The organism is Ammoniphilus soli (genome assembly GCF_040813775.1).
In genome coordinates, this window is sequence record NZ_JBEGDL010000024.1 from 1 (window position 1) to 57,671 (window position 57,671).

Consider the following 57,671-nt stretch of genomic DNA (forward strand, 5'->3'; position numbering starts at 1 on the left):
AGCGCTACACTGGCAGTGTAGAGGTCAGCGGTTCGATCCCGCTATGCTCCACCAATACATAATAAATATACCCCGTACCTCTAAATTAGTTTAGCTGGTACGGGGTTTTTGTTTATGTGACGTATAATGTGGGAAAAGAAATATGAATATTGGTTCCTATCCCGACTTTGCTTTTGATTTGAATCTGTCCCTGATGTTCACTTATAATCTTATAGCCGATCATTAAACCTAAGCCTGTTCCTTTTTCTTTTAAGGTATAGAAAGGTTCCCCCAATTTGGGAATAAGCTCTTCTGGTATGCCGCAGCCTTGGTCAATGACTTGAATCAGAGTTTGCTGATCTTCTGCCGCTGATACTTTTACAAGAATTTCTCCCCCTTTTTCCATGGACTCCAATGAGTTCTTGAGGAGGTTAATAAAAAGCTGCTTCAACTGGTTGGGATCTCCAAGGATGAAAGGTTTATGCTGGTCAGTTTCTAAGCTAATGTGAATTTTTTTGATAATGGCTTGTGTATTGTAAATGGTAATGATGCCTTCAAGCAAGGAGTTGATGTCAACAGGTATGTATTGCTTTGCTTGCGGTTTAGCTAGCATGAGGAATTCGTTGGTTACCATTTCAATACGTTCCAGTTCCGAGCGCATCAGCTCGAAGTATTTGGGATCATCCGTTTGCTTTTGAAGCAACTGGAGAAATCCTTTCAGAGTAGTTAGGGGATTTCGAATCTCATGGGCTATTCCAGCAGCCATCTCCCCAACGACTGAAACTCTTTCCCATTTTCTAAGAAGTTCCTCTGTTTTTCGCTGCTCGGTAATATCCGTGATAACTCCATCAACTCGGATCAGTTCTCCTTCTTTGAGAACCGGAATGGCCCTGCCTTTTAACCACCTGTTTCCATGGCTAGGATGATTCATTTGGTGCTCGTAGGTAACAGTTTTTCCATTCCATAGCTCCTGATTTTTTCCAACAATCTGAAGGACATCTGCTGGGTCAAGTGCTTTATAAATTAGACTAAAGTCTTTTAATAAATCTTCATGTTTGACTCCAAACATGGTTTCGCATGAAGAAGAGATTTGCAGAAACTTTTTTGTCGCAACATCCAAAGAGAAAAATACCTGATCTAGATTATCAAAGATATTACGAAGCTGTTCTTTGGCATCATGTAGTTCATTTTCTGTTTGCTTTCGTTTGGTAATGTCCCGACTAATGTTTACGATGATATTTAATTCTCCCTGTTCATTAAAAACAGGAACTCCTCGTGATTCAATATAAATCCAATGCCCCTTAGCGTGTTGGAAACGATATACCATCTCAATGGGTTGCTTGGTTTCCCGAATTTCCTTTAGAACTTGATGCATGATGGGTTTATCATCTGGATGATAATGGTCTAGAGGAAGGGTACCTTCCAAAGCAGATGGAGGATATCCTAAAATCGTTTCATGGGAGGGGGAAGCATATAAAGTTCTCCCTTGGCTATCAAGGACTGAAATAAGGTCCGTCGTGTGCTCCGCAATTAATCGGTAACGTGCTTCGCTTTCTCTGAAGGCTCGTTCGATTCGTTTCTGATTGGTGATGTCAAAGGCTGACCCGATGACTTCCTTTACCATGCCCTCCTCCACCCTAGGACGCAAACAAACGAGAAGGGTGATTCCGCTAGGTAGATTATACTCGAAATACACATAGCTTTCTCCACTCCAAGCCCGGTCATAATAGGTTTTATGATATTCGGCTTGATCGGAAGGGAAAACGTCTTCTAGCCTTTTGCCCACAATCGGTTTAGTGATGTGAGACTGAAGAGCGTTGCCGTCACACATTGTGTAAACATATTGATCTTGTACCCGGACAAATTTAAATAATATGCCTTGATGATGACTGATCGTATTTTTTAATTCCTGTTGGGCTTGCTCAAGCTTTTTCTCAGCTTCTTTTTGTTCTGTTACATCGATACCTGTACAAATAATATATTGAGTGTCGGAAGAATCGCTAGGGAAAACGCGGTTTGACCAAGAAATCATTCTTTTTTCTCCCTGCTTGGTTTTCCAATGATTCACGTATTGGTGTAGGAGCTTAGGTTTTCGAAGATAGGAGTGAAAGACATTCGACAGTTCTTCTTTTTCTTCTATTTGGATAAAAATATCCCAATAGAAGAAACCTTTAACATCATTTAGTGGATAGCCAAAAATTTGTTCGCAAGCTCGATTCATTTGGACGACACGCCCTTGAGGGTCTAATATAATAACGAGGGTATTTAAAGTGTCCATGACGGCAGTGAAAAAATCCTCCAGTTCCACCGGCTTTTTATTTGTCATTTAATCTGCTCCCTCATTTCGATGATTTCGTTGGATGTTTAGTAAAACCCCTAAAAGATAATTCTACGTTGTTTATCTAATTCCTTGTTTGGGTTATAGAAAGATGATGAAACGCTAAAAGACCTGTATCAACAGGTCTTTTACGGTCAAATATTTTTATCTTTTTACATTCTTTTACTATATTATAAAGATATGGTGCGAATTTGGAAAGGGAAAAGGTTGGAATTAATAGTAGGTAAAACGTACCAAAAAAAGAGCTAGACTTTTTAGGAACCACTCATTATAATTTTCTCTTGTCGAATGTTGTTATGTTTTTACACCTCTTGGACTCTGTTTATTGATAACAGGGTCTTTTTTTATTTACCACACATAAAAAAAGAGGGCTTGCCTATGGATCATCTCCTAGGAAGCCCTTCAAAACTCTCACCTAAACCATCCGTAATAGTTTAGTTATTATATTAGACGAAAGGATTTATAAATAGTTGCGCTGTTTAAAATTAAATTTGTTAACTTTATGTGGCGAGAAGAACCGTTGATTGACTATTACTTTAGGTCATTGTATGGTAAGTATACAATAATATGTGAGAAAAGTCACAATATACATTTATATAGTGGTGATAGTGATAATCTCCTTGAGGAAAGAAGGGGGGAGTCTCTTGGCTTTGTTTCTAGAAAGTGAAGAACAAATGAATACCCTGCTTGATGCTTCGCCAGATCTGATCATCTTTAAGGATGGGGAAGGATGCTGGATGGAGGCTAATAAGGAAGCCATCAGTTTGTTTCAATTAGAAGGGATCGAGTACAAGGGAAAAACCAATAATGACTTAATCCCGTTCACCTACTATAAGGATTTGATGAGAGCTGGCAATGTATCGGATGAAAAGGCTTGGTATAGCAAAAACATAGTTAGGATAGAAAAGGTTTTTACTCATCCGGATGGAACGGCTTCTGTATTTGATCTCATAAAGGTGCCAGCTTTTTATGAGGATGGACGTCGTAAAGCGTTGGTCGTCATCGGACGGGATATCAGCGATCGAAAAAAGGCAGAAGAAAAACTGATCCTTAATGCAAAGATCCTAGAGGAATCGAATGATGGCATTATGATTACGAATATTGATCATGTCATAGAATATGTCAATCCGGCCTTTACGAAATTCACGGGATATCGTTCTGAGGAAGTACTGGGAAAAGCACCTTCCGTCCTGAGTTCCGGAATCCAGGACGAATCTTTCTACACGCAAATGTGGAATGAAATCAGAAGCAAGGGGAGCTGGCAGGGAGAAATCTGGAATAAAAGAAAGAATGGAGAGGTCTATCTTGAATCTTTGAATATTAAAGTCATCAAGGGGGCAGATGGGAAGGTAAGCCACTACGTTGCCGTATTCCGGGATATTACCTCCCGCGAGAAGCTAAAGAAAGATGTCTTGCTAACAGGACAATTCAGAGTAAATTCCTTCCATCTAATTATCATGATAATGATATCGAAATCAAAGCCATTTACAGGCCTGTCCATTTACGATTATATAAGAAATAAGGAAAGTAACATCATCCTTGGTTGTCTTTTTGACTTAATGGGTCATGGGTTAGCTACCGCTTTAAAGATTTCCTGTTTGCGGGTCTTGTTCCGGCAAGCTGCTGAGAGAAACATGTCCCTTCGGGATAAGATGGCGTGGATGAATAAGGAAGCTATAAAATATTTTACGGACGAGACATTTGCGGCAGGGCGAAATTTGGAATCCAAAAACGGGGAAGTGTATCTGGAATGGCTAACCATTGATGCTGTAAGGGATGAAACCGGAATTGTAACGCATTATGTGGCTATTTTCTCAGATATTATGGAACGCAAACGAACAGAAGAAAAACTTCACTTATACAGCAGGGTTTTTGAGAATACAAGTGAAGGAATTATTATTACAGATACAAAAGGAAAGATCCAATGGGTGAATCCGGCATTTACAAGAACGACTGGCTATAGTCCTGACGAGGCTATGGGGAAAAAACCGAGCATGCTCTCTTCCAATCAGCATGATGCCCAATTTTATATAGATATGTGGACGACCATATATGAAAAAGGGAACTGGCAAGGAGAGATCTGGAATCGAAGAAAAAATGGCGAAGTTTATCCGGAATGGTTAAGCATCAATACTGTGAAAGACGATAATGGAAATATCACGAATTTTATGGGTGTTTTTTCTGATATTACAGATCGTAAAAAGTCGGAAGAGCATCTGAAATTTCTCGCTCATTATGATGTGCTGACCGAATTGCCAAATCGTTTCTTATTTCAGGATCGCCTGACCCAAGCGTTGCTTCAAGCACAGCGAATCGGCAAAAAAGTGGCTGTTATGTTTCTTGACTTAGACCGGTTTAAGTGGATTAATGATACCTATGGACATGATGTCGGCGATCAGTTATTGCAAAGTGTAGCAGCCCGATTGAAAAAATGTGTCCGGAAAAGTGATTCCGTAGCTCGAAGGGGTGGAGATGAATTTACCGTTCTCCTGTCCGGCATTCATCAAGCAAAGGATGCAGCCAAAGTGGCAGAAAAAATAGGGAACGCTCTATCCCAGCCATTTTATATAGAAGATCAGGAATTCTTTATTACAACGAGTATCGGAATAAGTTTGTATCCCTCGAATGGGAATGATGTAGAGACGCTCATCCGAAATGCGGATTCGGCTATGTATTGCGCTAAGGAGTTACGAAATACTTATCAATTCTTCACGCCTGAAATGAAAGAGGCGACGACGGAGAAGATTTTGCTGGAAAACAGTTTGCATAAGGCGCTCGAGCGAAATGAATTTATGGTATATTATCAGCCTCAAGTGGATATTCATACAAGAGAGATAGTAAGCATGGAAGCCCTAATCCGCTGGAACCATCCTGAGATGGGCTTGGTGCCCCCTGCTGAGTTTATTCCCCTCGCGGAGGAAACAGGGCTCATTGTTACGATTGGGGAATGGGTGCTGGAAACGGTTTGCCGGCAGAATAGATCTTGGCAAGGAGCAGGTTTAAAGCCGATGAAAATTGCAGTGAACCTTTCTCCTAGACAGTTGCAAGATAAGCATTTGCTCCGTACAATTGCTCGTATTTTAAGGGAGACTGGATTAGATCCATCTTATCTGGAGTTGGAGATTACAGAAGGAATTAGCATACATCACATTGATAGCATCATCAAGATCATTGAAGAAATTAGGCAGTTGGGAGTCACCGTATCTATTGATGACTTCGGTACAGGCTATTCATCTTTAAGCTATCTTAAAAAATACCGTATAGACCGGCTCAAGATTGATCGTTCCTTTGTAAAGGACATTTGGACAGACCCAAGGAATGCGACTATTGCAAGAGCCATCATTGACATGGCTCATGGCTTGGAATTGAATGTGGTAGCGGAAGGCGTTGAATCTGAAGAAGAACTAAGCTTTTTTAAAGATAATGAATGTGATGCCGTTCAGGGCTATCTGTTTTATAAGCCAATGCCTACTCAGGAGATAGAAAATTTGCTTGCAAACAACACGTCAGCTTAGACCCATGGACCCTATAAATATCCGTGGGTTTTCTTACTAAACCTACAAAATGTTAAGATTGGATATATTAGAGAATTTCACTTGATATTTGTCAGACATCAGACTAGAATGATTTTGGGACATCTAGGAGGAGAATATCATGATGATAGTTAACCCTGACCCTCGCCCTCTTTATATGAGAGTAGTCGATAAAATTAAAGAAGAAATTCAACAGGAACGTTTTCAGCCGGGACAGCAGCTTCCTCCTGAGCCGAAGCTGGCTAAGTCTTTAGGGGTAAGCCGAGCGACTCTAAGGGAGGCGCTAAGGGTCCTGAATGAAGAAAATGTAGTAGAAAGAATTCACGGCGTCGGGACTTTTGTCAAGACTGAACCGGTCATTGCCGGAGGGATTGAAGAGTTAATTAGTATAACGGAAATGATCGAGAGAAATGGACAAATTCCTGGAGCGAAGATGTTAAGCATGGAGTTCATTGAAGCAGGAGAAAAGGATCAGGCTACCCTGCAGCTTAGTCCGAAAGAAAAAATTTTACTTTTAAAAAGAATACGGACTGCTAATAATGAGAATGTAATTTTTTGTATTGATAAAATCCCAGCAAAATATTTGCCGGAGGGTTTTTCATACAAACAACAATCCCTATTTGAAAGTCTTAAAGACACGACATCACTAGAAATACAGTACGCAAGATCGGATATCTCGGCCCTCGGCTATGATGAAGAGATTTCTAGCTTACTGAACTGTGAACAAGGGGAAAGTCTGCTTGTCCTCAGTCAAATGCACTATGACCGACTGGATAGGCCGATTATATATTCCAAGAATTATTTTCGCGCGAACAAGTTTAAGTTTTCGGTTGTTCGCCGGAGAAAAAATTAAGGGGGTAACACGGCATGTTAAAGAAAGGTTTATCTACATTCATGGCTACACTGTTTGTAGCAGTAGGCGTACTTACAGGGTGCGGCGGAAATCAAGCCCAGCCGCCTGCAGAACAGGCACCAGGGCAAGGCGCTGAAGCTCCAGCGCAGGATGCTGGCGAAGCGTTAAAAATAGGCATGGTAACTGACGTAGGTGGAGTAAATGACAACTCTTTTAACGAATCGTCGTGGGAAGGTCTGCAAAGAGCACAAAGCGAGCTTGGAGTAGAAGCCCAATATGCGGAATCCAAGTCTGATGCGGATTACGAGCCTAACCTAAATCGTTTTGCTCGCGGTGGTACCAATTTAACTTGGGGTATTGGTTTCCTAATGGAAGATGCGATCAAGAATACGGCAACAGCAATCCCTGATGCCAACTTTGGAATCATTGATTCTAACTTAGGCGGGGATATTCCGGCTAACGTAGCAGCGGTTACCTTTAAAGAGCATGAGGGTTCTTTCTTAATGGGGGTTATCGCGGGAAAAATGACTAAAACCAATAAGGTGGGCTTTGTCGGCGGGATGAAGTTTGCTCTTATTGAAAAGTTTGAATATGGTTTCAGAGCGGGTGTTAAAGCCGTAAATCCAGATGCTGAAGTGAGCGTCAACTATGTTGGGGCATTCGATAAGCCAGATCAAGGGAAGACATTTGCAGCTACCATGTATGACAGTGGTGTAGATATTATTTTCCACGCCTCTGGAGCAACTGGTGATGGGGTATTTGCTGAAGCGAAAGAGCGCGGCAATGTATGGGTAATCGGGGTAGACAAGGATCAATCCTTCTTGGCTCCGGAGCAAACGCTAAGCTCAATGGTTAAGCGAGTAGATGTAGCCGTATTCACGGTAACTGAGCAATTGAAAAATGGCCAGTTCCCTGGCGGAAAAGAAACGGTTCTTGGATTGGCTGAAGAAGGGGTGGGGATTGCTCCTACTTCTGATAAAAATGTTCCACAAGATGTCTTGGCAGCTGTAGATGAGTACAAAGGAAAGATTCAAGCCGGTGAAATTAAGGTTCCGCAAACCGAAGCGGAGTTCAAGGAATTTAAGTAATACATGTAAAATCTTGCTATAGTGAATACTACACAGGACTAGGTTGTAATTACAATCTAGTCCTGTGTTTTACCTGCATGAAAGTCGTTAAGTTGGGTAGGCAGTTACCAAGGGGATGGTGAAACATATGGCGGATACTGTGGTAGAGATGAGAGGAATTACAAAGCGATTTCCGGGTATAGTGGCCAATGATAATATCTCCTTTTCCGTGAAAAAAGGGGAGATTCATGCTCTGTTAGGGGAAAACGGCGCCGGCAAGTCGACGCTTATGAATATATTATTCGGATTATATGAGCAAGATGAAGGGGATATCCTTATTCGAGGAGAGAAAGTGAGGATACAAAATCCTAACGATGCTAACCGCTTAGGAATAGGTATGGTGCACCAGCATTTTATGCTAGTTGAACCGTTTACTGTTACCGAGAATATTATTCTGGGCAGTGAACCTAAGCGTGGGACAGCGATAGATCGGAAGACGGCAAAAGCCAAAGTGACAGAGCTATCTGAACGATATGGCCTTTCTGTTAATGCAGATGCGACAATCTCGGAAATATCAGTAGGGATGCAGCAACGGGTTGAAATTCTGAAAACCCTTTATCGCGGAGCAGAGATATTAATTTTTGATGAACCGACAGCCGTACTTACCCCGCAGGAGATTGAAGAATTAATGGTCATTATGAAAAATCTTGTCCGTGAAGGAAAGTCCATCATCCTCATCACGCATAAGCTTAAGGAAATTATGGCCGTGTCCGATACGGTTACCGTTATTCGCCGCGGAAAGGTCATCGGTTCCGTCGCTACAGCGGAAACCAATCCCAATAAGCTCGCAGCGATGATGGTGGGGAAGGAAGTTTCATTTAAAGTGGATAAGAAAGAGGCTGCTCCTGGACATGTTGTATTAAAGGTCGAAGACGTGAAGGCGGAAAACGAAAAAGGAATTCATGTTTTGAACGGAATTAACCTAGAAGTTCGAACAGGCGAGATTGTAGGGATTGCCGGGGTAGATGGAAATGGTCAGTCAGAATTAATCGAGGCTATTACAGGACTTCGCAAGGTAAAATCTGGGAGGATTTCCTTAAAGGATCAAGATTTAACTAACAAGGCCCCCAGAGCGGTCATTGAAGCTGGGGTATCGCATATTCCTGAAGACCGACAAAAAAGAGGCCTCGTATTAGATTTTAGCATTGGTGAAAATATGGTCCTTGAGACCTATTATAAAGAGCCTTACTCTAAAGGTGGATTTATTGATTATCAAGAGGTCTATAAATATTCTAGACGGCTTATTGAGGAATATGATGTTCGGACGCCAAGCGAACATACGCCGGCTCGTGCCCTGTCTGGCGGTAATCAGCAGAAAGCGATTATTGCCCGAGAAGTAGATAAGGATCCGGACTTCTTAATTGCCGCTCAACCGACAAGAGGCGTTGATGTTGGCGCAATCGAATTTATACATAAGCGTATAATTGAACAACGGGATGCAGGAAAAGCGATTTTATTGGTCTCCTTCGAGCTGGAGGAAGTCATGCAGCTTTCCGATCGGATTGCCGTGATCTATGAAGGCGAAATTATAGCTATTGTCGATCCAAAACAAACGACGGAACAAGAATTAGGTTTCTTAATGGCTGGAGGAAGAAAAGACAAGCAAGAAGGTGATTTAGTTGAACGCTGATAAGAGGGAGCAGTTTCTCATCCCGTTAATAGCCGTTTTGGTTGGTTTGCTAGTTGGGGCACTGCTTATGCTGTTTAGCGGATATAATCCGCTTGTAGGATATGGAGCTCTCTTTTCCGGGATTTTTGGGACCTTATATGATGCGGGAGAGACTATTCGTGAAATTACACCGCTGATTTTTACGGGCTTGGCGGTAGCCTTTGCCTTTCGGACGGGATTGTTTAACATCGGGGTGGAAGGACAGTTTGTTGTAGGATCATTAGCCGCTGTCGCTGTAGGTGTGCTGTTTGATTTACCCTGGTTTCTTCATGCACCTTTGGCTTTTTTAGCGGGTTGTATTGCCGGAGCTCTTTGGGCTGCGATACCTGGAATTCTAAAAGCCAAGCTGCATGTCCATGAAGTGATCACCTCCATCATGTTAAACTATACCGCTCTTATCGCTGTTAACTATATAATCCGAACCTACTTAAAGTCTGCCTCTGAGAGGACAGAGAAAATTCATCCATCGGCTTCGTTAAGCTTTGAACCGCTAGCTGCATTATTTGACTATTCTCGTATCCACTTGGGGATTATCATTGCTTTGGTTTTTGCTTATTTGTTTTATTTGATCCTTTGGAAGACGATTTGGGGTTATGAGCTTAGAGCAGTAGGCTTCAATCCCTTTGCTTCGCAATATGCGGGGATGAGTGTACCAAGAAACATTGTAACCTCTATGATGATCAGCGGGTTTTTGGCTGGGGCGGGTGGTGCAGCAGAAAGCTTGGGGGTTTATGGCTACTTGGCCATCAATGCTGCCCTTCCGGGATATGGGTTTGATGGGATAGCGGTGGCATTGCTCGGAGCAAATTCCCCAATTGGAATCGTGCTTGCAGCTATCCTATTCGGTTCATTGCAATACGGTTCTAACAACATGCAGCATCAAGCTCATATTCCGACAGAAATCATCACGATTGTTATCGCCGTGATCATCCTATTTGTAGCATCGAATGGTGCGTTAAAGTGGATGGTCAAATGGGCACGTCGCAAGCCAGAGGGGGAGGCAAAAAAATATGACCGTACTTGATATTTTGACGACGCTTATTCATAATACGATTGTCTATTCAACGCCTCTCATTTTTGCTGCCCTAGGTGGTGCATTTTCGGAGCGTTCAGGGGTCATTAATATCGGGCTGGAAGGATTGATGATTTCTGGAGGATTCGCTGCTGCGGTTTGTACCATATTCTTCGGTGAAACCATGGGGCTGGGTCCAATTGCTCCCTGGATTGGGTTGATTTTTGCGATATTGTTTGGAATCATCTTTGCCTTACCGCATGCTGTGGCATCCATTACCTTCCGAGCGGATCAAACGGTCAGCGGGGTTGCCATCAACTTTTTGGCGATTGGATTCGCGGTGTTTATGCTAAAGAAGCTATTTAATGGAGCGGCCCAAACGACAACCATTCAAAACCCATTTAAAAAGTGGGCCGTGCCTTTCTTGTCGGATATCCCCTATTTGGGTAAAGCTATATTTGTCGCTTATCCGACTTCCTACATGGCCATCATTTTGGCTTTTGTCGTATACTACCTGTTCTTTAAAACAGCATTCGGCTTGCGTCTGCGAGCAGTAGGCGAACATCCTAAAGCAGCGGATACTGTTGGCGTGAATGTGATTAAAATGAGGTATATTGCTGTCTTATTGAGTGGAGCTTTTGCCGCAGCGGGGGGTGCAACGATCGCTTTGGCTATCACCAATAACTTCACACATAGTACCATATCCGGCCAAGGCTTTATGTCTCTTGCTGCTTTGATTTTTGGGAAGTGGCATCCCATAGGAGCACTTGGAGCGGCCCTTTTCTTCGGCATGGCACAAGCCCTGGCGGCAGTCGGGCAAGTATTAGGATTAACCAAATACATTCCGGCCGACTTTTTGACCATGCTTCCATATATCCTGACCATTCTAGCGCTGGCGGGCTTAGTCGGAAAAGCCAACGCCCCTGCGGCAGTCGGGAAGCCGTACGAGAAAGGGCAGAGATAAAGCTTATAACGTTAGTTTCCAGGTGATGGATTAGGTGGGGTTACATGGGGGATAAAGGGAGTTTTTCCGCTTATCTGAGTTTTGAAAGGGAAAAAGGGGAAAATAAGCGGAATCTTTCCTGTTAATGGCCTGAATTGGGGTGTTTGCACTAGGTTTTGGAGAAATAACAGGATTTTCTCCTGCTATTTCACGATTTTTCCCTTCCCTTTTTTAAATAGGCGGACTTTCTCCCCTTATCCCAAACCTTAAAATAGCGATAATCTATGGAAAATCGCTAAAAAGCACTATGGTTATGGAAAATACTTTACTAAAATCGTAACAGCAAACAAAGGAAAGATTAAGGGAGAATTTTCAATCCAACCTTGACAAGATTTACTTCTTCCTTAATTTGATTGATGAAGCATGATCCGCTCCCGGATCATGCTTGTTTTTTTATTTTTGACAAACACTATACCAAAGAGAGGAGGAAATCCCATGGAGTTTTTCGGGAACCGATTAACAGAGGATCAAGTTAAGACTATTGTAAGCACGTATATGGAGATTCGGTATGACGATATCAACCAAGCTCCTACCAAGGAAGATATCCGATTCGCATTAAAGCATTACCTAAAGAGAATGCTGGAGGAACCGCATATTTATGTGCACCAAAATGATCATGGAGAATGGGTTTGGGACATCGTGGAAGAGAATCTTGATGATGAAGCGTTTTATGAGCATCCCAACTAGGCATTATGATTGCATCTGAATTTCATGCTTGTCATAATGAGATACAGCATACAGTTTTGGGGGTGATCGTTTGTTGGATCCACATGATGAGCCGTTTATGTTATTAGCATTAGAGGAAGCCAAAAAAGCAGCTGAAATGGGAGAGGTTCCTATAGGTGCAGTGATTGTCCGGAATGGAGAGGTAATCGGAAAGGGGCATAACCTGAGAGAAACATGCAAAGACCCTACAGCGCATGCTGAGATGATAGCAATCAAAGAGGCAAGTGAGCGTCTAGGCGGATGGAGATTAATAAATAGTACGCTTTATGTCACACTCGAACCTTGTCCAATGTGCGCAGGGGCTATTGTACAGTCGAGGATTGAACGTGTCGTGTATGGTGTATCAGATCCCAAAGCAGGCTGTGCCGGAACCTTAATGAACCTTTTGCAGGAGGATCGGTTTAATCATCGTGCACAGGTTACTTCAGGTGTCCTTGCCGAATCTTGCTCGGGAATTTTAAAAGATTTTTTTCGGAAATTGAGGAACAGGAAGAAGGCAGAAAGGAAAGAATTAGACACTTGATTTACCTGTACAGCATATGATAACATATTTCATGTCACTACGGAGGCGTACCCAAGAGGCTGAAGGGGGCTGACTCGAAATCAGCTAGGGCGTTCACGCGTCGCGGGGGTTCAAATCCTCTCGCCTCCGCCATATATATCTTTTGCTAAATACATATATCACAATTTTTCTACCTCCTGCGGAGATATTCCGGAAGGAGGTTTTTATTTGTATTCAAAATGAAGTTATAATGAATCTATGAAGAAAAAACAATTAGAAGAATGTCCCCTTTGCCGAGCCCCACTAGTAAGCCATACTTTAATGAACAAAAAGGAAAAACTTAGATATCTATGGTGCTCTCGTAACCCTCATCATTTCAGGTGGGAAGAACCTATACAGTAGACTAGTAGCAGAAGCCTTGGGAGCAGAGGTGGGGTGGGACGAACATCAAAAGCGATCATTATTACGACCAAGTCGAGTGGAATTCGGTGCCTAGAGCCGATGATCATCCAAAACTAGATGATAATCTCCATCATGATTCAACTCATGATCTTTATGAAGACGGACCAAAACACCATATGTGGGATGACGGATCAGATCATGATCAAGATGATGACCATGGAAATCGTCAAAATCGGAACCGAGATCCAGATGGAAGAGAGGATAGGTAAAAATATGGTTGATCATTATCTCTTAACGTGCCAATATAAGGGCGCGTTTTTTGTTTAAAAATAGACAAAAAAAGCCCCATATGGGGCAAACTCTCAACGCTAAACAACCGTTTAGTTTAGCTACTGTTATTATAGATGATCAGGGGATAATAAATCATTATAAATTTTTTCCTCGTTTATATTTTCTTTGGAAATTATGAGACTTCCATAATTTAAGCTGGCCAAGCCCTTGAATCTCTGTTTGGATTTATGTTATGCTTACTACGCAGCCAAATGAGGTTGCCTTACCATTGTGTATAAGTTTGTCGTGCTAGACGGGGAGATGGCGGTGCCCTGTAACCCGCAATCCGCCTTAGCGGGGTTGAATTCCCATTTGAGGTGCGATTCATGTAAGGTCTGCCTTGTGCAAGTGGCGTTGACAATCAGGTCCTACGCAACAGAAACTCATGAACCTGGTCAGGTCCGGAAGGAAGCAGCCATAAGTGAACCATTCTGTGTGCCGCAGGGTAGCCTGGTTCGAGCTAACTACACAAGTAACGCTTGGTTGGTCGTATCGACCTTGGGTGCACGGCATCAATTTTATATAGGGCTGTCCTTTGAGTATGACTACTTGAGGGGCAGTCCTTTTATCTATGCAAATAGAAAGACAAGCCTTAATGATATCGTTTGTTAATTTAAAAACATCTATAGTATACTTAAAGTAAGATAAAGAGAGTTGGAGTGTCCACTATGGCATACCGAGCACTGTACCGGGTATTCCGTCCACAAACGTTTCATGATGTGGTGGGTCAAGAGCATATAACCAAGACATTGCAGAACGCGTTAAAAGAACAAAGGTTTTCTCATGCCTATTTGTTCAGTGGTCCGCGTGGAACAGGGAAAACGAGTGCTGCTAAGATCTTAGCCAAAGCCGTCAATTGCCAGCATGGCCCGGCTCCTGAGCCTTGTAATGAGTGCCCCGCTTGCAAGGGAATTACGGAAGGTTCAGTAGTAGACGTGATTGAGATTGATGCGGCTTCCAATCGAGGTGTAGAGGAAATTCGGGACGTTAGGGATAAGGTGAAATACGCTCCCTCTGAAGTTCGCTTTAAAGTTTACATCATCGATGAAGTACATATGTTAACAACAGAGGCTTTTAATGCGTTATTGAAAACATTGGAAGAACCACCGGGGCATGTGATCTTTATTTTAGCGACCACAGAGCCTCATCGTCTGCCAGCTACGATCATTTCCCGTTGTCAGCGGTTTGATTTCCGAAGCATTTCTACGAAGGCTATGATGGATCGGTTGCGCTATATTGCAGAGACGGAGAATGTAGAAATCACTGATCAGGCTTTAGCGTTGATGTCTCGGGTATCCGAAGGCGGAATGCGTGACGTACTCAGCTTATTTGATCAAGTGCTTTCGTATTCGGGAAACAAGGTTGAGGTTGAAGATGTCGTATTGGTCACAGGTGTTGTATCTCAGAGCGTCCTAGGTAAAATGGCGGAGCTAGTCCTTGGGAAGGATGCCTCGGGAATATTGGAAGAGCTTCAGCGGATTCTCGCCGAAGGGAAGAACCCTGAACAGTTCTTACATGATTTGCTTATGTATTTTCGGGATCTCTTATTATTTAAGACAGCACCCAAATTAGACGAATTACAGCACCGGATGATGGGGGATGAACGATTCCAGGCGTTGTCCCAAGCCTTTTCTCATGCTCTTTTGTATTCTATAATTGAGAAGTTGAGTAAAGTAAGCCAGGATATGAAGTGGGCTAGCCATCCAAAGGTCGTATTAGAAATGGGGCTTATTCGTTTGCTGGATCCGGGTGATGGTCCAGAAGCTCAAAAAGAATCTGTTTCTAATTCTGCACTAGAGGCCCTCGTCAACAGGATTCAGCAACTGGAACAGAAACTGAGTCAAGTGGGTCAGGGAGTGGCCGCAAGTCCAATCGCTGAAGTCTCTGGAGAAGCTCCGCGGAAGGAAGCCCCGAAACGGATGGGGATGCCTTCTACCGTGAAGATTTCCGAGCAGAGAATCCGTGAGGTGGCCGAACACTCTGACCCAGAAGCGTTGAGAAAGATCATGCAGCAATGGTCGGATATCCTGAATAAGATCAAAAAAAAGAAGATTCAAGTTCACGCCTGGCTGTTGGATGGGGTTCCCGTAGCTGTTGGATCAGGTGGATTGGTTGTCAGCTTTAAGAGTGCGATTCATCGAGAAACAACAGAAAAGCCCCAACATCGTCAAATCATTGAAGAAGTTTTTCAGTCCGTATGGGGGCAACCGATTTCTTTGCTCACTTTGATGGAAAACCAGTGGCAGGAAATCGAAGCTAAAATCACTCGAAATGAGGGATCGATGGAGCCCCCCAAGGAAGAGCGAGAAGAGACAGATCCATTTTTGGCTGAAGCGATTAAGCTAGTTGGAGAAGATCTTATCCATATTAAGGATTAAACCAAAATGAGGAGGAAACAAAATGCGCGGCGGAATGGGTAACATGAACAATATGATGAAGCAAGTAAAGAAGATGCAAGAACAAATGATGAAAGCTCAAGAGGAATTAAAGGAAAAAACAGTCGAAGGCAAGGCGGGCGGCGGTGTCATTACTGTTGTGGTCAATGGACATAAAGAAGTAAAGGATGTAAAAATTAAACCCGAAGCGGTTGATCCAGATGATGTCGAAATGCTTCAGGATCTCATTCTTGCAGCCGTTAACGATGCGATGAAACAAGTAGACGAAATCAACAGTAAAGAAATGGGCAAGCTTACAGGTGGAATGAATATTCCAGGTTTGTTCTAAGTTAGGGGTTTTACGTGTACTATCCAGAACCGATTGCTAAGCTAATTGAAGGGTTCAGTAAACTGCCTGGAATTGGGCCGAAAACAGCAACTCGACTTGCTTTCTTTGTCCTGAATATGAAGGAAGACGATGTCATGGACTTGGCGAGAGCCTTAGTCAATGCAAAACGTAACTTGTTATACTGCTCCCATTGCCAGAATATTACCGATGTAGATCCTTGTTATATTTGTAGTGATAAATCCAGGGATGTCTCCTGTATTTGTGTGGTTCAGGAACCAAAGGATGTTATCGCGATGGAGAAAACGAAAGAGTTTAAAGGCAAGTATCATGTTCTGCATGGAGCCATTTCTCCGATGGAGGGCGTGGGTCCTGAGGATATTCGATTGCCTGAATTGCTCAACCGGTTAAAGGATGAACAAGTACAAGAGCTGATCTTGGCTACGAACCCGAATATTGAGGGAGAAGCCACAGCGATGTATATCTCTCGGCTGATTAAACCTTTTGGGGTTAAAGTAACCCGGATTGCCCATGGTTTACCGGTTGGAGGAGATCTCGAATATGCCGATGAAGTAACGCTGACGAAGGCGTTAGAAGGCCGAAGAGAATTGTAGAGCTAGTCTTTTTAGACTAGTTCTTTTTTTTTGCAAACAAGCGTAATTTGTAGTATGAGGAGGGACGGACATGCTTAAAGGATTGAAGGAGCGAAGAACTGTCAAACAAAGAATAGCCGAGGAACGCAGAAAATTTCTCAAAGGGGTACATCTTGCGAGAAGCCAATGGCAATTTGGGCAATTGCATCAAGATCAACAGGGAAGGGAATACGAGCTGCTGGATATTTTGGAAAGGCGGTACATGTTTCTCTATGAAATGGCGAAAAAAAGAAAGCTTCATGCTTTAGAATAGGAGGTGGGGGAAGCATGGATTCTTCTTTTGTTTGGATGATTGCCGTCCTAGGCATTCTATTTATGGTTTTGATCGTTAGTCAATCGGTTTGGAGTCCCCTCCGCTGGCTGGGATATAGTTTGTTTAAGATTGCTATAGGAGGCGTGCTGTTATTTGTATTTAATTCGATGGCTGGCTATTTCGATTTTATGATTCCCATTAACCCTGTAACCGCAGCGATGTCAGGATTTCTGGGGCTGCCTGGCTTAGTATCCTTAGTGATTATGAGGGCGTTTATCGTCGTTTAAGGCTGTTTCATGTTATGAGATCATGATTACTGGGAACAATCAAGGGTATGGAAACATGAATCGTGTGGATGTGGGAGGTTCATTGGGAATTATGAAGCAAATGTTGGGAGTTCTTGGTGGAGGGCAGATGGACTTGGCTCTAGCTGTTGGCTTTGCGGAACGGGGTTACCCTGTTAAGTTAGTAGAGCCATCTAGCGACAGGTTTCAGGCTCTCACTGAGGGCTCTTTCTGCTCTTCTGAAAAAGAACTGGTTGCTCCATTTGAAAAGGTAAGAAATCTAGGGCTTCTTGAAATTACTCAAAGCTTTGAAACCCTTGGCAGTGCAGGTTTTATATTTGTCTGTGCAGAAGAAGGACAGTTGTGGCCCATGATGGAGCAGGCTTGCGATGGTATAGCTGATGATGGCTGTATCATTATAAAAGGGACGGTTTCGGTTGGTACAGGAGATCAATTGCAGGACTGGTTTGATAGGAAGGGAAAGCGAGTTCTAGTCATGTCATCTCCTGCATTTTTACAGCGGGGGCGCGTGTTGGAGGATTTACGGCATCCTTCTCGGGTTATCCTTGGTGGGGATGCCTATCATCCTAGGCTTATTGAACTGCGGCATTTGTTAGCTGACTTAGGTCAATTTCCCATAGTTGTAACCAAACGAAAAGAAGCGGAGATGATTGGGCTTGCCTCTAACGCCTTTTTGGCAACCAAAACTTCCTTTATAAATCAAATTGCCCAATTATGTGATGCTTTAGATACCGACATACGAACCATAGCCCGAGGAATTGGGATGGATCCCGGCATTGGACAAGCCTTTTTAGTCCCAGGAATCGGTTTTGAAGGCCCAAGCTTATCTAAAGATCTATTGTCATTGATTGAGCAAGGTAACGAAAGAGGAGTGGAGACACCTCTATTGGAGGCAGTACGAACCGTTAATGATGCGCAAAAGGATTGGATGCGAAATCAATTGGTAAGCCAGTTAGGAAGCTTAGAAGGAAAGACACTGGCTATTTGGGGTGTTTCGTTGAAAGGGGGAGTGCAAGAAATGATTTACTCCCCAGCCGTATACGTCTTGGAGCAGCTTTTAGCGGAAGGGGCAATTGTACATATTCATGATCCCTATGATCTGAATAAATTGAGGAAGCTTTGGGAATCAAGAGAAACGATAGAGAAAGCCAAGGGTCGTGCCCACTGGTGTGAAGACAAGTGGGAGGCAATAAAGGGGGCGGATGCCCTCGTGATTTTGACCGATTGGCAGGAATATCAGGAGATTGATCTTTTCCGCTTAAAGGATTCTTTAAAAAAACCGTTCATATTTGATGGAAGAACCTTATTTCATTCCGATATGATGAAGGAAATGGGATTTAGATATATTTCAGTTGGTAGAAAAGTCTGAACATAACGTATGAAACACACCATTCAGGTTAATAATGGATGAAAAACAGGTAAGGTGGTTTTTTTATGGAATCCAATCCGAAACATTGTATCGTCTGTGAAGAAACAGGCAAAGAGGGGATCTCCATCTGGGAAGCGTTCATCTGTCAGTCATGTGAACAGGAAATGGTTCAAACGGATGTAATGGATGCGAAATATCCCTTTTTTATCGAGAAGATGAAAAACATCTGGAAGATGGAAGCCTAAGCTAAGAGTTGTCTTGCTCAATGTAAGACAACTTTTTTTGTATAATATAAACAAGTTAAAACATAGAGGAGAAAAGTAGATGAATCAAGAGCAAATGCCCTTGGCTGAAGCCCTGCTGGAATACAAAAAGAGAGAAACGGTTCGATTTCATGTACCTGGTCATAAAGGGAGAGGAGGAGGGATCCTCTCCTCCATTTATCCGTTGGACCTTACTGAAATCCCGGGACTGGATGATCTGCACCAGCCCGAAGAAATCATTCTCCAAGCCCAGCAGCTCGCAGCCGATGCCTTCGGAGCGGATGAGACCTTTTTTTTAATTGGTGGAAGCACTGTCGGAAATATGGCTATGCTTCTAGCGGCCTGTAAGCCAGGGGAGAAAATTTTGGTGCAGAGAAATGTACATAAATCAGTGATTAATGGGTTGATTCTAAGCCAGGCACGGCCGGTTTACCTGAACCCTGAGTTTGATGAAGAAACCGGTTTGCCGCTCACGGTTTCCCTGCACGAGCTCAAGATCAAATTGGAAGAGCACCCTGATGCCAAAGCTGTCTTTATGACGAATCCTAATTATTTTGGCATGGGGGTGAATTTACGGCCCTACGCAGATTTGTGTCAACATGTGGGGGTTCCCTTGCTAGTCGATGAAGCTCATGGAGCCCATTTCAGCCTAATCGAGGGAGTGCCTAAATCCGCAATGCATTCTGGGGCAACAGCTGCTGTTCAATCCACTCATAAAATGCTCCCCTCCCTTACCATGTCTTCGATGCTGCATATAAAGGGGAGCCTGCTAGATCGAAAACGGTTGAGACAAGCTTTAGCCATGATCCAGTCGAGCAGTCCTTCCTACCCGCTTCTGGCTTCATTGGATATAGCCAGGCACTACATCGTTCATGATGGGCAAAAAGATCTAGAACAAGCAATCCAGCTGGGAAGGCAGTTGAAGCTGGCGCTCCAGAAGCTCCAAATCCCTTGGCTTCTGCTGGTAGAAAAGGGCGCAAAGGCAGATTTCTTGGATCCTTTAAAAGTGACCATGAGGACCGAATCGGCAGATTGGCATGGATTTAGACTACGGGAGTATTTGGAGGAAAAGGGGATTTATCCTGAACTAGCGGACGAATCTCATGTCTTATTGGTTTTGTCTGCTCACTCCTCGGAGAGTGATGTGGAACGGACGGTCCATGCGATGAGGGAGTTGGAATTACAAAGCGGCGAAAGCTATATCGGAAGGAGCTCCTCTTTTTTTCAACCATTTTCCAATGAACTGGTGTTAACGCCCTTTGAAGTGTTTAACAAGGAACCGATTCTCATTCCTTTTGAGGAAGCGGAGGGAAGGGTTAGCGCGGAAATGATTGTTCCTTATCCTCCAGGGATCCCTGTCATTAATCCAGGGGAACGAGTATGTCGGGAAATGATGAATTATATTCAAGAGTTGCGAAGGTTGGGCTGCCGTTTCCACGGGGTTTCAGATCCTTCTCTAAGGCACGTAAGAGTAATAGAGTTTTAAATGTAACTGTTATAAACAGATATTGACAACAACTAACACCTAAGTTAATATATGTATATATTACAAACAAGGAATAATTATAATAGATGGAGGAGCTATCATGGCAAATCGTTTAGTTGGGAACAAAGCCCCTTACTTCGAGATGGAAACAGCCCTAGGAGACGGAAAAGAATTTGGAAAAGTTACGTTATCTGATTATCAAGGGAAATGGCTAGTCCTCTTTTTCTATCCGTTAGACTTTACCTTTGTTTGCCCTACAGAAATTACGGCATTAAGTGATGCCGCTCAAGAATTTGCTGAGCTGGACACGGAGATCCTTGGGGTGAGTACAGACAGCAAGTTCTCGCACCGCGCATGGATCAATATGTCGAGGGAGGAAAATGGTTTAGGAAAACTAAACTTCCCATTAGCTTCGGACATTACGAAGAAAGTGGCCCAGGACTATGGAGTATTGATTGAGGAAGAAGGCATAGCATTACGGGGCCTATTTATTATAGATCCGGAGGGAGAACTCAAGTATCAGGTGGTTAACCATAATGATATTGGACGGAGTGTCGATGAGACGCTGCGAGTGTTGCAAGCGATCCAATCCGGGGGATTATGCCCGGCGAACTGGAAACCGGGGGATCAAACACTATAAAACATTAGATAATCAGTTGGAGGAGGAGAAAAATGCCAAAAGAAGTCGTTGTCTATACAAGCGCGGGTTGTCCTCATTGCCAAGTGGTGAAAGGACAGCTTAAAGAGTGGGGAGTTGCGTATGAAGAACGCAATGTGTCAGAAAGCAAAGAGTTCTTTGAACAGCTCCAGGAAAAGAGAATTTTTGGAACTCCTGCGACTTATATCAACGGTAAGGTGGTCTTAGGATTTCAACCAGATAAAATGAGGGGGCTGCTGGGCCTTGATGAGGATCAAGCGGTATAGGATAGTATCCAAATCATCCATTGGTTCTTCTCTTTGTTCTTCTCTTCTACTCTGATAAAATAGGGTTATGATGCAGTAGATGAGGAGAACAGCAATGAAGGATAAAGGATATTTCATCAGTCTTGAAGGGGGAGAAGGTGCAGGTAAAACAACCATGATCCCCCTTCTAGAACGTTATTTGCAAGAAAAAGGCTTGGGAGTCGTGGTCACCCGTGAGCCTGGTGGCATCGACATTGCCGAACAAATCCGTACGGTAATCTTAACCCCCCTGAATACGGCGATGGATGGGAGAACCGAAGCTCTTCTTTATGCAGCAGCCCGCCGTCAGCACTACGTCGAAAGGGTAATTCCGGCTTTGCAGCAAGGAAATGTTGTTTTGTGTGATCGGTTTGTGGATAGCTCTTTAGCCTACCAAGGCTATGCGCGCGGCTTAGGGGTGGAGGAAGTTTATTCGATTAACCGGTTTGCGGTAGAAGAGGGCATGCCTGACCTCACGATTTACTTTGACATTTTGCCTGAAGTGGGTCTAGCCCGCATAGATGCCGACCAAAGCAGAGAGATTAACCGGCTTGACTTAGAGAAGATCGAGTTTCATCATAAGGTAAGAGAAGGTTATCTCAAGCTCGTGGAACGATTCCCTGAACGCATTCAGGTGGTTCAAGCGAATCAACCCGTAGAAAGAGTCTATGAGGATGTTAGATTGATTATAGAAAAAAAACTATTTTGAATGTAAAAGTTTAAGCCCGCTGAACTCAGCGGGCTATTCCAAGTTTCCTTCTAAGATGTATAATATAAGATATCTGATTGGATGATAGGTGAACCCTTATGAGTTGGAAAGATTGCACGGAACAGCCCAGAGTGGCGTCGATATTGCATAATAGCATGAAAAATGGAAGAGTAGCCCACGCTTACCTGTTTGCAGGCGGTCAAGGAGTAGGAAAGAAGAAGCTGGCTGTCCAATTTGCGAAGTCACTATTTTGTGTGGAACAACAGGGGGATGCCTGCGGAAAATGCCACCATTGCTTGCGTATTGAGTCAGGGAATCATCCAGACTTGCATGTCATTTCTCCTGAAGGGGCAAGTATAAAAATTGATCAGATTCGTGAGCTGCAAAAGGAATTTTCATTTAAGGCCGTCGAAACCTCTCGAAATGTCTACATTATTGAGCATGTCGAGAAAATGACGGTCCAAGCCGCCAATAGCCTGTTAAAATTTTTAGAAGAACCGACCTATCAAGTGACAGCCATCTTACTAACGGAACACCTTCATCAAATTTTGCCTACAATTCTTTCGCGCTGCCAAGTAATCCATTTTGATGAGCTTTCGTTTGAAAAGAGAGTGGAAGTTCTCAAGTCAGAAGGCTTATATGAGCCGTTATTGCGAAATATTTGCCAAATTACGGCGGATTTGGATCAGGCCAGGGAATGGTGCCAATCAGATTGGTTTGCACAGTATCGAAGCCTAGTGTTACAATTGACTGAAGACATTCTTGACAAAGGATCTTATGCTCTCGTTACAATACAAGAGAAGGTTTTAAAAAACGATCAAGGAAACCAAGGTTTGCCTTACATCTTAGACTTACTTGTCTATTGGTATAGAGACTTATTGCTATTTCAGATAAATCGCACACATGAGCTTGTAAATATTGATCAATTGGATGCCATCCAAAGACAAGCTCTACGCTGCAGTAGGACTTGGATTTTAAAAGGAATAGAGGTAGTCATGGAGACGAAGAATCGCCTTTCTCGCCATGCGAATCCTCAGCTATCCCTCGAAAGGATGGTTATCCAGCTACAGGAGGGATGATGTTTGGTCGAAGTAGTTGGAATCCGCTTTAAGAAAGCGGGAAAAATATATTATTTCGATCCTGGCGAACTGCCGGTGGAAAAAAACGGCTTTGCCATTGTAGAGACGGCACGCGGGGTCGAGTATGGCCAGGTTGTGATTGGTCGAAAACAGGTCAGTGAAAATGATGTTGTTTTCCCCTTGAAGAAAGTGATAAGATTAGCCACCGCGGAGGATTCTGAACAAGTCCATACCAATAAAAAGATGGCTGCAGAAGCTCTGCAGGTCTGCCAGGAGAAAATTGTTCAGCATCAGCTGGAAATGAAACTGATTGACGTAGAGTATACTTTTGACCGAAATAAAATCATTTTCTATTTTACGGCTGAGGGTCGTGTGGATTTCCGTGAACTGGTCAAGGACTTGGCTTTCGTTTTCCGCACACGCATTGAGCTTCGCCAAATTGGCGTACGGGATGAAGCAAAGATGCTGGGTGGTATTGGACCTTGTGGAAGGATTCTATGCTGTTCTACCTTCTTGGGTGACTTTGAACCGGTTTCCATTAAAATGGCAAAGGATCAGAACTTATCGCTTAATCCGGTGAAGATTTCCGGATTATGCGGAAGGCTGATGTGCTGTTTGAAATATGAAAATGACAACTACGAAAGTGCCAAAGAATCATTGCCGGATGTAGGACAGCAAGTGCTGACTCCGCTTGGTCATGGCCGCGTAGTTGGGCTCAATATTCTAGAGCGCTTGGTTCAAGTAGATTTGCCCGAACAAGCAAAAATGATAGAATTTGCTGTAGAGGAAATCACAGAGATGGAGAAGGTGAACTAGGTATTCATTTGGGGTGAGGCTATGGATAAACAAAAAATGTTTCAGCAGGCAACCAATATTGAGGAGCAAATCGGAAAACTGCTTAAGGAAGTCGGTAGTTTGAGAGAAAGAATAGTGGAATTGCTGGAGGAGAACAAGAACCTCACCATAGAAAACCAGCACCTGCGTTTGCAATTGGAGCGGTTAAACACGGAACCGCCTGTTCCTGAGAAAGACACTAAGTTGGAAGAAAAGCAAAAAATTGCTGTGGGCGAAGGATATGATAACTTGGCTCGTTTGTACCAAGAAGGCTTTCATATCTGCAATTTGCACTTCGGCAGTTTGCGCAAAGAGGGAGATTGTCTTTTTTGTCTCTCCTTTCTCAATAAATAAGCGAAAGAGACCATCCTTATAGAAGAGGGGTGGTCTCTTTTTCTATGGTTACATCTCGGTGGGTTTCGTATGCCTTTTCGTTTTAAAGATGGGGGGTTCTCCTTTCAAAGGGGAAAGATAAATAGTATAGTGTTCTAAGCTGAAAATATTTCAAAGGTGTGTTTTTATGGAAATGAATTTACGTCCTTCCGAGAGAGTGGACGACTTATTGACCCATGAGCGTAAAATTATCCAGAGCCATGAGGTGTTCAGCTTTTCCATGGATGCGGTTCTCCTGGCCCAATTTGCTTCTTTGCCCATTCAGAAAGGGAACATTATGGATTTATGTACGGGCAATGGAGTTATCCCATTGCTATTGTCCACGCGAACCAAAGCTAAAATAGAAGGAATTGAGATACAGGAACGGCTCTATGATATGGCAGCTAGGAATGTGAAGCTAAATCACCTCGAGGAGCAGATACAGATTCATTTAGGAGACCTCAAAGAGGCGCCTAAACAGTTCGGGCATGGTGCGTATGATGTCATCACATGCAATCCGCCCTATATGCTCCCGCGTACCGGAGAAGTTAACCAGAATGAGCATTTTGCTATCGCTCGGCATGAAATTTACTGTACCTTAGAGGATGTTATTCGAGTCAGCGCCTATTTGACCCGTTCAGGCGGGAAGGTAGCCCTTGTGCATAGGCCTTCCCGATTCATCGATATTATTCAACTGATGCGAAAATATCGTGTGGAACCGAAGAGGATTCGTTTTGTACATCCGAAAGCGAGTGCAGAAGCCAATATGGTGTTGATTGAGGGGATACGGGATGGGAAACCGGATGTAAAGCTGCTTCCCCCGCTAATCGTTTACGATCAAGAGGGAGCTTATTGTCCCGAGTTGCTTGAGATCTATTATGGGGAAAGGAGTGAATAGGATGTACGTTCAATCGAGCTTTTCCGGGAATCGAACCGAAGGGGGCGAATTATATTTGGTGTCTACTCCGATCGGCAATCTGCAGGATATTACGGTCCGGGCTTTGGATACGCTAAAATCAGTAGATGTCATTGCTGCGGAGGACACCAGGCAAACCAAGAAGCTGTTGACTCACTTTGAGATTGATACCAAGCTGATCAGCCATCATGAACATAATAAAGAGGCCAGCTTGAAGGGGATCATTCAATGGCTGAAGGAAGGAAAAAAGGTCGCATTGGTAAGTGATGCGGGAATGCCGGCTATCTCTGATCCAGGGTATGAACTGGTAAGGGAAGCGGTCCAGTGCGAAGTCCCTGTAATTGCCATACCAGGCCCGAATGCAGCGTTAAGCGCCTTGATTGCTTCAGGACTGCCAACGGATAAATTTATCTTCCTAGGCTTCCTCCCTCGAGATAAGAAGCCGCTGCGGGAGGAGCTGAATCGTGTCAAAGTCTATCCGGAGACCCTTCTTTTTTATGAAGCGCCGCATCGAGTCCTTAAAATGCTGAAGGAAGTAAGAGAAGTGTTGGGCAACCGCAAGGTAACATTAGCGCGAGAGTTAACGAAAAAATATGAAGAGTATACCAGGGGCCATTTGGATGAAGTGATCCCTTATCTCGAAGGCTTAGATCAGATTCGCGGGGAATTTACTGTGGTAGTGGAAGGGAATATACACGGATTAGGGGAAGAGACTTCGGAATGGTGGGCAGAATTGGATTCCATCGCTCATGTAGAAGGATACATCCAACAAGGGCTGACTTCCAAGGAAGCAATCAAAAGAGCTGCCGAGGATCGAAAGGTACCGAAAAGGGAAATTTATAATCTTTATCATGGGGAGTAATTTGCAAAAAAGAAATGAAAAACGGCGGGCCTGATCTCCATCAGACTCGCCGTTTTTCATTCATTACTTTACAGGTTGCTCAATGAGTTCCAATAGCTCTTGGATGCACTCTTTGCTGATCATCTTGCCTTTGTAGTGAACAAGGTTTTCAGCGTTTCCGGTAAAGATGCAAGATGGCTCGTACTTCTTAAGGATAATACGCTCTCCATCTACGAAGATTTCCAAAGCATCCTTTTCCCCAATACCTAATGTTCTGCGAAGCTCGATTGGGATAACGACGCGGCCTAGTTCGTCCACCTTACGTACAATTCCAGTTGATTTTAACACTGTCATTTCTCCTCTCAATATAAGTTCTTTCTTTATTTATCATCGGATATAACGTCGCCAAAATTCGACAAACTTAACTTACATTTATAATACCAGCACTTCCAAAAGTAGTCAACCAATTTTTTCAATTAATTGGAATAAAAAAGATAATATTAGAAAAAAGATTACCTTATTAGCTTTAGAATTGCACAATATTAGCGGGGTTTACTTTGAAATGAAACTTCGGTATCAAAGTATAGGTACAATTTTTATGGAAATTTAACTGGAAATTTTGCTGTTGCACAACTGTATAATTCGACACGGATTCGACAACAAACCAGCTATAATCATCCTAAGAGAAATGAGCTTGACCTGGCAAGTAATGTTTTGTATATTTTGGGCAAAGATGAGATAATGGAAAAAGGACTTTTTTATGAGTAATCGGGAGGAAAACGAACGTGTCAAATCAAAAAACATACTATATTACGACGCCAATTTACTACCCTAGCAATAAGTTACATATCGGAAATGCTTACACCACAATTGCGGCGGATGCTATGGCCCGATATAAAAGGTTACGAGGGTACGACGTTTATTATCTGACGGGAACGGATGAACACGGGCAAAAGCTTCAGCGTCGTGCTGAAGAAGAAGGGCTTAAGCCGTTAGAGTTCATTGATCCCGTAGTCGATTGGATCCAAGATCTATGGGCCAAGCTCGATATCTCATACGACGACTTTATTCGGACGACCCAGGATCGGCATAAAGAAGCAGTGCAAAAGATTTTCCAAAAGCTGGTTGATCAAGGCGATGTCTACCTTGGCGAATATGAGGGGTATTACTGTGTTCCGTGTGAAGCCTTTTGGACGGAGCGGCAAGCGAAGAAAGGGGACAAGTTTCATTGTCCGGATTGTGAACGGGAAATCTCTATTGTCAAAGAGAAAAGCTACTTCTTCCGCATGTCCAATTACCAAGATCGGTTGCTTCAGTACATAGAAGAGCACCCTGAATTCATACAGCCGGAATCAAGGCGAAATGAAATGGTCAATAACTTCCTGAAGCCGGGTCTGGAGGATCTCTGTGTTTCCCGTACGACCTTCGATTGGGGGATCAAGGTGCCGAACGATCCGGAGCATGTCATTTATGTATGGATCGATGCGTTAGCCAATTATATTACGGCTCTTGGGTTTATGTCTGATAAGGATGATTTATACCAAAAATACTGGCCAGCAGACGTTCATTTGATCGGTAAGGATATCCTTCGTTTCCACACCATCTATTGGCCGATCATCTTGATGGCGCTAGACGTTCCTCTTCCTAAGAAGGTGTTTGGCCATGGCTGGCTTCTGATGCCAGATGGAAAGATGTCAAAATCCAAAGGGAATGTAATTGATCCTAAGTTTTTGATCGATCGCTACGGTTCGGATTCGATCCGCTACTTCTTGCTTCGTGAGATTGCCTTTGGTCAGGATGGAGTATTTACTCCGGAAGCTTTTATCCAAAGGTTAAACTTTGACCTAGCCAATGATTTAGGGAACCTCGTTAGCCGTACGGCGGCCATGATTGATAAATACTTTGATGGAGTTATTCCTGCCCCTACCCAACCGGGAGAATACGATGATCAGCTGAAGCAGCTGGCTTCTAAAGTCGTTGAGCTGGTCGAGCATCATTTGGATGAAATGCGGTTCGGGAACGCTCTGGGTCATCTCTGGGAACTTGTTGGAAAGACGAACAAATACATTGATGAGACATTGCCGTGGAATTTAGCGAAGGATGAGGCAAATCGCGAGCGATTGGGAACCGTTCTGTATAATTTGGCAGAAAGCATTCGCATTACCTCTGTTCTCCTTCAGCCGTTCTTAACTAAAACACCGGCGAAAATCTGGGCGCAGTTAGGGTTGCCTGCAGACTCTCCAGAATTGCAATGGGACCGTGCGAAGGAGTGGGGAAGTCTTCCTTCCGGGGTGAAAGTAAACCGCTCCGAGATGCTCTTCCCGCGCTTAGAGCTTGAAGCGGAGATTGCCGCCATTGATGAGAATACAGCGGCTGCACGTAAGCAGGCGGAAGAAAACAAAAAGCAGAAGGAAGCTCCAGCAGCTGTTGTGGAAAAGCCGGAAACAGAGGAAATCGCGATTGATGATTTTATGAAGGTGGACCTTCGAGTCGCTCAAGTAATCCAAGCCGAACCAGTCCCCAAGGCGGACAAGCTCTTAAAGCTGCAGCTCGACCTGGGCTATGAACAAAGGCAAGTCGTTTCTGGAATTGCCAAGTTCTATACGCCGGAAGAGCTAAAAGGCAAGAAGGTCATTTGCGTGACTAACCTTAAGCCTGTAAAGCTTCGCGGTGAGATGTCTTACGGCATGATTCTGGCTGCATCAGAAGGCGATCGATTGACATTAGCGACCGTACCGGATGGAATGCCAAACGGATCGAAAGTGAAGTAATAAATGCTTCATTGACTGGAATAAGGATGATAACTCGAAGAGGTTTTTCTTTCTTATTCCGTAATAGACGGGAATAGTCTTGCAAAACAGGCAAGGCTATTCTTCTTTTTAGGGATTGACAGTATTGTGCGAGGCGAGGTTTTCTGGTTCATTTAGTGGAATAAATTACTACAAATTATTTAATTTTTCGACAATAAATCAAGGTGGTGGTTCGATGCTTTTCGACACGCACGCACATCTGAATGCGGAACAATTTGCTGAAGATCAAGCGGAAGTAATTCGTCGCGCAAAGGAAAATGGCGTTAGCCGGATTGTAAATATCGGGTTTAACCGAGAAACGATTCCTACTTCGATGGCGTTGGCTGAACAGTACGATTTTATTTACACGGCAGTAGGCTGGCATCCGCAAGACGCCAAAGATATGCGGGAAGAAGACTATGATTGGCTAAGAGACCTGAGTCGGCATGAGAAGGTAGTAGCCATCGGGGAAATTGGTTTGGACTACTATTGGGATACTTCGCCAAAAGACGTTCAAAAAGTGGTTTTCCGGCGGCAAATCCAACTAGCCAAAGAGCTAAAGCTCCCCATTATTATTCATAACCGGGATGCTCATCAGGATGTAGTTGATATTTTGCGGGAAGAAAAGGCTGCTGAGGTAGGGGGCATCATGCATTGCTTTTCAGGCAGCCTAGAGATGGCGAAGGAATGCGTAGAGATGAATTTTTATATTTCGCTTGGAGGACCTGTTACCTTTAAAAACGCGAAAAAGCCAAAAGAGGTGGCCAAAGAGATTCCGATTGAAAGACTGCTGATCGAAACCGATTGTCCTTATTTAACGCCTGAGCCTTATCGGGGAAAGCGTAATGAGAGCGGATATGTTCGCTATGTAGCGGAGGCGATAGCGGAGCTTCGGGGTCTCAGTGTAGAAGAATTAGCACAGCATACAACTAGCAATGCCAAGAGGTTGTTTAGGATTCAATAAATTAAAAGATGTCCTCTTCGACAAGGGGCGAAGGTGTTTTGTCGAAAGAAGTGGGTTTGTTTGGATTTGACAAAAAATATGATGTCAAATAAAATGAACACAACTTGAAGAGGAGGACAATAGGAAAATGGTTCCAGGAAAAGCAATCCCGTCTCAGCGGAAGTTTCTTTTCGTGGTTGGAATCCTAGCCGCACTTTTCATCATCGCTGTATCTATTTGGCTGTACCAGGCTACCCAACCCAAGCAAGTGGAGTTCGTACATAATGGAGATCCCAAAGTCATTCAGACAAAAAGTCGGAATGTCGAAGAGTTTCTGACAGAAAAGGGTGTACATATAGATTCCTATGATCTCATCAGCCCTGCTAAGGATGAAAAGATTGTAAATGGCTTGCAGGTGAAGTATACCGACAGGTGGCCTGTAGTAATAGTGGACGGGACAGACAAGCGCACAGCTGTCACCAATCAAACTAGCGTAGAAAGCGTTCTAAAAGAACAGAAAATAACATTAAACGAGTGGGACCGGACTGAGCCGTCGATCGACTCATCCATTTCATCGAACCAACAGATTCTCATTACCCGAGTGGAAAAAAAGTTCGTGGAAGAAGAGCAGATTATCCCCTTTAACGAAGTGAAGAGGAAGGACTACCTGCTTAACCAAGGACAACAAAAGGTCGTTCAAGAGGGGCGAGAGGGAAAAGCGGTTCAGCGCTATGAGATTGTAATGGAAAATGGAGAAGAAAAGTCCAAAACACTCGTAGACACAAAGGTGCTTCAGCCCAAGCAGGATCGCGTGGTTGCCATTGGGACTCTTACAACCGTTTCCCGTGGCGGAATGAGTTTTGTGGCCCGAAAGGTACTTAACAATGTTGTGCTAACCGCTTATTCTGCAGGGGTTTCACATACCGGCAAAGGACCAGACCATCCGCAGTATGCGATTACAGCTTCTGGAAGAAGGGCGAAAGAGGGACAAACCGTAGCGGTTGACCCGAGTATCATTCCATTGGGGACCTGGGTTTATATTGAAGGAATCGGGCTTCGCCGTGCGGAAGATACCGGGGGGGCGGTGAAGGGAAACAAGATTGATATCTACTATGAATCCGATCAATCGGCTCATCGTTTTGGAAAAAGGAAGTCGAAGGCTGTGTATGTGATTGGCAAATCAAAACCAGAATAAATAGAAATGAGGCTGTGTTTCAATGAGACACAGCTTTTTGGGTTTGGAGGCTTAAACGATTGATGATAAAGGAAATTATTGTTGTAGAAGGAAGGTCGGATACTACCGCCATTCGCCGGGCTGTACAAGCCGATACAATAGAAACAGGAGGATCAGCCGTTTCTGATTCTGTGATTCAAAGAATTAAACTGGCCCAAGAAAAAAGGGGGGTAATCATTTTTACCGATCCGGATTATCCGGGGGAGAGGATTCGCAAGATCATCAGCCAAGCGGTTCCGGGCTGTAAGCATGCATTTATCACAAGAGACCAGGGTAGAGGAAAACGAAACCTAGGTGTGGAAAATGCGAGCGATGAGGTCATTCGCCAAGCCCTTCAAGAAGTGCGAACAGAGGTTCAAGGGCTTTATCAAGAGCAAATTTCTCTGCAAGATTTAGTGGAGGCCGGATTGGTAGGGGGGAATATGGCTAGTGAACGGAGGCGCTTATTAGGGGAGCACCTAGGAATCGGCTATGCTAACGCGAAACAGATTCATAAAAGATTAAACCAATTTCAAATTTCAAAAAGAGAGTTTCTAGCCGCTTTACAAGCATTAGGAGGTGAAAGCTAAATGAGCAAAGATATTGCAACACCCACAAGAACAAAAGAAATTCTAAAAAAGTATGGTTTTTCCTTTAAAAAGAGTTTAGGACAAAATTTTCTCATTGATACGAATATCTTGCATAATATTGTAAAGACAGCTGAGTTGGATTCAAGCAAGGCTGTTTTGGAAATTGGCCCTGGAATTGGAGCACTTACGGAACATTTGGCAAGGGCGGCTGGAAAGGTAGTTGCAGTCGAGCTGGATCAACGATTGCTACCCATTCTTGGAGACACGCTGGAGCCTTATCCAAACGCCCAGGTTATTCATGGTGATGTACTCAAGGTGAATCTGAAACGGCTGTTTTCTGAGAAGTTTGCCGAGTTCCCTAAGGTTAGCGTCGTAGCCAATTTGCCTTATTACGTAACCAGCCCCATTTTAATGCGTTTACTGGAAGAGGAACTTCCCCTTGAGAACATCGTGGTCATGATGCAAAAAGAGGTAGCTGAACGTATTGCAGCGAGCCCAGGAGGGAAGGAATACGGGGCACTAAGCATTATGGCCCAGTATTATGCCGAGCCTGAGATAGCCATGATTGTGCCGCATAGCGTGTTTATTCCACAACCCAATGTCGATTCAGCCGTTTTGAAGCTGTCTGTTCGAGAAAAGCCGCCTGTTGAGGTTGCCAGCCGACGCGTATTATTCCAAGTCATTAAGGCGAGCTTTGCTCAGCGCCGAAAAACCATTTTCAATAATCTAATGGGATCGATGTTTGCCAGAGAGCAGCGGGAATTGCTCCTGGACATTCTAAAAAGGGCCGAGGTTGATCCTTCAAGGAGGGGGGAAACGCTGAGTATCGCGGAATTTGCAAGGCTTAGTAACCTGATTGTCGAAGCGGGAGTATAATATAACAGGTCTGACTCTCATCCAAGGAGGTACTGATTTGGATTTTATAAGCCCCACAGTGGGCAGGCTTGGGGAGCAGGAGTTAATAGACTTTATTAAAAGCTACGTTCGCGAAGACCAGAGTGCCGAGTATAAAATTGTAATAGGGACCGATTCCCAAACAAGTTCTGAAAAGACAACCTTTGTCACGGCGGTGATCATCCACCGCGTAGGAAAAGGAGCTCGATTTTTTTTCTGCAAGTGGAGAGTGAAGCCGATGTTCGACTTGCGGAATCGAATTTACAAAGAGACAGAGCTGAGCCTAAAAGTGATGGATAAGCTTAAGGAAAAAGGCATTGCGGAAATCACATCGAATTGGCCGGTAGAGATTCATCTGGATGTTGGGCAGCGCGGGGAATCCCGGATGCTTATCCAGGAGGTTGTAGGCTGGGTATCAGCGGTGGGTTATAAAGCGATTATTAAGCCATTTTCCTATGGGGCAAGCACGGTAGCCGATCGTTTTACAAAATCAGGTTAAAAAACTTTCCTATCCAGAAAGAAAGCGCACAAACACCCTCTCCCTCATATAGTAGCAGGGAGGAGGGTGTTTTTATGTCTATTCGCGTGGGTGATACGGTAACGAGAAAATCTTATGGAAATGATATAGTATTTACCGTCATTAGCATACAGGACGGGAAAATAGCCACCCTGCAAGGATTGGAGTTTAGGTTAGTAGCCGATGCTCCCGTGGATGATTTGATTAAAATAGATCCTCAGACCTTGCAGAAGGAATTAGAGAAGAGTTTAGTAAAAAGTCAAGAATCACTTCGTTTGATTCAGCAGGAAAGAAGACTCATGAGAGAAAAAAACTTGTATCAGCAAACAGGTTACACGGGAAGGTCGGATGAGGACAGTTTAACTTTTGAGATACCCGGCACTGTCTTGCACTTGGATGGTGACGGGCGTTATTTAGAAAAGTGCATCGTCATGTACCGTGAACTAGGAATTAAAGTTTATGGCTTTCATCTTCAGGAAAAGGATATGCCTACGTATACGGGCAGGCTGCTTCAGCAATATCAGCCCAACATCCTTGTGCTGACTGGGCATGATTCTTATCGGCGTCACCAAGGGGATATTAACTCCTTAGAGAGTTACCGGAACTCCAAGTATTTTGTTCAAGCTGTACAGGAGGCTCGCCGGTTTGAGAGGAATCAAGACCGTTTGGTTATTTTTGCTGGAGCATGTCAATCTAATTTTGAAAGTTTGCTGGAAGTTGGAGCCAACTTTGCTAGCTCACCAAAACGCATAAATATTCATACTTTAGATCCTGTATATATTGCGGAACGTGTAGCATTTACCTCCGTGCGCGATACCGTAAATGTTTTTGAGGCAGCAAAGAACACAATTACTGGAATAGATGGCCTAGGTGGTATAGAAACTTTCGGCACATTTCGACTTGGTTTACCGATTACAGAAAGTATGAAAAAATAATGAAAAAGCCTTTCTATTCAGATTCTTCAAGGATTGAATAGCAAGGCTTTTTTTAATTGGGAAGTAATAAGAATGAAACGTGTAGAATCCTGTAAAAGAATATTCATTGACAATTTGTTTGTTCGGTTGCTATAATTATCAATTTATTTGACATAATAACAATGTGTTGATATAATCATACATAAGTGAGGTGGTCATGCACATGGCAAATAGTGCGTTAATGGATATTAAGCGCAGTTTGGACGCTCATCTTGGTGAGCGTATCGTACTTCGAGCGAACGGGGGCCGCCGCAAGACGGTTGAACGTACAGGGATCTTAGAATCCACCTATCCGTCCGTTTTTATTGTGAAGTTGGACGAGGAGCGTCATTCTTTCGAACGCGTTTCTTACAGCTATGCAGATATTCTTACCGAAACCGTTATGCTTTCAGTTTGTCCATCTGAGCAAGAACAGATTCCGATAAGCGGCTTATAACAGCAGAACTTTCGTTCTGCTGTTTTTTGCGTTCATCGTCTTTAGATATTTTGTTTTTCGCTGTACATACTAACAGCTACGGGGGAGGTATTTCTAGATTAAAAGGAGGCTGCTATGAGTCGCAGACGTGGAGTTATGTCCGAGCAGTTCAAAATGGAATTAGCCAAGGACTTAGGGATCTATGACACCGTACAACGGGATGGTTGGGGTGGGATTACCACTCGAGATGCCGGAAACTTGGTCAAGCGAGCCATCCAAATTGCTGAACAGACTCTAGCTAACCAAACGCAGAAATAATTTGTCCCCTGGGAACTGAAGGTCATCGGCCTTCAGTTTTCTTATGTTAGTAAAACAAATTGCGGTATAACAAAACGTTTTTTGTACAAACTGGAATCCAAAACCTACAAATGATAAAATGAAAGGTATTATTGACAATAGTGAGCGGGTGAAACATGTGAGAATATCAATGAAGGCTCCGGCAAAAATCAATTTAACGCTGGATGTTTTGGGGAAACGCGAGGATGGATATCATGAAGTGGAAATGGTGATGACCACGATTGATTTGGCAGACCGGATTGACATCTATCCGAGGAGCGATCAGCGCATTACGATTGATTGTTCTGCTTGCTTTGTTCCTTTAGGGGAACGCAATCACGTTTATCAGATTGCCCAGCTTTTGCGAACGAAGATGGGGATTACCAAAGGCGTCCATTTTTACATACATAAAAGGATTCCTGTTGCTGCGGGGTTGGCTGGAGGAAGCAGTGATGCGGCTGCAGCGATCAAGGGGCTTAATCAGCTATGGGGATTGGGCCTGACGGTAGAGGAGATGGCACAAATCGGTTCAGAGGTCGGTTCTGATGTATCTTTCTGCGTACATGGAGGTACGGCTCTTGCGAGAGGCAGAGGAGAGCAAATTACACCCCTGCCATCCCCTCCGCCGTCCTGGGTGATATTAGCAAAACCTCCTATTGGAGTTTCTACAGCTGAAATATACGGAAAGTTATCAATGGATGAGGTCAGAAAGTTTCCAAATAAATCGCAAGAGATGGTTCAAGCGATATACAATCGGGATTATGAGGGTGTGTACCGGAATCTGGGTAACCATTTGGAGACGGTAACCCTATCGCTATATCCGGAAGTTCGGCGATTAAAAGAGCAAATGTTTCGGTTTGGAGCGGATGCTTCTTTGATGTCGGGGAGTGGCCCTACTGTATTTAGCCTAGTAGACAAGGAGTCGAGGGTAAGCCGGGTCTACAACGGCTTGCGAGGGTTCTGCAAAGATGTGTTTGCTGTCAGGATTTTAGGGGATAAGTATCCAACAAGCTTGCAAAAAACCGTACAAAAATGATATATTGTCAACATAATATTCGGTTATTGGAGGCGTGTTATGGAGAAAAAACTAAGAAGGAGCGCTCGGTTGGTCGATATGACTCAACATTTGCTCGACAATCCCTATCGCTTAATTCCTTTAACGCTATTTGCTGAAGAATTTGGTTCTGCCAAATCATCCATTAGTGAAGATTTATCCATCATTAAAGAGCTTTTTGAATATAAAGGTATCGGAATCCTTAAGACCGTAGCCGGAGCGGCCGGCGGAGTAAAATACATTCCTGTTATGAAACAAGAACTAGCATTACAGGCGGTGCAGGAAATATGCCTAAGCCTGGAGAAATCAGATCGTCTGCTGCCTGGCGGTTATCTCTATATGTCTGATATTCTGGGGAATCCAGAAATATTGAATAAGATTGGAAAGATTATGGCTACCGTTTTTGTGGAGAAAGAAATTGATTTCATTATGACGGTTGAAACCAAGGGGATTCCTCTAGCCTATGCCACGGCGAACTATTTGAATGTTCCTGTTGTAATCGTTCGTCGTGACAGTAAGGTAACTGAAGGTTCGGTTGTAAGCATTAACTATGTTTCAGGCTCAAGTAAGCGAATTCAAACGATGTCATTGGCTCGCAGGGTCTTGCCGGAAAATTCGAAGGTCCTGATTATTGATGATTACATGAAGGCTGGCGGTACGGTACGAGGCATGGTGGACCTTCTCAGAGAGTTTAATGCGGAAGTCATGGGCATCGGTGTGTTTGTGGAAGCGGCTGAGGTTGAAGAAAAGGTAGTGGAAGAGTATATTTCACTAGCTAAAGTATCTCAATTGGATACGAAAGATAAAGAAATTAAAGTGGAACCCGGAAATTTTGTTGGAAAGATACTTATGTAATTGGAGGGGATCAAGGGTGGAAATCATTCAAACAGATAAGGCACCACAAGCTATTGGACCGTATTCGCAAGCAGTAAAAGTAGGTAATATGGTATATACTTCCGGCAATATTCCTCTTCGAGCGGATGGGACATTAGTTGAAGGTACTGTAGAGGAGCAAACCCATCAGGTCTTTGCTAATCTGAAAGCGGTACTTGAAGCTGCTGGCAGCAGTCTGGAGAACGTAGTAAAAACAACAGTGTTTATTAAAAATATGGACGATTTTGGAAAAATTAATGAAGTTTATGCGACGTATTTTAGTTTAAACAAGCCTGCACGTTCAACTGTGGAAGTGGCTAGATTGCCAAAAGATGTAGCAATTGAAATCGAAGCTATTGCTATTTTAACTGCTTAATCTATTGAGAGGGTAGAAGACGGGTTCAAATAACAGGAGAAAGTCCAACCATTTTTTAAGATAGGGACTTTTTAGCTGAAATAGCGGAGGAATTCCGGTTATTTCTTTAAAACACTGAAGAAAATCTCTAGTGACTCTTATGCTGTCAAAATAATGGAACGAAGTAATAAATTCAGACAGTGGCAAAAAATAATAAGTTTTTTGCAAAAATCGAGAAGGAATTTTTTAGCCTTTGACGAATTAAGTGTAACATGCACATATATTGGTAAAAGGTGGTGTAACTTGATGGAAGTGACAGATGTTAGACTCCGCCGCGTGAACACGGATGGGCGCATGAAAGCAATTTGTTCCATTACCATTGATAACGAATTCGTTGTACATGATATTCGAGTCATCGATGGAAATAATGGTATGTTTGTTGCGATGCCTAGCAAACGTACTCCCGATGGAGAATTTAGAGATATCGCTCACCCGATCTCTTCTACGACGCGCGAGAAGATTCAGGCTGCTGTTTTGTCTGAGTACGAGCGTGTAGGGCTAGAGGAAGAGCAAGAAGAGCAAATGGTTGAAGGAGCCTAGTACCGCATGAAGAGACCTCAAAGAATGAGGTCTTTTTTTTGGCCAAGTTTTCTTACCTCCATTAACTCTTGAAATCGAATATTGATTAAGATATAGTCATTATGGGGTACCTTATCTTCTTAAGGTGCCCCATTGGAGTGTTTTAAATAAGTACATAGATGGAGGCTACCATGCATCATAAATATGCAGTAGTTTTAGCTGCTGGCCAGGGCACACGGATGAAATCCAAGCTCTATAAAGTTTTGCATCCCGTTTGTGGGAAGCCTATGGTTCAACATATCGTCGATCGCTTACAGGCACTTGCTATGGATGAGATTGTTGTCATTGTGGGGCATGGCGCAGATAAAGTGAAGGAACAATTAGGTTCCGCTATCCACTACGCTTTCCAAGAAAAACAATTGGGAACAGCCCACGCTGTGATGATGAGCAGTGAACTGTTAAAAGATAAGCAAGGAACAACGGTTGTCGTTACAGGAGACACCCCATTAATAAAACAAGAAACACTGCAGCAACTGATGTCCCATCACGCTGAAACCCAAGCGGCTGCTACGGTTTTGACAACCGTTCTGCCTGACGCCACGGGATATGGGCGAATTGTTCGCAATGATAAAGAACATGTGGAACGCATTGTCGAACATAAGGACACGAATGAAGCAGAGAGACAAATCAAGGAAATCAGCACAGGCATTTTTTGCTTTGATAATCAAAAGCTCTTTGCTGCACTAAAACAAGTTAACAATGATAACTCTCAAGGGGAGTACTATCTCCCTGATGTTATAGGGATACTAAAGAAACAAAATGAAATCATCTCCGCTTTTCTCACAGAGGATGCCGAGGATGGAATGGGCGTAAATGACCGTGTTCAATTAGCCCAAGCGGAACAGATCATGCGGAGAAGAATCAATGAAGGGCATATGAGAAATGGTGTATCCATTATCGATCCTTCCGCAACTTACATTGAGGCAGATGTAGTTATAGGAGCAGATACCGTTATTCAACCAGGAAGCTTCCTTCGCGGAAAAACGGTAATCGGCGAGGATTGTCTCATTGGACCTAATGCGGACCTTTCCCATACCCAGGTGGAAAGCGGAGTAGCTGTACAATATTCGGTCATTTCAGACAGTACCATACGCAAGCAAGCTTCGGTAGGGCCGTTTGCTTATATCCGTCCAGGCTCTGAAGTAGGGGAGCATGTCAAGGTTGGGGACTTTGTGGAATTAAAGAACACTCGTCTCGGAAACCACTCGAAGGTCTCCCATCTTTCATACCTTGGCGACGCAGAAGTCGGCGAAAACGTGAATGTTGGCTGCGGAACGGTTACTGTCAATTACGATGGTGTAAAGAAGCATAAAACCATAATTGGAGACCATTCATTCATTGGCTGCAATGCTAATTTGGTAGCTCCGGTGAGTGTAGGGCAAGGCTCCTATGTAGCAGCGGGGTCCACGGTTACCCAAGACGTACCGGACGGGGCGTTGGCCATTGCCCGTGAGCGCCAATCGAATAAGGAAGGCTATGCCAACAAGTTGTTAAGCAAGGAAAAATAGGTTGGAGGTTTATTGAAAAATGGCAAATTATCGTGACCCAAAGCTTAAGGTATTCACTTGTAATGCAAATCCTCAATTGGCAAAAGAAATTGCTGATCATATCGGCATCCCGCTTGGCAATGCTGAAGTTGTTCGCTTTAGTGATGGCGAGATCCAAATTAAGCTTAATGAAAGTGTGCGCGGGGCTGACGTTTTTGTTATTCAATCCACAAGTGCACCGGTTAACCAAAATCTAATGGAATTGCTCATTATGCTTGATGCGTTAAAGAGAGCTTCAGCGAAAAGCATTAATGTTGTTATTCCTTACTATGGCTATGCCAGACAAGACCGTAAAGCAAGAGCCCGTGATCCGATCACGGCAAAATTGGTTGCGAATCTGATTGAAACCGCAGGTGCCCACCGTGTGATTGCAATGGATTTGCATGCAACACAGATTCAAGGTTTTTTTGATATCCCAGTTGACCATTTGCTTGGCGTGCCGATACTCGCCAAATATTTCCTGGAAAAAAATCTCTCGGATATTGTTGTGGTTTCTCCTGACCATGGCGGGGTAACCAGAGCAAGAAAGCTTGCAGAAAGATTAGAAGCGCCAATTGCGATTATTGATAAGAGAAGACCTGAACCAAACGTAGCTGAGGTCATGAATATCGTTGGGAATATCGAAGGAAAGACTGCAATCCTGATTGATGATATGATCGACACGGCAGGAACAATTACTCTGGCAGCCAATGCTCTAGTGGAAAGCGGAGCAAAAGGTGTTTATGCTTGCTGTTCTCACCCCGTATTGTCCGGGCCTGCGATTGAACGTATCGCCAATTCCAAGATTGAAGAGCTGGTTGTAACGAACACCATCGCATTGGATGAAACGAAGCTAATACCTAAGGTCAAAATACTTTCCATTGCTCCGATTATTGGTGAAGCCATTATTCGCGTTCATGAAGAGTTATCGGTAAGTAAACTATTTGATTAGGTTTGAACCTTCCTAAAAGGGGTTAACATAGTGAATGTACCATTTTTAGGAGGGTGATTTTGCATGTCTAGCATAAGAGCGGAAATTCGAGATAGCCAGTCTTCTTCAAATCAGCTGCGTAACAGCGGACGCATACCGGCTGTTCTATACGGCTTGAATGAACAGAACCAAAACATTCATGTGGACTCCATGGAAATGGCGCAGCATATTCGCCGGCATGGGAAGAACAGCATGGTGGACTTGGACATTCAAGGCGGAAAAACAGAGAAGGTTATTATCAATGAGGTACAAAAGGATAATCTCAAAGATCGAATTGTCCACGTGGATTTTAAGCGGGTCAATATGAACCGGCCGATGATTACGACCGTACCCATCACCCTCATTGGTGAAGCTGCAGGGGCCAAGCAGGGCGGTGTCGTTCAGTTCCAGACAAGAGAGCTGGAAATACGCTGTCTCCCTACAGATCGCCCGGAAACTATCCCCTTGTATGTTTCTGAACTAGAGATTGGTTCTTCTTTAGCTGTAAAAGATCTAGATATACCTCCTGGGGTTGAGGTGCAGCATGAACTCGATGAGATCATCGTTTCCATTGTTGCCCCTCGTCTGCAGCCGGTAGAAGAGACCCCAGCAGATGAAATCCAGGAGCCTGAAGTAGTAGGAGCCCGTGATAGCCATGGGTTAGATGAAGCAAAATAATGCAGCCGTTGAGAAAACTGTGTGATGACAAGGATCTGCTTGCACACACAGTTTTCTTGTCGTATTGCATACTGTCAGAATTATAACTACGTTACATCATTTGGACAGCACGAGGAAAACTTGTAGCGTTCGCGAGCCAAGTTTTCTTGGAGTTATTAGGAGGAAGGGCCTTGAGATTGATTGTGGGTTTGGGGAATCCCGGGAAGCAATATGAAAAAACCAGACATAATGCTGGTTTTATGGCTATTGACCAATTGGCTGAGTCACTAGGGATAGAAGTGAATCAGATCAAGTTTAAAGGCATGATAGGAGAAGGACATGCGGAGGGGCAAAAGGTGATCTTGCTAAAGCCTTTGACCTACATGAATCTTTCCGGGGAATCCATTATACAAGTCATTCAATTCTATAAGCTAAATATAGAGGAAATGGTTGTCATTTATGATGATCTAGATACTCCTGTGGGCCAAATTCGCTTAAGAATGAAGGGCAGTGCAGGAGGTCACAACGGAATTAAGTCGATTATTCAGCAAGTGGGGACAGAGGAATTCTGTCGGATCCGGGTGGGGATTGGACGTCCTCCAGCCGGAAGAAAGGTAGTCGATTATGTTCTGGAGCCTTTTTACAAGGCCGAAGAAGAAGAGATTCAGGCTGCAGTGAACAAGGCATCGGAGGCAGCCAAGAGCTGGCTTCGAGAATCGTTTGTCCAAGTCATGAACCGTTATAACTAGCACGAGTATGATTTGCCTTGAGTGGGGAAATAATAGCTATCAGGAATAAACTCCCCATAGGAGGAATAATCATGTCTATAAAATACGTATGTCCACATTGTAAATCCACGCACGGAAGCATTGATTCCGAGGATGTTACGGAAATGCAGTTAGGCTGGCATTTCTTGACCCCTGAGGAGCGACAACATATAATTAACTATAATAACGGTGATATGGTTGTGAACGTATCTTGTGAATATTGCAGTGAAGCTGTGGAGCGGAATCCTGAACTAGCTTATCCATTGCAATAATCTTGTATAGCCTCGGCGACACCGGCTGAGGCTACTTTTGTACTGTCAGAATCAATGACTTCGTTACATCATAATAGTATTTTCCACCCAACGGAGAGGGGGGCTAATAGTGAAGGCAATTATTCAAAGATTTTTAGAAAATGTAGACTTCCAGACGATTATTACGGGGTTTGATCAGGGACTAAAAGAACAAATGGCGGCAGGGCTTAGCGGCTCATCAAGACAAGTTTTTCTAAGCGCCATCTTTGAGTCACTCAATAAGCCGTTATTAGTAGTTACCCATAATATGTTTCAGGCGCAGAAGGTATATGAAGATTTAATAGAACTGGTCGGCGACGACCAGGTATTGCTGTTTCCGGCCAATGAACTGATTGTATCGGAGATGGCTGTGGCCAGCCCGGAGACATTAGCAAGCCGTATCGAAGTGCTTAATAAGCTAAGTGAAAGAAAAAAGCGAATTTTAGTTGTTCCTTATGCCGGTTTGAGAAGAATTCTATTGCCCCAAGCAGTTTGGGAGAATTCCCAGATCACCATTAAGCTAGGGCAAGAGATCCAGCTTGAAGGTTTGCTTCAAGGCTTGGTTTCCATTGGTTATGAGCGCGTAGAAATGGTCGAGGCAAAAGGTCAGTTAAGCATCCGTGGGGGTATCATGGATATCTTCCCTGTCTATATGGAGAATCCGATTCGCATAGAGCTTTTCGATGTTGAGGTGGATTCAATACGGACGTTTGACCCTGCAAGCCAACGTTCCCTAGATAAATTAGAGTCAATTAAGATTCCGCCGACTAGTGAAGTGTTTGGAAGCCAGGAAGTCTTGAGGTCAGCAGCTGAGCGTTTAGAGCAGAAGCTAAGCGAGACGCTAAAAGTAGTTAAGGACCCGACGGTCAGAGAGAAATTGGCCAACAAAATCGGTTGGGAGATCGAGCAGTTGCGCGCAGGCAATCGCTTTCAATCACTCTATAAATATATCTCTTTGCTTACTCCACAGTACCAGAGTTTGATAGATTATATGCCGAGAGACACGGTGATGGTTCTCGATGAGCCTTCCCGCATTCTCGAGACCATTGATCAATTGGAGAAAGAAGAGGCCGAGTGGAAGACGGCCCTGATTGCAGAGGGAGAGTTTACAAACAATATCCCGATCGCCCTAAACTATGAGGATGTCATCAATACGAAGAAAAGTAAAATTATTCATTTGAGCTTGTTTCTGCGCCAAATTCCGAAGACAGCGCCACAGAACATCGTCAACTTTAATTGCAAAGCAATGCAGGATTTTCATGGCCAAATGAATGTCTTGAAGGGAGAACTGGAACGCTGGACAAAATCTCACCATCAAGTCGTTTTTCTAGCTGCTGATGAGGACAGGGCCAAGCGATTAGAACGAGTTTTTCTGGATTATGAAATGGAAACCGACCTGGTTTTAGGACCGGTAGAAACCTTTAGCGGCAGGCCAATCATCACCGTCGGAAATCTGCAAACGGGTTTCGAGCTTCCCATTCATCATGTAGTTGTGATCACAGAATCCGAGGTGTTTTCGCAAAAGCATAGAAAAGCAAGAAAAACGAAAACGAATATCAGCAATGCGGAGCGGATAAAAAACTACAACGAACTAAAAGTGGGCGACTATGTTGTTCATGTTAATCATGGGATCGGGAAGTACTTGGGTATTGAAACCCTTGAAATCAATGGGATTCATAAGGACTACCTCCATCTTCGGTACGCCGGGAACGACAAATTGTACGTCCCGATTGAGCAGATTGATCAGGTTCAGAAATACGTAGCCGATGAAGACAAAGAGCCGAAAATCTATAAGCTGGGCGGGAATGATTGGAAGAAGGTGACGAGCAAGGTTCGAGCCTCTATTCAGGATATTGCGGCCGACCTTATCAAGCTTTATGCCAAGCGTGAAGCGAGTCAAGGATATGCTTTTTCCAAGGATACCCCAGAAATGCGAGAGTTTGAGGCGATGTTCCCATATGAGGAAACAACGGATCAGCTGCGAGCCATTGAGGAAATCAAAAAGGACATGGAACGATCCCGTCCAATGGACCGTTTGCTATGTGGAGATGTGGGCTACGGAAAAACGGAAGTAGCCATTCGTTCTGCATTCAAAGCGGTGATGGATGGAAAGCAGGTTGCGGTTCTTGTGCCTACAACAATTCTCGCACAGCAGCACTATGAAACGTTCAAAGAGCGTTTTTCCGGATATCCGGTGAATCTATCCGTTATCAGCCGGTTCCGCTCTCGTAAGGAACAAAACGAGGCGATGAAAATGCTCAAGGATGGAAGGCTGGATATCATCATTGGTACCCACCGACTTTTATCAAAGGACGTTGTCTTTAAGGATTTAGGTCTTCTTATTGTGGATGAGGAGCAGCGTTTTGGCGTGACGCATAAGGAGAAGCTGAAGCGGTTAAAAGCCAATGTTGATGTGCTTACCCTAACAGCTACTCCTATTCCAAGAACCTTGCACATGTCCATGCTAGGGGTAAGAGATTTGTCTGTCATTGAAACCCCGCCAGAAAATCGTTTCCCTGTGCAAACGTATGTCATGGAATATAGCGCTGCGCTCGTTCGGGAAGCTATTGAGCGAGAACTGGGCCGGGGAGGACAGGTGTATTTCCTCTATAATCAGGTTCAAGGGATCGAGCAGATGGCTGAACAAATTTCCTTCCTGGTTCCTGATTCCAAGGTAGCCGTGGCACATGGCCAGATGAAAGAAACGGAGCTTGAGCAGGTGATGCTTGATTTCCTGGAAGGCCATACCGACGTATTAGTAAGTACAACCATTATTGAAACGGGTGTAGACATTCCTAATGTCAATACGCTGATTGTTTATAATGCTGACCGTATGGGTCTTTCTCAGCTTTATCAGTTGAGGGGACGGGTAGGAAGATCGAATCGGATGGCCTATGCCTACTTTACTTATCAACGGGATAAGGTGCTGACGGAAGTAGCGGAGAAAAGACTTCAGGCGATTAAGGAGTTTACGGAGCTCGGGTCTGGATTTAAAATCGCGATGCGCGACTTGGCCATTCGAGGCGCAGGAAACCTGCTTGGTGCTGAGCAGCACGGATTCATCGGTTCTGTAGGGTTTGATCTGTATAGCCAAATGCTTAAGGAAGCCATTGATGAGCTGAAGGGCGGGCCGAAGGAAGAAGAAACGATCCATCCGGAAATTGATATTCAATTGGATGCCTTTATCCCATCTGACTATATTCATGATAGCAAGCAAAAGATCGAAATGTACAAGAAGTTTGCTGCTGTAACTGAGATGGAAGATGTAAAGGATCTGGAGGAAGAGCTAACCGACCGCTTTGGGGATCTTCCGCTCCCTGTCGAGAATCTATTGCGAGTGGCCCGATTGCGTGTTTTCTCTTTCCAGCACCGCATTACAAGTATCGTGCAGAAAGGTACCAATATCGTTATCAACTTGCATGAGGATCAGAATCTGCAAATTGACGGCACCAAATTATTTTCACTTGCTAGCCAGTATGACCGGCGCATCAGTCTGGCAACTGGACAACACCTATCGGTTACTGTTAAAGTTAGTGGGATGACTTCGGAAGAAGCGATTAAGCTTGTGGAAGGATTCTTGACCGAATTTGATCAAGTGAAAAAAGTGAAGGGAGAACTAAATAATGTGGCCACTTAGAAAATGGGGAGCCATCCTGCTATCCTTTACGCTTGCTGTGTCCGTGCTGACGGCCTGCGGCGGAGCTGACGATGAAGAAACGAAAGCGAAGGACGAAGCTGCCCAAGCAGATGATGTGATAGAACCAACTCCTGATGAAAATCCGGTTCCTGTGGTAGACGTGGATCTAGGAATGGATCCTAAGGATGTAATTGCCGAGTATGATGGTGAGACCTTAACCGCGGAACAGTTTGAGAACTATTTAGCGATCCAAGCCTTTATTAATCCTCAAGCGGGATTAGCGATTCAAGAGAAGAGTCCTGATGCTCTGAAAATGTTTGTAGATAGCTATGTCTCTGAAGTTTCTATGGCCAAACAGGCTCCTGAGGTTGAGAATGCGGAAAAAGAAGCGTCAGAGCTAGTGGAGCGAATCAAAGGGCAGTATCTTACGGTCTACGGAGGCGATGAGAAAAAGCTTGAGAAGCAAATGCAAGACCAGAAGGTGACGGATGAAGATCTGAACGATTTCTTTGTAAGGTATAAGAAAGTGGAATCTTATCTTCGTTCCAAGGTAACGGAAGACGAGATGAAAGCCCGCTATAATACCGGTAAAGAGCAAGGGGATTTTACAGTAGCAACCGTTCGTCATATCTTAATCTCCGTTGGAGAGACCGGTGCTGCGCCAGCTGAAGGTGAAAAGAAGGCTCGAACAGATGAAGAAGCCAAGAAATTAGCTGATGAATTGACCGCTAAATTGCGCAAAGGAGAGGATTTTGCTGCATTAGCAAAAGAACATTCCGATGACCCTGGAAGCAAGGACAATGGCGGTTTGTACGAAGACGTGGAAGTATCCATGTGGGTGCCTGAGTTCAAGAAAGCAGCGCTAGAATTGCCGATAAATGAAATCAGTGACCCTGTAAAAACGGATTATGGCTACCATGTCATGAGAGTGGAAAAGCGTTCCGAAAAGGGTTATGAAGATGTGAAAGATCAGATTCGCGCTGAATTTGTGAATCAGAAGTATGACCAATTTATGGAAAAGGAATTGCCTGGGATCTTGAATAAGGTAAACCTTCCAGAGAAAGAGAAAAAGGAATAGTTGTTGTGAAGGATATTAAGGGTGTAAATTCCGAAAAGGGATTTACACCCCTTTTTTTGCATTGAGTTCCAATATAAGGGTAGAAGATGGCTTGGTGAATATTATCCATAAAGGAGATATATACTATCCCTACACCAGGAAACAAGCTCTTCCCCAACAGGTAAGGATAAGGAAAAAATAGGGTGCAACGATTATTATGGGTAGTTCCAGTCAAGTAAAAACTTCAAGTGAAAGTGAGGCATCTAGATAATGAAAGCAACTGGAATCGTTCGTCGGATTGATGATCTTGGCCGTGTGGTTATCCCAAAGGAAATTCGCCGGACTCTAAGAATTCGTGAAGGTGACCCTCTTGAGATCTTTGTTGACAGGGACGGCGAAGTCATTTTAAAGAAGTATTCCCCCATTGGGGAACTTGGCGACTTTGCTAAAGAATATGCTGACTCCTTATATGAAAGCATAGGACACATTACGCTCATCTCTGACCGTGACACGATTATCGCTGTATCAGGTGCAAGCAAGAAAGAATTTATGGACAAGGCTATCGGTTCCATGATTGAAACCTGTATGGAAGAACGCAAAACGGTGATTCAGGGACCTGGTGAATACGAAGTTTGCCGAGACTTAAAGGAACACTATTCCTCAATCGTAGTGGCTCCGATCGTAGCCGGCGGAGATCCTATCGGTGCTGTTATCCTATCCAGTAAAGAGGATTCAGTCAAAATGGGTGACTTGGAGACGAAGATGGCGGAAACGGCAGCTGGTTTCCTAGCAAAGCAAATGGAACAATAATGGACAAGGGATAGAGCTCTTCCAGATGAAATTATAGTCTGGGAGAGCTCTTTGTGTATTTTTAGGCATATGATATAATAGCTTAGATTTTGAATCCTGAGGGAGGAAATATATGTCAAAAAAGTTGGATGGAGCCACCTTTATCAAAGGAGCGGCTATTCTTGGACTGGCTTCTTTATTTTCCAAAATGCTAGGGTTAATCTACAGGATTCCTTATCAAAACATAACGGGTGATTTGGGTTACTATGTCTATACCCAGGTTTATCCTCTGTATGGAACTCTGTTAATCTTAGCTACGGCTGGCTTTCCTATTGCGATTTCAAAAATGGTTTCGGAAAAGCTGGCTGTTGGAGATCTTTATGGAGTCCGCAGGGTATTCAAAGTATCCATTATCACTTTGTTTTTTACGGGAATTATCTCATTTTTATCTTTATATTATGGAGCCGAAGCGATTGCTGCCTGGATGGGAAATGACAAGCTGACTTTGCCGATTCGCAGCGTCTCATATGCATTACTCATCGTTCCTCCAATGGCTGCGATGAGAGGATATTTCCAGGGACATCAAAACATGATCCCCACTGCCATATCGCAGATCGCGGAACAGTTTGTGCGAGTAGCAACCATTATTATTTTAGCTTATTGGTTCATGAGTACCACCGGAAATGAATATCTGGCAGGGGCAGGGGCTGTATTTGGAGCTTTTACCGGGGCCTTAACAGGTCTGCTTGTTCTGTTGCTCTTTTGGAAGAAAAACCGAAAGCTGCGTGATGAGCCTCAATTTGTTGATGCTAAATTGCCTCGGGAATCATCATGGAAGCTGATAAGACAGATACTATATTATGCAATACCGATTTGCTTCGGAGCACTCGTCCTACCTTTGCTGCAGCTGTCGGATTCCTTTACCGTAGCTAATTTGCTGATGAAAACGGGGTATCCGGCAGAGGAAGCGAATATTTTAAAAGGGGTTTTTGACCGGGGACAGCCTTTGGTTTCTTTCGGTGCTTTTTTTGCTACGGCATTATCCTTATCGCTTGTTCCCGCAATTTCTGAGGCGAATGCCCGCAAGGCCCAACAGATCATTCAAAGCAGGACAGAATTGGCTCTTCGCTTAACCTTGATGATTGGGCTGCCTACCTCGATTGGGCTTGCTGTTGTCGCTGAACCGGTGAACATTATGCTATATCAGAATGATAATGGAACATTAACCTTAGTCGTTCTTTCTTTTACCACTATTTTCTCTACCCTTGGTATTACTTCAGCAGGCATTTTGCAAGGTTTGGGAAAAGTGCTATTGCCTGCGAAAAACCTTTTAGTTGGTGTAGTTATTAAAATCGGTTTAAACATTATGCTAATCCCTATAATGGGGATAACGGGTGCGGCTTTGGCTACAGTTCTGGCTTATGCTGTGGCAACCCTGTTAAATTTAATGGCTGTTGCGCGCTATACAGGGGTAACCTTCCGTTTCAAAGCGTTTTTCCTAAAACCGATCTTTGCTGTGACTATGATGGGGATTATCGTCTTTCTTATTGAACAGATCAGCATGAATATGCTTTTTGGCGTGATTCAATCCTATCGCCTTTATTTTACTGTCGTAGCCGTCATATCTGTGCTTTCCGGAGCGCTGGTTTATGGCATTGCCTTATTTATTTCGGGTTCCATTACGAAAACCGATCTTCAATATATCCCTAAAGCAAACAAGTTTATCCCCCTATTGAGCAAATTGCATTTACTAAGGGACTAGAAGAAGGAGGATCAAGAAATGAAAAAAATTTCCATTATTGGACTGGGGGCAGGCGATGTAAGCCAAATGCCGTTAGGTGTCTATGAACGTCTAACTGAAGCAAAGCATTTGTTTTTTCGGACAGAGAAGCATCCTGTTGCCCAGCAATTGAAAGAAAGGGGAATCTCCTTTCAATCCTTTGATTCTTTTTATGAAAAAGCAGAAAGCTTTCCTGAGGTGTATGATTTAATCTGCAAAGAGCTTCTTAACCAAGCGAGGGAGTTAGAAGAGATTTTATTTGCTGTCCCTGGCCATCCCATGGTTGCGGAGCAAACCACCCAGCTTCTATTGAAGCAAGCAGCAGACGGTGGGGTAGATGTAGAAGTGCTTGGGGGGCAAAGCTTTCTTGATGCCATGTTCACGGCACTAAAAATTGACCCTGTCGAGGGATTTGTCTTGTTGGACGCTCTGCGCCTTGATCGTAAAAATATTAACCCACAGGTACATACCATTATTACTCAGGTGTATGACGACCTCAGTGCATCGGAGGTGAAGCTGACACTCATGGAGGTGTTCCCCGATGAATACCCCATTAAGTTGGTACTTGCAGCGGGAGTTGAGGGAGAGGAGCAAATCCTCTCTATGCCTTTATATGAGTTGGACCATATTAAAGGCACCCATAATTTGGCTGCAGTCTATATTCCGCCTACAGAAGATGAACGGATTCTTAACCGTCAGTTTAGTACCTTAAGAGAGATCATCTCTATCCTCAGAAGCCCTGAAGGCTGTCCGTGGGATCGGGAACAAACCCATAAGTCCATTCGAAAGCATTTAATCGAAGAAACCTATGAAGTGTTGGAAACGATTGATGATGATGATCCTGAAGCGATGTGCGAAGAAATGGGTGACCTCCTGATGCAGGTTATGCTGCATTCGCAAATTGCTGAAGACGAGGGGGATTTTACGGTCGAAGATGTCATCAGTGTGCTTAATGAAAAGCTGATTCGGCGTCATCCCCATGTGTTTGGGGAGAAGCAAGTGGATTCTAGTGACCAAGTGCTAGTCAATTGGGACCAAATCAAAGCCCAGGAAAAAAAGGACAAAGGGGAAGATCAGGAGAAAAAGTCTTTACTAGATGGCATTCCTCGTGATTTGCCCGCGTTAATGTCTGCTTTTGAAATTTCAAAAAAGGCTTCTAAAGTCGGTTTCGACTGGGATCAGGTACAGGATGTGTATGCCAAGATCGAAGAAGAGATGGAAGAAGTTAAGCAGGCCCGAAACGAGGTGGAGATTAAGGCGGAACTGGGCGATCTTTTATTTGCTGTTGCGAACCTAGCTAGGTTTTTGAAAGTGGATCCGGAAGAAGCATTAGCTTTGACCAACCGGAAATTCAAATCGCGGTTTGGGTATATTGAAAACCGTCTAAAAGAAAGTAACAAAAGTGTGACAGAAGCTTCCCTGGATGAAATGGAAGTACTGTGGCAAGAAGCGAAGCAAACCATAGGATAAGGTGATCGAGCGCATGAGACTAGATAAATTTCTCAAGGTATCAAGACTTGTAAAAAGAAGGACGATGGCCAAAGAAGTCTGTGATCAAGGACGTGTCCAGCTGAACGGTAGGCAAGCCAAATCGAGCAGTACTGTAAAACTTGGCGATAAATTAGCCATTCGCTACGGGAATCGTCTTGTAACGGTTCATATAGAGCGCATTGTGGATTCAACTAAAAAGGAAGAAGCGGCAACGATGTATACTCTGGTGTCAGAGGAACGGTTGGCCCAAGAAGAGCCGAAGATCGATCCGGATTATCCGTGGTAAGTTAATCGCTGTTCTAATTCCTGTATCCAAGCCATAACATGTACAAAGCGATTACGGAGGTGTACAGGTTATGGCGGATCAGAAGAAGACCCCAAGACATGAGATCATGATGTTTAACAGAAAGAAGCTTGAAATTTCTGGGGTATTAAATGTAGAAAGCTTTGATAGCGAAGAATTTTTGCTTGAAACAGAATGCGGTTTTCTTTGTATAAAAGGCCAAAATCTGCACATGAAGAACCTAAGTCTAGAAACAGGCCAGGTTTCAATTGAAGGCTATGTGTTTGATTTAGGCTATATTGATGAGCAGGGCGGCGGTTCCAAAGGCAAAGGATTCTTAGGGAAGTTGTTCAAGTGAGTCTAAAAATACAAGCGATTACGATGTTGCTGATGGTTACCTGCGGCATGACCATGGGTCTGCTCTATGATACATATCGAGTGATGAAAGGGCAGACCGGGCTTCGCGGATGGTTAGTGATCATCTGCGATCTTTTGTTTTGGGCAAGCTGTATTTTTCTTGTGTTTGGAACCCTTCTCCGCGTGAATGATGGCATCGTCCGAGTCTACTTGTTCTTAGGCATGGGAATCGGAGCTTGGCTGTATTTTGCTCTTTTCCATTCGTTTTATGTTAAATGGTTTTTGCGGTTTATCAACCTGGTAAAAGCGATTTATCGATTTTCCGTAAGAGTTTTCCAACTGGTCATCATTAAGCCTATCATCTTATTGTACAAGGTCATTATCACTGTCATTGTGGCCGTCTCTCTCTTTATCTGGAAGGTAATTCTATTCATTTATGGGCTATTGCAGAGAATCTTTGTCCCACTAGGGACACATTCTTCAAAGCTCGGAAAAAAAATTTATAAAGGTTCGAAGAAAAAGGGAGCAGGATTTTTGAAAAGACTGGCGAAATTGTTTACGTTAAAGCGCAAAAATGACGTGAATGATGATGATAATGATGACAAAGATGACAAAGATGAATGAGGTGAGCTGCTATGCCTGAACTTGATCCTATACAGACCAGAATAAAGGGTCAAAGGAGACGGAAGAGATTGCTCGCGATGGTGATGTTTCCTTTTTGTATTTGGGCTGGGTTTACTTGGTATGAACAGCAATCCATTTTGTTGGGGAAAAAAGAAGACTTAAAGAAAGCCCAGCAATCCTTTGACCAAGTGAAGTTGGAGAACGAAGAACTCACCTACCAAGTGAACAAGCTTAACGATAAAGAATATATAGCGGAGATCGCTAGAAGAGACTATCATCTGTCCAAGCCCGGTGAAGTCATCTTTATTACTCCAGAATAAAACAGTCAAGTGTCCTCAGGTATGATTCATACGGAGGACATTTTTTTTTCGGGTTAGGATTGTGTATTCCTATTTCCTCTCGACATTGATTTACAAGGTTACAGAAAATTCCAGTAAAAAATACCACACCACCCCTTTGGAAGCAAATGTAAGTTGTCTTTTGTGTAGACTGTACCCACTATTTGTCGCAAACTTCTGTGATACCCACTCTTTATTTTGACAAATTTTACAAGTGGACAAGTCTATAATCAAATCAACAAATTACAAATCGGGTGGTGTTTGTTATGTCTCGTATTCAGGCGTTTGCTACCAACGTGGGGCAGCGAATGATGGTCCCTGTACAGCGCCTTCTATCCAAATCCATGGTGAATTTAGAAAATGGGATACAAAGGCTGGGAATTTTTTATATCCTGATGGGTTACCTGTTAGGACGTGCTATGATTCTTCAAGACTTGGCCCCATTCGCTACAGCGTACTTCATTGTCGTCTATTTTCTTCGAAAGGATAAGGTGCTTCTAACGACAATTGCGCTATTGATGGGGGCGGCATCTCATTCGGCATCCCATGCGGTCATGGTATTCTTGAGTTTGGCCATATCGTTCGCCATTCTAAGAGTCCAAGAAAGGCGAATGAAAAAGGAACTCAACCAAGCTCCCTTTATCGTACTCGCTTCTCTTTTGATTAGCCGAATGGTCTACACTTATTTTGCTAACGAGTTAACCCTTTACACGGCGATCATGAATGCCGTTGAGGCTATCTTGGCTATGGTTCTTACCCTTATTTTTGTTCAATCTCTTCCTTTTTTAACAAGCCGAAAGTATCACCATGAATTAAAACCTGATGAAATTGTTTGTTTAGTCATTTTGCTGGCCTCTGTGATGACGGGAACCATTGGCTGGACGATTGATGGTGTATCTGTCCAAAGTACTCTCGCAAAGTATCTGGTGCTGACCTTAGCTTTTGTTGGGGGCGGCATGATTGGGGCAACGGTTGGTGTCATCACAGGTGTAATTGTAAGTTTAGCTGATGTCAGATTGGTTGAACAAATTAGTTTACTTGCCTTCGCAGGTTTGCTGGCAGGACTTTTGAAAGAAGGGAAACGGGGAGGTGCCGCATTGGGGATGATTCTAGGATCCTCAATCTTTATCCTCTATGTCGGGGACAAGCAGTCGATCATTACTTCCAGTATAGAAACGCTGGCTGCTGTGGCGATGTTTTTAATCACCCCCACTTTCTTCTTGCAAAATATCTCTCGATTTATCCCGGGTACGGAGGAAAATGAAAAATCCCAGTACGAATATATGAAGAAGGTACGCGATGTTACAGTTGGCAAGATTATGAAGTTCTCAACGGTCTTTCAGGAGCTTTCAGATGCGTTTACACAGGTATCTAACCAGAACAAGAAAGACGACGAAGAGGACAGTATGGATATGAACGAATTTATGGCGAGAGTGACGGAGCGTTCTTGCCAAACCTGTTATAGGAAAGATAAGTGCTGGTCCGAATACTCAGCAGAGAATACGGTTCATATATTAGGGGATCTCATTTATCAGTTAGATGCGTATGGGGAGATTGACCGCGACCGCTTAGAGGGAACCGATTATCATAGCATGTGTGGAAATAAGGATAAGCTTGAGAGGGTGATTTATGAGGAATATACAGCGATTCAGGAAGGGTTGTTCATGCAAAAGCAGGTGAAAGATAGCCGTCGGCTAGTGGCTGACCAGTTATCAGGCGTATCCAAGGTGATGCGCAACTTTGCGAGTGAGCTGCAGAGAGAGGGCATTGATCTTTCTTTACAGGAACAGCAAATTCTCGGAGCCCTAGAGAATATCGGATTGTCTGTACAAAGAGTGAATATCCTTAGTCTCGAGGAAGGGAAGGTGGATATCGAAATTACTCAGCCCGTTTGCGATGGTCATATTCAGTGTGAAAGCATTATCGCTCCGATGCTGACCTCCATTGTTGGTGAAAATATTACGGTGAAAAGCAAGGAGTGTGATACATCCGGAGATGGGACATGCGTTGTCATTCTTGGGTCGGAAAAAAACTATTCGGTTTCTTCTTATGGTACAGGCGTGGCCAAGGATGGGAGGCTGGTATCCGGAGATTGCTTCATGACGATGGAGCTGGGCAGCGGCAAGTACATTATGGCTATTAGTGACGGGATGGGAAATGGAGATCGTGCCCACCTGGAAAGTACCTCGACACTACAATTGTTAAAGGAGTTATTAGAGGCAGGATTAGATGAATCTCTGGCAATTAAGTCGGTTAATACGGTACTATCTTTAAGATCGCCGGATGAAATGTTCGCTACAGTTGACTTGGCCATTGTGGATCAATATTACGGCCATACAAAGTTTATTAAAACCGGATCAAATCCTAGCTTTATTAAGAGAGGCAGAGAGGTCTTTACTGTTACAGCTAATAATTTGCCGATTGGTATTATAGAAGAGATTGAAGTCGATGTGGTGACCGAGCAATTGAAGCCGGGTGACATTTTGATCATGGTAAGTGATGGATTGCTGGAAGCACCTGCGCAAATTGAAAATAAGGAGATGTGGTTTAAGCGAATTATTTCTGAACTCAAGACGGATGATCCGGAGGAAATTACAGACATCTTATTGGAAAGGGTGATAAGGAGTAAGTTTGGAGAGATAGATGACGATATGACGATTCTCGTCTCTCGCATAGATCAATTTATTCCGAGATGGGGAACTTTCCCGATGCCTGGCATGGAACCTATACAGCGGCCTAAACGAGTAAGTTAGTGTCTATTTCCCTTTGTTGTGGAAAGAATGGTAAGTGAGCAATGGCTCAAGGGCGCTAGCCTTTGGGCCTTGTTTTCTCTTCATTTCTTTGAAAGTTCCATTCCGTGTGCACCAGTATGGTGTGATATAATAAACTTCCACAATGAATTTCAATTATTTGCCTGAGGGAGAATGTATGCTTTTAACTAAGCTGAATGCTGTGATTAAGGAAAACGGTTTGTTGAAGAAAGGGGAAAAAGTACTGGTAGGGGTCTCAGGTGGAGTAGATTCTTTGGCTTTGCTTGATGCTTTGCACCGACTTTCTCAGAAGGAAGGCTGGCAGGTATTTGCTGCCCACCTCGATCACCAATTTAGAGGAAAGGAATCCGAGGAAGATGCCCATTATGTACAGGAATTTTGTGCAGTACGAGGAATTCGCTGCCGGGCGGAGGCTCGGAATGTTCCTCAATGGATCGAAGAAAATCAAGCTAACCCTCAAGAAGCAGCACGGCAGATTAGATTCTCGTTTTTTCATGATGTCGCTGATCACTGGTCTATTCCGAAGCTTGCCTTAGCTCATCATGCCAATGACCAAGCAGAAACGATCTTGATGCGTGTGTTGAGGGGAACGGGAATTGAAGGTATTGCAGGAATCCCAGTTTCCAGACAAGATGGAAGCTTAACCATCATCAGGCCTTTTCTGTCTTTCGCGAAGAAGGAACTGGAGGAGTACTGCCGGTTCTCTGGTATTACCCCCCGAACAGACAGCAGCAACTTTAAGAAGTCCTATCATCGTAACTTTTTGCGTTTGGAAGTCATTCCTTGGCTGGAGAAAGAAGTGAACCCTTCTGTACAGGAGGCTTTAAATCAATTAGGAATGATCGCTCGTGAAGAAAATGACTATTTAGAGCAAATCTCTGGGGAAATGCTCGAACGAATCATGAAATCCAAACAAGAAAATAAAATTGTAATCAAGGGCAAACTATTTTTGACCTTTCATCTTGCTTTACAAAGGAGGATGATTAAACTAATATTTAGTTATCTAGTGAAGGAACAAGGAAATTTTGGCTTTGTACATATTGATTCCATATTGGAATGGATGCGTCAGGGGCGTAATGCTTCACGGCTGGAACTTCCTCAAGGGATAGATGTTCGCAAGGAATATGATGAAATAACGTTCTTGACGAGGCAGACCCAGGAAGAGACAGTAGACACATATTGTTATAACATGGAAATACCAGGAAGTACATATATTAAAGAGATTAATGCTTGGATTAATGCAAAAGTAATTGCGGAAAAGGATCTAATCCAACCAGATTCTAAGCACATAGCTGTGTTTGACTTGGCTCAAATTCAAGGTGAATTGACCATACGCACCCGTAAGCCAGGAGACCGCATCATTCCATTAGGAATGGAGGGGTCAAAAAAGGTTAAGGATATTCTTATTGATCATAAGATACCCAGACGGTTGCGTGAGGAAGTTCCTATTATCGCTGACAGTGAAGGAATACTGTGGTTGCCTGGGATTAAACGTTCAAACAGGGCTTTGGTTAGCCCAGATACCCAACAGCAGCTTATTTTAGAACTTACAACAGATTGATTATACAGGAGGCTTTTCATGCAAAACGACATACAAGAGGTCCTACTAAGCGAAGAAGCGATTCAAGCTAAGATTGCCGAGCTAGGGAAGATCATCAGTGAAGAATATAAAGATAAAAATCCTTTGATTATCTGTGTATTGAAGGGAGCAGCTCCTTTCATGGCAGATCTGATCAAACGGATAAGCATCCATATGGAAATGGACTTTATGGCCGTATCAAGTTATGGAAAGTCCACAGTCTCTTCCGGAGAGGTTCGAATCATTAAGGATCTGGATGCAAGTGTGGAAGGAAGACATGTGCTTATTGTAGAGGATATCATTGATAGTGGTCTTACCCTCAGCTATTTGCTAGACCTGCTTCGTAGACGTAAAGCAGATAGTGTGAAGATCATTACTTTATTAGATAAGCCACTTCGCAGAAAGGTAGATATTGCCCCCGATTACTGCGGCTTTGTCGTACCGGATGAATTTGTGGTAGGGTATGGTTTAGACTATGCAGAACGCTACCGCAACCTTCCGTATATTGGCATACTTAAGCCGGAAGTATATAGTAGCTAGTGCAAGTTGTGGACAAAGAGTTAAATATGGTAAAATAATATGAGTGTCTTGTCGTGAGAGGAGGTCAGAGATGAATCGATTTTTTCGAAATACGGGGTTTTATCTGCTTATCTTCCTAGTTACTGTAGGAATAGTAAACTTTATTGCCAATCAAGGAACTGAGACATCAAAAATGCCGTATAATCAGTTCAGGCAAAACTTGGATAATGGCCAAGTAGCCGAGATTCTAATCCGCCCAGAGAGTGGTACATACTACATCGAGGGAAGGCTGAAGAGTGGGGAAACATTCTTTACGAATGGTCCTTTATACAATAATACGTCTCTGCTGGAGAAGATTGAAGCTGCTAATTTGGATAAGGAAACCTACGCAGAGCAAAAGGGTGACTCGGTGTGGTTGACTTTCTTA

58 protein-coding genes, 1 tRNA gene and 1 other RNA gene (1 of these 60 running past the window's edge) are annotated in these 57,671 nt (G+C 43.6%); 58 read left to right on the forward strand and 2 right to left on the reverse strand.

Annotated features, from left to right (window positions below; translation table 11 throughout):
- Window positions 1–112 precede the first annotated feature (112 nt).
- Window positions 113–2,305, reverse strand: coding sequence for a PAS domain S-box protein (locus ABLT31_RS28145; protein WP_367758069.1), 2,193 nt, complete (start codon window positions 2,303–2,305; stop codon window positions 113–115).
- 656 nt (window positions 2,306–2,961) lie between these two features.
- On the opposite strand from ABLT31_RS28145, the gene ABLT31_RS28150 reads away from it, so the two are divergent.
- The 27 genes from ABLT31_RS28150 (at window position 2,962) to rsmI (ending at window position 26,238) form a co-directional block, all read left to right on the forward strand.
- Entirely contained in the window at window positions 2,962–5,832 is a 2,871-nt protein-coding gene (locus tag ABLT31_RS28150) for a sensor domain-containing protein (protein ID WP_367758070.1), read from the forward strand.
- A 142-nt stretch (window positions 5,833–5,974) separates the two neighbouring features.
- A complete protein-coding gene (locus tag ABLT31_RS28155; RefSeq protein ID WP_367758143.1) occupies window positions 5,975–6,703 on the forward strand; it encodes a GntR family transcriptional regulator in 729 nt (242 codons plus the stop codon).
- A gap of 14 nt (window positions 6,704–6,717) precedes the next feature.
- A complete protein-coding gene (locus ABLT31_RS28160) occupies window positions 6,718–7,791 on the forward strand; it encodes a BMP family lipoprotein (RefSeq protein WP_367758071.1) in 1,074 nt (357 codons plus the stop codon).
- Between the two features lie 127 nt (window positions 7,792–7,918).
- On the forward strand, window positions 7,919–9,460 hold the full coding sequence (locus ABLT31_RS28165; RefSeq protein WP_367758072.1) for an ABC transporter ATP-binding protein: 1,542 nt from the start codon (window positions 7,919–7,921) through the stop codon (window positions 9,458–9,460).
- Entirely contained in the window at window positions 9,450–10,523 is a 1,074-nt protein-coding gene (locus ABLT31_RS28170; protein ID WP_367758073.1) for an ABC transporter permease, read from the forward strand. Before ABLT31_RS28165 ends, ABLT31_RS28170 begins: the two co-directional genes overlap by 11 nt.
- Window positions 10,510–11,475, forward strand: coding sequence for an ABC transporter permease (locus ABLT31_RS28175; protein ID WP_367758074.1), 966 nt, complete (start codon window positions 10,510–10,512; stop codon window positions 11,473–11,475). The genes ABLT31_RS28170 and ABLT31_RS28175 overlap by 14 nt, the downstream gene beginning before the upstream one ends.
- 474 nt (window positions 11,476–11,949) lie before the next feature.
- Window positions 11,950–12,201, forward strand: coding sequence for a hypothetical protein (locus ABLT31_RS28180; protein ID WP_367758075.1), 252 nt, complete (start codon window positions 11,950–11,952; stop codon window positions 12,199–12,201).
- 73 nt (window positions 12,202–12,274) lie between these two features.
- Window positions 12,275–12,763 (forward strand): tRNA adenosine(34) deaminase TadA, encoded by a 489-nt coding sequence (gene tadA / locus ABLT31_RS28185; protein WP_367758144.1) that lies wholly within the window; start codon window positions 12,275–12,277, stop codon window positions 12,761–12,763.
- A 41-nt stretch (window positions 12,764–12,804) separates the two neighbouring features.
- A tRNA-Ser gene (locus ABLT31_RS28190) sits at window positions 12,805–12,895 on the forward strand.
- 366 nt (window positions 12,896–13,261) lie between these two features.
- Window positions 13,262–13,471 carry a hypothetical protein gene (locus ABLT31_RS28195; protein ID WP_367758076.1) on the forward strand — a complete coding sequence of 70 codons (210 nt, stop codon included), beginning with the start codon at window positions 13,262–13,264 and terminating at the stop codon, window positions 13,469–13,471.
- Window positions 13,472–13,718: 247 nt separating this feature from the next.
- An RNA gene (gene ffs, locus ABLT31_RS28200) (signal recognition particle sRNA large type) lies at window positions 13,719–13,984 on the forward strand.
- 158 nt (window positions 13,985–14,142) lie between these two features.
- Window positions 14,143–15,852 carry a DNA polymerase III subunit gamma/tau gene (gene dnaX / locus ABLT31_RS28205; RefSeq protein ID WP_367758077.1) on the forward strand — a complete coding sequence of 570 codons (1,710 nt, stop codon included), beginning with the start codon at window positions 14,143–14,145 and terminating at the stop codon, window positions 15,850–15,852.
- A gap of 34 nt (window positions 15,853–15,886) precedes the next feature.
- Window positions 15,887–16,198 (forward strand): YbaB/EbfC family nucleoid-associated protein, encoded by a 312-nt coding sequence (locus ABLT31_RS28210; RefSeq protein ID WP_367758145.1) that lies wholly within the window; start codon window positions 15,887–15,889, stop codon window positions 16,196–16,198.
- Between the two features lie 14 nt (window positions 16,199–16,212).
- Entirely contained in the window at window positions 16,213–16,809 is a 597-nt protein-coding gene (gene recR / locus ABLT31_RS28215) for a recombination mediator RecR (protein ID WP_367758078.1), read from the forward strand.
- 70 nt (window positions 16,810–16,879) lie between these two features.
- On the forward strand, window positions 16,880–17,101 hold the full coding sequence (locus ABLT31_RS28220; protein WP_367758079.1) for a hypothetical protein: 222 nt from the start codon (window positions 16,880–16,882) through the stop codon (window positions 17,099–17,101).
- Window positions 17,102–17,115: 14 nt separating this feature from the next.
- Window positions 17,116–17,388 (forward strand): pro-sigmaK processing inhibitor BofA family protein, encoded by a 273-nt coding sequence (locus ABLT31_RS28225; protein ID WP_367758080.1) that lies wholly within the window; start codon window positions 17,116–17,118, stop codon window positions 17,386–17,388.
- Between the two features lie 55 nt (window positions 17,389–17,443).
- Complete coding sequence (locus ABLT31_RS28230; protein WP_367758081.1) at window positions 17,444–18,775, forward strand: nucleotide sugar dehydrogenase; 1,332 nt, start codon at window positions 17,444–17,446, stop codon at window positions 18,773–18,775.
- 65 nt (window positions 18,776–18,840) lie between these two features.
- Window positions 18,841–19,020: a sigma factor G inhibitor Gin gene (locus ABLT31_RS28235; protein WP_367758082.1), complete on the forward strand. Its 180-nt coding sequence runs from the start codon at window positions 18,841–18,843 to the stop codon at window positions 19,018–19,020.
- A 79-nt stretch (window positions 19,021–19,099) separates the two neighbouring features.
- Window positions 19,100–20,524 (forward strand): aminotransferase class I/II-fold pyridoxal phosphate-dependent enzyme, encoded by a 1,425-nt coding sequence (locus ABLT31_RS28240; protein ID WP_367758083.1) that lies wholly within the window; start codon window positions 19,100–19,102, stop codon window positions 20,522–20,524.
- Window positions 20,525–20,624: 100 nt separating this feature from the next.
- Window positions 20,625–21,164 (forward strand): peroxiredoxin, encoded by a 540-nt coding sequence (locus ABLT31_RS28245; RefSeq protein ID WP_367758084.1) that lies wholly within the window; start codon window positions 20,625–20,627, stop codon window positions 21,162–21,164.
- Window positions 21,165–21,196: 32 nt separating this feature from the next.
- The gene (locus ABLT31_RS28250; protein WP_367758085.1) at window positions 21,197–21,448 is read left to right on the forward strand and encodes a glutaredoxin family protein; all 252 of its coding nucleotides are present in this window, start codon (window positions 21,197–21,199) and stop codon (window positions 21,446–21,448) included.
- A 94-nt stretch (window positions 21,449–21,542) separates the two neighbouring features.
- The gene (gene tmk / locus ABLT31_RS28255) at window positions 21,543–22,175 is read left to right on the forward strand and encodes a dTMP kinase (RefSeq protein WP_367758086.1); all 633 of its coding nucleotides are present in this window, start codon (window positions 21,543–21,545) and stop codon (window positions 22,173–22,175) included.
- Window positions 22,176–22,273: 98 nt separating this feature from the next.
- A complete protein-coding gene (gene holB, locus ABLT31_RS28260; protein WP_367758087.1) occupies window positions 22,274–23,254 on the forward strand; it encodes a DNA polymerase III subunit delta' in 981 nt (326 codons plus the stop codon).
- Window positions 23,255–23,257: 3 nt separating this feature from the next.
- A complete protein-coding gene (locus tag ABLT31_RS28265) occupies window positions 23,258–24,070 on the forward strand; it encodes a PSP1 domain-containing protein (RefSeq protein ID WP_367758088.1) in 813 nt (270 codons plus the stop codon).
- 21 nt (window positions 24,071–24,091) lie between these two features.
- Window positions 24,092–24,442: a DNA replication initiation control protein YabA gene (yabA, locus tag ABLT31_RS28270; protein ID WP_367758089.1), complete on the forward strand. Its 351-nt coding sequence runs from the start codon at window positions 24,092–24,094 to the stop codon at window positions 24,440–24,442.
- A gap of 166 nt (window positions 24,443–24,608) precedes the next feature.
- On the forward strand, window positions 24,609–25,358 hold the full coding sequence (locus ABLT31_RS28275) for a tRNA1(Val) (adenine(37)-N6)-methyltransferase (protein ID WP_367758090.1): 750 nt from the start codon (window positions 24,609–24,611) through the stop codon (window positions 25,356–25,358).
- Window position 25,359: 1 nt separating this feature from the next.
- On the forward strand, window positions 25,360–26,238 hold the full coding sequence (gene rsmI / locus ABLT31_RS28280) for a 16S rRNA (cytidine(1402)-2'-O)-methyltransferase (RefSeq protein ID WP_367758091.1): 879 nt from the start codon (window positions 25,360–25,362) through the stop codon (window positions 26,236–26,238).
- A 63-nt stretch (window positions 26,239–26,301) separates the two neighbouring features.
- Here the strand turns inward: rsmI and ABLT31_RS28285 are convergent, their stop codons facing one another.
- Window positions 26,302–26,565: an AbrB/MazE/SpoVT family DNA-binding domain-containing protein gene (locus ABLT31_RS28285; protein ID WP_367758092.1), complete on the reverse strand. Its 264-nt coding sequence runs from the start codon at window positions 26,563–26,565 to the stop codon at window positions 26,302–26,304.
- 437 nt (window positions 26,566–27,002) lie between these two features.
- Here ABLT31_RS28285 and metG point away from each other — a divergent pair, with 437 nt between their 5' ends.
- The 31 genes from metG to ftsH all read left to right on the forward strand — a co-directional run.
- Complete coding sequence (gene metG / locus ABLT31_RS28290; RefSeq protein WP_367758093.1) at window positions 27,003–28,988, forward strand: methionine--tRNA ligase; 1,986 nt, start codon at window positions 27,003–27,005, stop codon at window positions 28,986–28,988.
- A 214-nt stretch (window positions 28,989–29,202) separates the two neighbouring features.
- Window positions 29,203–29,970 carry a TatD family hydrolase gene (locus ABLT31_RS28295; protein ID WP_367758094.1) on the forward strand — a complete coding sequence of 256 codons (768 nt, stop codon included), beginning with the start codon at window positions 29,203–29,205 and terminating at the stop codon, window positions 29,968–29,970.
- Between the two features lie 127 nt (window positions 29,971–30,097).
- Entirely contained in the window at window positions 30,098–31,144 is a 1,047-nt protein-coding gene (locus ABLT31_RS28300; protein WP_367758095.1) for a G5 domain-containing protein, read from the forward strand.
- Window positions 31,145–31,206: 62 nt separating this feature from the next.
- Window positions 31,207–31,752, forward strand: coding sequence for a ribonuclease M5 (rnmV, locus tag ABLT31_RS28305; protein WP_367758146.1), 546 nt, complete (start codon window positions 31,207–31,209; stop codon window positions 31,750–31,752).
- A complete protein-coding gene (rsmA, locus tag ABLT31_RS28310) occupies window positions 31,753–32,628 on the forward strand; it encodes a 16S rRNA (adenine(1518)-N(6)/adenine(1519)-N(6))-dimethyltransferase RsmA (RefSeq protein WP_367758096.1) in 876 nt (291 codons plus the stop codon).
- Between the two features lie 37 nt (window positions 32,629–32,665).
- The gene (locus ABLT31_RS28315) at window positions 32,666–33,145 is read left to right on the forward strand and encodes a ribonuclease H-like YkuK family protein (protein WP_367758097.1); all 480 of its coding nucleotides are present in this window, start codon (window positions 32,666–32,668) and stop codon (window positions 33,143–33,145) included.
- A gap of 74 nt (window positions 33,146–33,219) precedes the next feature.
- A complete protein-coding gene (yabG, locus tag ABLT31_RS28320) occupies window positions 33,220–34,098 on the forward strand; it encodes a sporulation peptidase YabG (protein ID WP_367758098.1) in 879 nt (292 codons plus the stop codon).
- A gap of 202 nt (window positions 34,099–34,300) precedes the next feature.
- Window positions 34,301–34,573 (forward strand): biofilm formation stimulator Veg, encoded by a 273-nt coding sequence (veg, locus tag ABLT31_RS28325; RefSeq protein WP_367758099.1) that lies wholly within the window; start codon window positions 34,301–34,303, stop codon window positions 34,571–34,573.
- Window positions 34,574–34,687: 114 nt separating this feature from the next.
- A complete protein-coding gene (locus tag ABLT31_RS28330; protein ID WP_367758100.1) occupies window positions 34,688–34,870 on the forward strand; it encodes a small, acid-soluble spore protein, alpha/beta type in 183 nt (60 codons plus the stop codon).
- Window positions 34,871–35,027: 157 nt separating this feature from the next.
- The gene (gene ispE / locus ABLT31_RS28335) at window positions 35,028–35,924 is read left to right on the forward strand and encodes a 4-(cytidine 5'-diphospho)-2-C-methyl-D-erythritol kinase (RefSeq protein WP_367758101.1); all 897 of its coding nucleotides are present in this window, start codon (window positions 35,028–35,030) and stop codon (window positions 35,922–35,924) included.
- Between the two features lie 39 nt (window positions 35,925–35,963).
- Window positions 35,964–36,797 (forward strand): pur operon repressor, encoded by an 834-nt coding sequence (purR, locus tag ABLT31_RS28340; protein ID WP_367758102.1) that lies wholly within the window; start codon window positions 35,964–35,966, stop codon window positions 36,795–36,797.
- A gap of 16 nt (window positions 36,798–36,813) precedes the next feature.
- Complete coding sequence (locus ABLT31_RS28345) at window positions 36,814–37,191, forward strand: RidA family protein (protein WP_367758103.1); 378 nt, start codon at window positions 36,814–36,816, stop codon at window positions 37,189–37,191.
- A gap of 285 nt (window positions 37,192–37,476) precedes the next feature.
- Window positions 37,477–37,770: a septation regulator SpoVG gene (gene spoVG, locus ABLT31_RS28350; protein ID WP_129199708.1), complete on the forward strand. Its 294-nt coding sequence runs from the start codon at window positions 37,477–37,479 to the stop codon at window positions 37,768–37,770.
- 170 nt (window positions 37,771–37,940) lie between these two features.
- Window positions 37,941–39,317 carry a bifunctional UDP-N-acetylglucosamine diphosphorylase/glucosamine-1-phosphate N-acetyltransferase GlmU gene (gene glmU, locus ABLT31_RS28355; protein WP_367758104.1) on the forward strand — a complete coding sequence of 459 codons (1,377 nt, stop codon included), beginning with the start codon at window positions 37,941–37,943 and terminating at the stop codon, window positions 39,315–39,317.
- Between the two features lie 19 nt (window positions 39,318–39,336).
- Entirely contained in the window at window positions 39,337–40,287 is a 951-nt protein-coding gene (locus tag ABLT31_RS28360; protein ID WP_367758105.1) for a ribose-phosphate diphosphokinase, read from the forward strand.
- A gap of 63 nt (window positions 40,288–40,350) precedes the next feature.
- Window positions 40,351–40,983, forward strand: coding sequence for a 50S ribosomal protein L25 (locus ABLT31_RS28365; protein WP_367758106.1), 633 nt, complete (start codon window positions 40,351–40,353; stop codon window positions 40,981–40,983).
- Window positions 40,984–41,153: 170 nt separating this feature from the next.
- Entirely contained in the window at window positions 41,154–41,711 is a 558-nt protein-coding gene (gene pth, locus ABLT31_RS28370; RefSeq protein ID WP_367758107.1) for an aminoacyl-tRNA hydrolase, read from the forward strand.
- Between the two features lie 71 nt (window positions 41,712–41,782).
- Entirely contained in the window at window positions 41,783–42,001 is a 219-nt protein-coding gene (locus ABLT31_RS28375) for an anti-sigma-F factor Fin (RefSeq protein WP_367758108.1), read from the forward strand.
- A 109-nt stretch (window positions 42,002–42,110) separates the two neighbouring features.
- Entirely contained in the window at window positions 42,111–45,656 is a 3,546-nt protein-coding gene (mfd, locus tag ABLT31_RS28380) for a transcription-repair coupling factor (protein ID WP_367758109.1), read from the forward strand.
- Window positions 45,643–46,734 (forward strand): peptidylprolyl isomerase, encoded by a 1,092-nt coding sequence (locus tag ABLT31_RS28385; RefSeq protein WP_367758110.1) that lies wholly within the window; start codon window positions 45,643–45,645, stop codon window positions 46,732–46,734. The genes mfd and ABLT31_RS28385 overlap by 14 nt, the downstream gene beginning before the upstream one ends.
- A gap of 249 nt (window positions 46,735–46,983) precedes the next feature.
- Window positions 46,984–47,523 carry a stage V sporulation protein T gene (gene spoVT, locus ABLT31_RS28390; protein ID WP_367758111.1) on the forward strand — a complete coding sequence of 180 codons (540 nt, stop codon included), beginning with the start codon at window positions 46,984–46,986 and terminating at the stop codon, window positions 47,521–47,523.
- Window positions 47,524–47,635: 112 nt separating this feature from the next.
- The gene (locus ABLT31_RS28395; protein ID WP_367758112.1) at window positions 47,636–49,264 is read left to right on the forward strand and encodes a putative polysaccharide biosynthesis protein; all 1,629 of its coding nucleotides are present in this window, start codon (window positions 47,636–47,638) and stop codon (window positions 49,262–49,264) included.
- An 18-nt stretch (window positions 49,265–49,282) separates the two neighbouring features.
- Window positions 49,283–50,752, forward strand: a complete 1,470-nt coding sequence (gene yabN / locus ABLT31_RS28400) for a bifunctional methyltransferase/pyrophosphohydrolase YabN (protein ID WP_367758113.1) — start codon at window positions 49,283–49,285, stop codon at window positions 50,750–50,752.
- A gap of 13 nt (window positions 50,753–50,765) precedes the next feature.
- The gene (locus tag ABLT31_RS28405) at window positions 50,766–51,059 is read left to right on the forward strand and encodes an RNA-binding S4 domain-containing protein (RefSeq protein WP_367758114.1); all 294 of its coding nucleotides are present in this window, start codon (window positions 50,766–50,768) and stop codon (window positions 51,057–51,059) included.
- A gap of 70 nt (window positions 51,060–51,129) precedes the next feature.
- Window positions 51,130–51,414: a sporulation protein YabP gene (gene yabP / locus ABLT31_RS28410; protein ID WP_367758115.1), complete on the forward strand. Its 285-nt coding sequence runs from the start codon at window positions 51,130–51,132 to the stop codon at window positions 51,412–51,414.
- Window positions 51,411–52,037 carry a spore cortex biosynthesis protein YabQ gene (gene yabQ / locus ABLT31_RS28415; RefSeq protein ID WP_367758116.1) on the forward strand — a complete coding sequence of 209 codons (627 nt, stop codon included), beginning with the start codon at window positions 51,411–51,413 and terminating at the stop codon, window positions 52,035–52,037. Before yabP ends, yabQ begins: the two co-directional genes overlap by 4 nt.
- Window positions 52,038–52,048: 11 nt before the next feature.
- Complete coding sequence (locus ABLT31_RS28420) at window positions 52,049–52,357, forward strand: FtsB family cell division protein (protein ID WP_367758117.1); 309 nt, start codon at window positions 52,049–52,051, stop codon at window positions 52,355–52,357.
- A gap of 284 nt (window positions 52,358–52,641) precedes the next feature.
- Window positions 52,642–55,128 carry a stage II sporulation protein E gene (gene spoIIE / locus ABLT31_RS28425; RefSeq protein ID WP_367758118.1) on the forward strand — a complete coding sequence of 829 codons (2,487 nt, stop codon included), beginning with the start codon at window positions 52,642–52,644 and terminating at the stop codon, window positions 55,126–55,128.
- A 175-nt stretch (window positions 55,129–55,303) separates the two neighbouring features.
- The gene (gene tilS, locus ABLT31_RS28430) at window positions 55,304–56,707 is read left to right on the forward strand and encodes a tRNA lysidine(34) synthetase TilS (protein ID WP_367758119.1); all 1,404 of its coding nucleotides are present in this window, start codon (window positions 55,304–55,306) and stop codon (window positions 56,705–56,707) included.
- 18 nt (window positions 56,708–56,725) lie between these two features.
- A complete protein-coding gene (hpt, locus tag ABLT31_RS28435) occupies window positions 56,726–57,265 on the forward strand; it encodes a hypoxanthine phosphoribosyltransferase (RefSeq protein ID WP_367758120.1) in 540 nt (179 codons plus the stop codon).
- Window positions 57,266–57,335: 70 nt separating this feature from the next.
- Window positions 57,336–57,671 carry the beginning of an ATP-dependent zinc metalloprotease FtsH gene (ftsH, locus tag ABLT31_RS28440; RefSeq protein WP_367758121.1) on the forward strand. It continues 1,536 nt past the right edge of the window, so the window shows 336 of its 1,872 coding nt (coding positions 1–336); it begins with the start codon at window positions 57,336–57,338; its stop codon lies off the right edge, out of view.

What these genes read in the sequence shown, in the direction of transcription:
- ABLT31_RS28145 (WP_367758069.1), bottom strand. Translation starts at nt 2,305, where the DNA reads ATGACAAATAAAAAGCCGGTGGAACTGGAGGATTTTTTCACTGCCGTC.
- ABLT31_RS28155 (WP_367758143.1), top strand. Translation starts at nt 5,975, where the DNA reads ATGATAGTTAACCCTGACCCTCGCCCTCTTTATATGAGAGTAGTCGAT.
- ABLT31_RS28160 (WP_367758071.1), top strand. Translation starts at nt 6,718, where the DNA reads ATGTTAAAGAAAGGTTTATCTACATTCATGGCTACACTGTTTGTAGCA.
- ABLT31_RS28165 (WP_367758072.1), top strand. Translation starts at nt 7,919, where the DNA reads ATGGCGGATACTGTGGTAGAGATGAGAGGAATTACAAAGCGATTTCCG.
- ABLT31_RS28175 (WP_367758074.1), top strand. Translation starts at nt 10,510, where the DNA reads ATGACCGTACTTGATATTTTGACGACGCTTATTCATAATACGATTGTC.
- ABLT31_RS28180 (WP_367758075.1), top strand. Translation starts at nt 11,950, where the DNA reads ATGGAGTTTTTCGGGAACCGATTAACAGAGGATCAAGTTAAGACTATT.
- ABLT31_RS28195 (WP_367758076.1), top strand. Translation starts at nt 13,262, where the DNA reads ATGATAATCTCCATCATGATTCAACTCATGATCTTTATGAAGACGGAC.
- dnaX (WP_367758077.1), top strand. Translation starts at nt 14,143, where the DNA reads ATGGCATACCGAGCACTGTACCGGGTATTCCGTCCACAAACGTTTCAT.
- ABLT31_RS28210 (WP_367758145.1), top strand. Translation starts at nt 15,887, where the DNA reads ATGGGTAACATGAACAATATGATGAAGCAAGTAAAGAAGATGCAAGAA.
- ABLT31_RS28220 (WP_367758079.1), top strand. Translation starts at nt 16,880, where the DNA reads ATGCTTAAAGGATTGAAGGAGCGAAGAACTGTCAAACAAAGAATAGCC.
- ABLT31_RS28225 (WP_367758080.1), top strand. Translation starts at nt 17,116, where the DNA reads ATGGATTCTTCTTTTGTTTGGATGATTGCCGTCCTAGGCATTCTATTT.
- ABLT31_RS28230 (WP_367758081.1), top strand. Translation starts at nt 17,444, where the DNA reads ATGAATCGTGTGGATGTGGGAGGTTCATTGGGAATTATGAAGCAAATG.
- ABLT31_RS28235 (WP_367758082.1), top strand. Translation starts at nt 18,841, where the DNA reads ATGGAATCCAATCCGAAACATTGTATCGTCTGTGAAGAAACAGGCAAA.
- ABLT31_RS28240 (WP_367758083.1), top strand. Translation starts at nt 19,100, where the DNA reads ATGAATCAAGAGCAAATGCCCTTGGCTGAAGCCCTGCTGGAATACAAA.
- ABLT31_RS28245 (WP_367758084.1), top strand. Translation starts at nt 20,625, where the DNA reads ATGGCAAATCGTTTAGTTGGGAACAAAGCCCCTTACTTCGAGATGGAA.
- ABLT31_RS28250 (WP_367758085.1), top strand. Translation starts at nt 21,197, where the DNA reads ATGCCAAAAGAAGTCGTTGTCTATACAAGCGCGGGTTGTCCTCATTGC.
- tmk (WP_367758086.1), top strand. Translation starts at nt 21,543, where the DNA reads ATGAAGGATAAAGGATATTTCATCAGTCTTGAAGGGGGAGAAGGTGCA.
- holB (WP_367758087.1), top strand. Translation starts at nt 22,274, where the DNA reads ATGAGTTGGAAAGATTGCACGGAACAGCCCAGAGTGGCGTCGATATTG.
- yabA (WP_367758089.1), top strand. Translation starts at nt 24,092, where the DNA reads ATGGATAAACAAAAAATGTTTCAGCAGGCAACCAATATTGAGGAGCAA.
- ABLT31_RS28275 (WP_367758090.1), top strand. Translation starts at nt 24,609, where the DNA reads ATGGAAATGAATTTACGTCCTTCCGAGAGAGTGGACGACTTATTGACC.
- rsmI (WP_367758091.1), top strand. Translation starts at nt 25,360, where the DNA reads ATGTACGTTCAATCGAGCTTTTCCGGGAATCGAACCGAAGGGGGCGAA.
- ABLT31_RS28295 (WP_367758094.1), top strand. Translation starts at nt 29,203, where the DNA reads ATGCTTTTCGACACGCACGCACATCTGAATGCGGAACAATTTGCTGAA.
- ABLT31_RS28300 (WP_367758095.1), top strand. Translation starts at nt 30,098, where the DNA reads ATGGTTCCAGGAAAAGCAATCCCGTCTCAGCGGAAGTTTCTTTTCGTG.
- rnmV (WP_367758146.1), top strand. Translation starts at nt 31,207, where the DNA reads ATGATAAAGGAAATTATTGTTGTAGAAGGAAGGTCGGATACTACCGCC.
- rsmA (WP_367758096.1), top strand. Translation starts at nt 31,753, where the DNA reads ATGAGCAAAGATATTGCAACACCCACAAGAACAAAAGAAATTCTAAAA.
- yabG (WP_367758098.1), top strand. Translation starts at nt 33,220, where the DNA reads ATGTCTATTCGCGTGGGTGATACGGTAACGAGAAAATCTTATGGAAAT.
- veg (WP_367758099.1), top strand. Translation starts at nt 34,301, where the DNA reads ATGGCAAATAGTGCGTTAATGGATATTAAGCGCAGTTTGGACGCTCAT.
- ABLT31_RS28330 (WP_367758100.1), top strand. Translation starts at nt 34,688, where the DNA reads ATGAGTCGCAGACGTGGAGTTATGTCCGAGCAGTTCAAAATGGAATTA.
- purR (WP_367758102.1), top strand. Translation starts at nt 35,964, where the DNA reads ATGGAGAAAAAACTAAGAAGGAGCGCTCGGTTGGTCGATATGACTCAA.
- spoVG (WP_129199708.1), top strand. Translation starts at nt 37,477, where the DNA reads ATGGAAGTGACAGATGTTAGACTCCGCCGCGTGAACACGGATGGGCGC.
- glmU (WP_367758104.1), top strand. Translation starts at nt 37,941, where the DNA reads ATGCATCATAAATATGCAGTAGTTTTAGCTGCTGGCCAGGGCACACGG.
- ABLT31_RS28360 (WP_367758105.1), top strand. Translation starts at nt 39,337, where the DNA reads ATGGCAAATTATCGTGACCCAAAGCTTAAGGTATTCACTTGTAATGCA.
- ABLT31_RS28365 (WP_367758106.1), top strand. Translation starts at nt 40,351, where the DNA reads ATGTCTAGCATAAGAGCGGAAATTCGAGATAGCCAGTCTTCTTCAAAT.
- ABLT31_RS28375 (WP_367758108.1), top strand. Translation starts at nt 41,783, where the DNA reads ATGTCTATAAAATACGTATGTCCACATTGTAAATCCACGCACGGAAGC.
- ABLT31_RS28385 (WP_367758110.1), top strand. Translation starts at nt 45,643, where the DNA reads ATGTGGCCACTTAGAAAATGGGGAGCCATCCTGCTATCCTTTACGCTT.
- spoVT (WP_367758111.1), top strand. Translation starts at nt 46,984, where the DNA reads ATGAAAGCAACTGGAATCGTTCGTCGGATTGATGATCTTGGCCGTGTG.
- ABLT31_RS28395 (WP_367758112.1), top strand. Translation starts at nt 47,636, where the DNA reads ATGTCAAAAAAGTTGGATGGAGCCACCTTTATCAAAGGAGCGGCTATT.
- yabN (WP_367758113.1), top strand. Translation starts at nt 49,283, where the DNA reads ATGAAAAAAATTTCCATTATTGGACTGGGGGCAGGCGATGTAAGCCAA.
- ABLT31_RS28405 (WP_367758114.1), top strand. Translation starts at nt 50,766, where the DNA reads ATGAGACTAGATAAATTTCTCAAGGTATCAAGACTTGTAAAAAGAAGG.
- yabP (WP_367758115.1), top strand. Translation starts at nt 51,130, where the DNA reads ATGGCGGATCAGAAGAAGACCCCAAGACATGAGATCATGATGTTTAAC.
- ABLT31_RS28420 (WP_367758117.1), top strand. Translation starts at nt 52,049, where the DNA reads ATGCCTGAACTTGATCCTATACAGACCAGAATAAAGGGTCAAAGGAGA.
- spoIIE (WP_367758118.1), top strand. Translation starts at nt 52,642, where the DNA reads ATGTCTCGTATTCAGGCGTTTGCTACCAACGTGGGGCAGCGAATGATG.
- tilS (WP_367758119.1), top strand. Translation starts at nt 55,304, where the DNA reads ATGCTTTTAACTAAGCTGAATGCTGTGATTAAGGAAAACGGTTTGTTG.
- hpt (WP_367758120.1), top strand. Translation starts at nt 56,726, where the DNA reads ATGCAAAACGACATACAAGAGGTCCTACTAAGCGAAGAAGCGATTCAA.